Source organism: Pseudomonas sp. NUPR-001, assembly GCF_052147955.1.
Lineage (GTDB): Bacteria > Pseudomonadota > Gammaproteobacteria > Pseudomonadales > Pseudomonadaceae > Aquipseudomonas.
Window position 1 is genome coordinate 1,753,614 of record NZ_CP197353.1, and the last position, 57,671, is coordinate 1,811,284.

Consider the following 57,671-nt stretch of genomic DNA (forward strand, 5'->3'; position numbering starts at 1 on the left):
GGCCATACGCAGTGGACGTCAGTGGAGGTGTGGAGCAAGCCAAGGGCATCAAGGATGCCGCGCGGATCGAAGCCTTTATCAGCGCGGTCAAACGCGCCTGATGCCGACGGTTGATGCCAATGTGACGGCTGGCCGCGCGCCATCGTCCATAGCTTTCGCAGCCCGTTGCTGCCGGATCGCGCCCATGGGCCGGTCGAAATTACCGGGCGACGCCCTTGGCGTTGCCCTTACAGGTTGACGATGGTTCGGTATCGGGGCACCTCGCAGTATGTGGGGCGCCGGAGCCGGTCCATCATCGCGACATACATGAATTGAGCTCAAGGGCATACGTGCGAACCTGGCAGCCAAAGCCTGCCGGTCGCCGTTACTGGAGAAAGAAAGCATGAGCAACTGGTTAGTAGACAAACTGATCCCATCGATCATGCGTTCCGAGGTGAAGAAGAGTTCGGTACCTGAAGGGCTGTGGCACAAGTGCCCGTCCTGTGAGGCCGTGCTGTATCGTCCGGAGCTGGAAAAGACCCTGGATGTCTGCCCCAAGTGCAACCATCACATGCGTATCGGCGCACGTGCTCGTATCGACATCTTCCTCGATGCTGAAGGCCGTGCCGAACTGGGTGCCGACCTGGAGCCGGTCGATCGCCTGAAATTCCGTGATGGCAAGAAGTACAAGGACCGTCTGAGCGCCGCGCAGAAGCAAACCGGTGAAAAAGACGCCCTGATCTCCATGAGTGGTACCCTGCTGGGTATGCCGGTGGTGGTCAGCGCCTTCGAATTCTCGTTCATGGGTGGTTCGATGGGTGCCATCGTCGGTGAGCGTTTTGTTCGCGCCGCCAACTATGCCCTGGAAAACCGTTGCCCGATGGTCTGCTTCTCGGCCTCCGGTGGCGCGCGTATGCAGGAAGCGCTGATCTCGCTGATGCAGATGGCCAAGACCTCGGCAGTGCTGGCGCGTCTGCGCGAAGAAGGCATTCCGTTCATCTCGGTATTGACTGACCCGGTCTACGGCGGTGTTTCGGCGAGTCTGGCAATGCTCGGCGACGTTATCGTTGGTGAGCCAAAAGCCCTGATCGGCTTTGCCGGCCCGCGAGTGATCGAGCAGACCGTGCGTGAAAAACTGCCAGAAGGCTTCCAGCGCAGCGAGTTCCTCCTCGAGCACGGTGCGATCGACATGATCATCCCGCGTCAGGAACTGCGTCAGCGTCTGGGCAACCTGCTGGCACAAATGATGGGCCTGCCGACGCCGAAGTTCGTCGAGCCTGTGCTTGAGCCGATCGTCGTTCCGCCGGCGCCTGCCACCGTATGACCCAACGTACCCTTGGCGACTGGCTCGCCTATCTCGAGCAGTTGCACCCCTCGGCCATCGACATGGGCCTGGCGCGTTCGCAACAGGTTGCAGCCAGGCTCGGGCTGGACAAGCCGGCGCCACGGGTAATCACCGTGACCGGCACCAATGGCAAAGGCTCTACCTGCGCCTTTGTCGCCGCGTTGCTGCGTGCCCAGGGCCTCAAGGTCGGGGTCTACAGTTCGCCGCACCTGCTGCGTTACAACGAGCGGGTGCAGATCGACGGCCAGGAAGCTGACGATCAGCAGCTGTGCGAAGCCTTTGCCGCTGTTGAAGCGGCCCGTGGCGAGATCTCCCTGACCTATTTCGAGGCGGGCACGCTGGCGGCGTTCTGGCTGTTCAAGCGCTCGGCCCTGGATGCCGTGGTGCTTGAAGTCGGTCTGGGCGGGCGTCTGGACACGGTCAATATCGTCGATGCCGATATGGCGCTGGTTACCAGTATCGGCGTTGATCATGCCGATTACCTGGGTAATACCCGTGAATCGGTAGCCTTCGAAAAAGCCGGTATCTTCCGTCAGGGCAAACCGGCCTTGTGCGGTGACCTCAATCCGCCGCAGCCCTTGCTCGACAAGGCGCGTGAGCTCAATTGCCAGTTCCTGTTGCGCGGCCGTGATTTCGATCTGGCCAGCACTGACCGCTACTGGCAGTGGCGAGGAGTGGGCAGCCGAGGCCAGCAGGTCGAGTTGCACGACTTGCCACTGCTCGATCTGCCGATGGAAAACGCCGCGCTGGCCTTGCAGGCCCACCTGCTGCTGGACCTGCCCTGGGATGCCGAACAGATTGCCGGCGTGTTGCGCGCCACGCGCATGGTTGGTCGTCTGGATCGTCGGGCGTTTCGCTGGCAGGGCAAGGCATTGACTATCCTCATGGATGTCGGCCACAACCCGCACGCAGCCGAGTACCTGGCGCAGCGCCTGGCGGCACGGCCGGTAGCGGGCAAGCGTCTGGCAGTGTTTGGCCTGTTGGCCGATAAAGACCTGGCTGGTGTTGTGCAGCCGCTGCTGAGTGCCGTCCAGGGCTGGGCCGTTGCGCCGCTGGGCACGGCGCGCAGTCGTCCTGGCGCAGAGCTTGAAACGGCGCTGGCGAATCTCGGTGCTGAAGTGACCGCGTATGCCAGTGTCGCCGAAGCCCTTGACGGTCAAGCTGCGCTGGCAACGGCGGATGATGAAATTCTGCTGTTCGGATCGTTTTTCTGTGTCGGCGAAGCCCTGCAGTGGCTGGAGCGGCACGCCATGGAGGAAGGGGCAGATGGCATTGCTGGATAAAGTGGTCAAGCAACGCATGGTCGGGGCGCTGGTGCTGGTGGCGCTGGCGGTGATCTTCTTGCCGATGCTGTTCTCGCGTGAAGATGAAATGCGGCAGGTGCGCGTCGACGCGCCGCAAGCCCCGGCAGCGCCAAGCATGCCGCAAGTGCAGGTTGAACCTGTGGCGGTACCTGAGCCACAGGTGCTGCCGGATGAAAACCCGGTGATCGTCGACGAATCCACAGCGCCCGTGCAGGCGCCGAGTACACCGATCGCGCCAGTTCCCGCAGCGGTTCCTGCTCCGGCTCCAGCCTCGACACCTGCTCCTGCACCAGCCGTTGCCGCCAAGCCTGCCACGCCGCCATCAGCGGCCAAGCCTGAGGTCAAGCCAGCGCCTGCCGTGGCTGCTGCGGCCAAGCCTGCGGCGGGCAAGATCGACGCCAATGGTCTGCCGGTCAGCTGGTCGGTGCAATTGGCCAGCCTGTCCAACCGCGCCGGTGCCGAAAGCCTGCAGAAAACCTTGCGCAGCCAGGGTTACAACGCCTACATCCGCTCCGCTGGCGGTCTTAACCGGGTGTACGTCGGGCCGTTGATCGAGCGTGCCGAGGCCGAGCGCCTGCGTGATGTGATCAGCCGCCAGCAGAAGCTGAACGGCATTATCGTGCGCTTCCAGCCCGAGCGCAGTTGATTGCTCGTCGCCCGGCCAGAGCCGGGCGGCAAATCACTGCTTACCGATAGCCCGTTGCTCTGGTAAAATGCGCCGCCTTATCCGTTTGCAGGCAACACTGTGGCATTTACCTGGGTCGACTGGGCGATTTTCGCAATCATCGCCGTTTCTTCGCTGATCAGTCTCAAGCGCGGCTTTGTCAAAGAGGCCTTGTCGCTGCTTACCTGGATCATTGCCGGTGCGGTGGCCTGGATGTTCGGTGGTTCGCTGTCGCAGTACCTGGAGTCCTATATCCAGACGCCATCGGCCCGCGTCATTGCCGGATGCGCCATTCTTTTCGTCGCCACCTTGCTGGTGGGGGCCATGATCAACTTTCTTATCGGCGAGCTGATTCGCGTTACCGGGCTTTCCGGAACCGACCGCTTCCTGGGCATGGCCTTCGGTGCCGCCCGTGGGGCCTTGCTGGTGGTAGTGGCTGTCGGGCTGTTGAGCCTGGGGCCGGTACAACAAGATCAGTGGTGGCAGGAATCACGCCTGATACCACAATTTCTATTGGTGGCTGATTGGTCGAAAAACCTCATTCTGGGGTTCACCAGTCAGTGGCTAGCCAGCGGAATCAGCGCACCGGCTGATCTCCCGTTCAAGGAACAGCTTCTGGGGCCAAAAACGCCTTGAAAGCTGCTCAGTCCAGTTTCATTAAGTAGGGGTTGCGTCGCATGTGTGGCATCGTCGGTATCGTCGGTAAGTCGAACGTCAATCAGGCGCTGTATGACGCGCTAACCGTCCTCCAGCACCGCGGCCAGGACGCTGCCGGTATTGTGACCAGCCATGACGGCCGGTTATTCCTGCGCAAGGACAACGGCCTGGTGCGTGATGTGTTCCAGCAGCGCCATATGCAGCGCCTGGTCGGGCACATGGGCATTGGTCACGTGCGTTACCCAACCGCAGGCAGCTCGACCTCGGCCGAGGCTCAGCCGTTCTACGTCAACTCGCCCTACGGCATCACGTTGGCGCACAACGGCAACCTGACCAACGTTGAACAGTTGGCCAAGGAGATCTACGAGTCCGACCTGCGTCACGTCAACACCAGCTCCGACTCTGAAGTGCTGCTCAACGTTTTCGCCCACGAGCTGGCGGTGCGCGGCAAGCTGCAGCCAACCGAAGAAGACGTGTTCGCCGCCGTGACCGATGTACACAACCGTTGCGTCGGTGGCTACGCGGTGGTGGCGATGATCACCGGCTACGGTATCGTCGGCTTCCGTGACCCGAATGGCATCCGTCCGATCGTCTTCGGTCAGCGCCACACCGACGAAGGCGTCGAGTACATGATCGCCTCCGAAAGCGTCTCCCTCGACGTCCTCGGCTTTACCCTGATTCGCGATCTGGCGCCGGGTGAAGCGGTGTACATCACCGAAGAAGGCAAATTGCACACCCGTCAGTGCGCAACCAATCCGCAACTGTCGCCGTGCATCTTCGAGCACGTGTACCTGGCCCGTCCCGATTCGATCATCGACGGCGTTTCGGTGTACAAGGCGCGCCTGCGCATGGGTGAGAAGCTGGCCGAGAAGATCCAGCGCGAACGCCCGGATCACGACATCGACGTGGTCATTCCGATTCCTGATACCAGCCGTACCGCTGCGCTGGAACTGGCCAACCACCTGGGCGTCAAGTTCCGTGAAGGCTTCGTCAAGAACCGCTACATCGGCCGCACCTTCATCATGCCTGGCCAGGCGGCACGCAAGAAGTCGGTACGCCAGAAGCTCAACGCCATCGAGCTGGAATTCCGCGGCAAGAACGTGATGCTGGTCGATGACTCCATCGTCCGTGGCACCACCTGCAAGCAGATCATCCAGATGGCCCGCGAAGCCGGGGCGAAGAATGTCTACTTCTGCTCGGCGGCGCCGGCGGTACGCTTCCCTAACGTCTACGGCATCGACATGCCGAGCGCTCATGAGCTGATCGCTCACAACCGCAGCACCGAAGATGTCGCCGAGCTGATCGGCGCCGACTGGCTGGTCTACCAGGACCTGCCAGACCTGATCGAGGCTGTGGGGGGTGGCAAGATCAAGATCGAGCATTTCGACTGCGCGGTGTTCGACGGCAAATACGTGACCGGCGACATCGACGAGGCCTACCTGAACAAGATCGAGCAGGCGCGTAACGATGCCTCCAAGGTCAAGAATCAGGCGGTCAGCGCGATCATCGACCTCTACAACAATTGATTTAGGAGCAGCGGCATGACACAGGAATGGGATGCCGGGCGCCTGGACAGCGACCTCGAAGGGGTCGCTTTCGATACGCTGGCGGTACGCGCCGGCCAACATCGCACGCCGGAAGGTGAGCACAGCGATCCGCTGTTCTTCACCTCCAGCTATGTGTTCCGCACAGCGGCCGATGCCGCTGCGCGGTTCGCGGGCGAGGTTCCAGGCAACGTCTATTCACGCTACACCAACCCGACCGTTCGTGCCTTCGAAGAGCGCATTGCCGCCCTGGAAGGCGCTGAGCAGGCTGTGGCGACCTCCACGGGCATGTCGGCGATCCTGTCGACGGTGATGGCCTTGTGCAGCGCGGGTGACCATGTACTGGTCTCCCAGAGTGTGTTCGGTTCGACCATCAGCCTGTTCGAGAAGTACTTCAAGCGCTTCGGTGTCCAGGTCGATTACGTTCCTCTGGCGGATCTCGCCGGTTGGCAGCAAGCGATCAAGGCCAACACCAAGCTGCTGTTCGTCGAATCGCCATCCAACCCGTTGGCCGAACTGGTAGACATCGCGGCGCTGGCCGAGATCGCTCACGCCAAGGGCGCGCAACTGGTGGTCGACAACTGCTTCAGCACCCCGGCGTTGCAGCAGCCGCTGAAGCTGGGCGCCGATATCGTCGTGCACTCGGCGACCAAGTTCATCGACGGCCAGGGCCGTTGCATGGGCGGTGTGGTTGCCGGGCGCAGCGAGCAGATGAAAGAGGTGGTGGGCTTTCTGCGCACGGCCGGGCCGTCGCTGAGCCCGTTCAACGCGTGGATCTTCCTCAAGGGCCTGGAAACGCTCAACTTGCGCATGCGCGCCCACTGTGCCAATGCCCAGGCCCTGGCCGAATGGCTGGAGCAGCAGGAAGGTATCGAGAAGGTGCACTACGCCGGGCTGCCAAGCCATCCGCAGCACGCTTTGGCGAAAAGCCAGATGAGCGGTTTCGGTGCCGTGGTGAGCTTTGAGGTCAAGGGCGGCAAAGAGGGCGCCTGGCGCTTTATCGACGCCACCCGTTTGATCTCGATCACCGCTAACCTGGGTGACAGCAAAACCACCATCACCCATCCAGCCACCACCTCTCACGGCCGTCTGGCGCCGCAAGAGCGTGAGGCCGCTGGCATTCGCGACAGCCTGATCCGCGTCGCGGTAGGCCTGGAAGATGTGGTTGACCTGCAAGCCGACCTGGCCCGCGGTCTGGCGGCGCTGTGATCGACTGGTCGGTGGGCGACAACAGCCATAATGGCCGTGTCGCCCTGGTCACCGGCGCGGCCCGAGGGATTGGCCTGGGCATTGCTGCCTGGCTGATCGCCGAGGGCTGGCAGGTGGTGCTTACCGATCTGGATCGCGGGCGCGGTGCCAAGGCTGCCAAGGTACTGGGCGACAACGCCTGGTTCATCGCCATGGACGTCGCCGATGAGGCTCAAGTCAAAACCGCTGTGGCCGAAGTACTCGGCCAGTTCGGTCGCCTTGATGCATTGGTGTGCAATGCCGCGGTTGCCGATCCGCACAACACCACCCTCGAAACCCTGAGCCTTGCGCACTGGAATCGGGTGCTGGCGGTCAACCTCGGTGGGCCGATGCTGTTGGCCAAACACTGCGCGCCGTACCTGCGCGCCCATGGCGGCGCCATCGTCAACCTGGCGTCTACCCGTGCCGGGCAATCAGAACCTGACAGCGAAGCCTATGCGGCGAGCAAGGGCGGGCTATTGGCCCTTACCCATGCGTTGGCGGTCAGCCTGGGTCCGGAAATTCGTGTCAATGCGGTAAGCCCTGGCTGGATCGATGCGCGTGATCCGTCCCAGCGCCGTGCCGAGCCACTGACCGAAAGCGACCATGCCCAGCATCCGGCGGGCAGGGTAGGGACCGTGGAAGACGTTGCAGCCATGGTTGCCTGGCTGTTGTCGCGCAATGCAGGCTTTGTTACCGGGCAAGAGTTCGTGGTCGATGGTGGCATGACCAAGAAGATGATTTACCGGTAGCTTCAAGTTGTAAGCTGCAAGCTTCAAGTGGTTCGCGGTGTGCTTTGGATTTTGCTTTTACTTGCCGCTTGAAGCTCATCCCTTGCAGCTGTTTTTTTCACCTCCGTGAAAAAAACTTCAACAGGGGTATTGACTTAGGTTCGATACCTGCGTAAATTTCGCCACCTCAGCGAAGCACACGGGTGATTAGCTCAGCCGGGAGAGCATCTGCCTTACAAGCAGAGGGTCGGCGGTTCGATCCCGTCATCACCCACCACTTCCTGAGATGTTCCTGGTTCGACACTTTCGCAAGAAGGCGTCACCTGAGAGGAACCGGACGCAAGTCCACACTGCGCGGCGGTAGTTCAGTCGGTTAGAATACCGGCCTGTCACGCCGGGGGTCGCGGGTTCGAGTCCCGTCCGCCGCGCCATTTTTCTCCAGATCGGTCAATGACCGGTTTGAGGTCCGAAGGCACCGAAGCCTTCAGGCCAGATCCCAGTTTCAAGCAAGCGCAAGCTTGTACGATACGCAGCGGTAGTTCAGTCGGTTAGAATACCGGCCTGTCACGCCGGGGGTCGCGGGTTCGAGTCCCGTCCGCTGCGCCATATTTGCTTCGAGGCCCTTGAACTCCTCGAAGCTACAAGAAGAGCGACCTAAGGTTCGCTTTTTTTGTGCCTGAGATCAGCGGTGGTTTCGCGATCCAGGTTTGCACGACACGCAGCGGTAGTTCAGTCGGTTAGAATACCGGCCTGTCACGCCGGGGGTCGCGGGTTCGAGTCCCGTCCGCTGCGCCATATTGAAGTCACAAAGAAAGCGACCCCCGGGTCGCTTTTTTTGTGCCCGTTGCGGTGGGAGCAACTGCCTTGCCCCCCCTGTGGGAGCGGGCTTGCCCCGCGATGCAATATGACTGACGCACCGCAATCGCGAGACAGGTCGGGTCGCCGCACCGCCGTTCCTACAAATCCGTTCATCCCACTGCACTCATACTCTAAAACGTGCCACCAGCTGTTGCAGCTCGTTGCCAAGGCGCGCCAGCTCCATCGACGAGGTCGCAGTCTGCTGCGAGGCGGTGGACGACTGTTCCGCGACATCGCGGACACTCAGCACACTTCGATTGATCGATTCGGCCACAGCGCTTTGTTGTTCGGCCGCTGTGGCAATCTGCACGTTCATGGTCTGGATGCTGGTAACCGTCTGGCTGATGGCTTGCAGCTCAATGCCGGCCTCATTGGCCAGCGCTACCGTGGCACCCACCATCTGATGGCTGCTGTGCATCATCTCGGCGGCTTTTTGCGCCCCTTGCTGCAGCGAGACGATCATCGCTTCGATTTGGGCGGTGGACTGCTGGGTGCGCTTGGCCAATCCGCGCACTTCGTCGGCGACCACGGCAAATCCACGTCCGGCATCACCCGCCCGTGCCGCTTCAATGGCTGCGTTGAGCGCCAGCAGGTTGGTTTGCTCGGCGATGGCGTTGATGACGGTCATGACGCTGCTGATGCGTTCGCTTTCTGCTGACAGCACGTTGACGGCTTGAGTCGAGCTACCGATGTCCGCGGCCAGTTGCTCGATCTGCGCCACAGCCCTGCGCACTACCTGGTCGCCTTGATGGGCCTGGCTATTGGCCTGGCGGGTCGCTTCGCTGGCGTATTCGGCGTTGCGTGCGACGTCCTGAACGGTGGCGACCATCTCGCTCATGGCCGTGGCCACTTGGTCGGTCTCGATTTTCTGGCTGTTGATGCCTGCGCTGGTCTGTTCGGTGATGGTCGATAGCGCTTCGGCGGCGCTGGACAGTTGACGGGTGACGGTGCCGGTGTGGCCGAGCATCTCGCGCAAGTTAGTGCTGCTTTGCGTCAGCGCTTGCAGGAGTTGGCCGAATTCGTCGCGGCGCGGCTCATGGCTGGCGTTGGTCAGATCACCTTCACCCAGACGCTGGGCAATCTGCAGGGCCTGGCCCAAGGGACGGGTGATTTGTCGAATGATCAGCGCGCTGATGATGCCGCCCAACACCAGGGCGCAGAACAGCAGGGAGAGCATCAAGGTGCGGCTGTGGCTGGCCTGCTCTTCGCTACGCTGGTTCTGTAGGGTGATCAGTTGGTTGATCGCCTTGAGCCCTGTGTGCAGCGTGTCCAGCAGTTGCTCGTGCAGCGTTATGGACTGCGGGCTGTTGGCGGCTGCTGCCTGCAACTGCTGGAACTGCTCCAGATAGCGCTGCAGGTCCTCGCGGGTGGTGCGCAACAAGCGCTGCGAGTCGGCGTCCGCCAGGTGCTTGAGGTTTTCATCGAGCAATTGCCGGGTTTGTTGGTAGGCGGACTCCAATTGGCTGGCAAAGGTGGCCTCACGGCGTATTTCGAAACTCAACTGGGCAGCGCGCATTTCATTGAGGTTGTCGAGGATGTAGTTGACCGATACCAGCCTGTCGGCGCGCTGAGTCAAGGTGTTCAAGCTGTTGATGGCGGTGACAGCGAGGAGCACCATCAGCACCAGAATGGGGGTGAAGCCAAGCAGCAGCTTCATTTTCACTGATACGTTTTTCACCGAGGTAACTCCTGTTGTCCTGTTGAAGTGAATGCTGGCCTCATGCCAGCGTAGTCGGACATTGCTCGGGAAAAAGCGCTGTTATCTTGCCGATTGCAACAAATCGTTTGCTCGATGGACTCAAGGCTTTTTCGACCGGCGGCGCGCCGCTCAAGTGCCTGATTTGCGGTTTTTCCGGTGAATTTTCTGCGGTGATGGCCCGGCTGCGGTTCCAGTGATCTGCCGATGTGTTGCACAATAGGCCCTGATCGTTTTACTCAGGATTTGCAATGTCAAAGTCAACCGTCTTCAGTGCGCTGGGGCTGGCCCTGGTGCTGGCGGGTGTTGCTGGCTGTTCTTCAAAGAAAGCTGCCATTTACGAACACGAGAATTTCGACGACTCGGGTACCTATTCGCGTAGCTTCCCGGTCAGCGAAGCGGGTAGCTGTGAGGCTGCGCGGCGGGCATTGCTCAGTCAGGGCTACATCATCACCAACAGCGATGCCGGGCAGGTGATTGGCAACAAGAGCTTCCAGCAGACCGGCGAGTCGCACCTGCAAATCAGCTTCAACGTGGTGTGTGCCCGCGACAGCGGCGATGAACTGCGCTCGACCATGTTCGCCAATGCCTTGCAGGACCGCTATGCATTGAAGAAATCCAATACCTCGGCCAGCGTCGGGGTAGGGGTGCTGGGCTCGTTGTCGATGCCGATTGGCTCCACAGACGACTCGATGGTCAAAGTGGCCAGCGAAACCGTTACCTCGGCCAAGTTCTACGAGCGCTACTTCGCGCTGGTGGAAAGCTTTCTGCCCAAAGAGCAGAAAAAGAAGCTGTCGCTGAAAAAGTCGCCGGAACAACCTGCGCCCGCACTGGGTGTGCCTGAAAGCGCCGCTGCGCCGGCGCCTGCCGCCCTGGCACCGGTCGAGCCTGCAGCGCCTGCACCGGCACCCGCTGCCGTTGAGCCTGCGCCATCTCAAGCGGTGCCCGTGGTCGAAGCCCCTGCGGCGCCTGTCGTCGACGACAGTGCCGGTTCCAAGCCCGTAGCGCCGCCCAGCGAGGCGACGCCGATCAATGTTGAGCAGCCGGCGCCTGCACCGGCTGAGCCGGTATCGAGCACCGCCCCGGTAGTGCCTGCCAGCAGCCCTGAGCAGGCGCCGCAGTAGCGGCAGGTAATTTTTCCATTAGCTGCTACGTTGTTTTGATAAGCGTCATTGTCATTTTTCTGTCATCGCGGCACTTTAGGCTCGTTGACGAATCAATGAATAGAATGAAAAACGACGGAGCAGATAATGGACGATTATCAAGAAGAACTACTCGAATACCGCGCCTTTGAACTCGACCCGCTCGAGCCTGCCGAGGACGCCACCGAGCTGTAGTTTCAGCCGGTACGCCGCTGACTGCGGCGAAACTCCCCTGGGGTCATGCTGTTCCAGCGCTTGAATGCGCGCTGGAAGGCTTCGGCCGAAGCAAACCCGAGCAGGTAGGCAATCTCACCAAAGGCCAATTCCGTGTCGCGGATGTAGGTCATCGCCAGGTCGTGCCGGGTGTCATTGAGAATGGCGCGAAACTGCATGCCTTCCTCAGCCAGTTTGCGCCGCAAGGTCCAGGTGGGCAGTTGCAGGTGGCGCGCCACTTCTTCCAGATCCGGTTCACGTCCGCCATTGAGCAACGGCCCGAGCAAATGGGCAATGCGCTCGCTCAGGCTGCGAATCCGCGTGCGTTGTTCCAGTTCTGCCTCACACAGGTTCAGCAAATGCCGCCAGGTGCTGGGGCAATGCGCTGGGTTGCGCAGGGCCAGGCTGGCTCGGCTCAAGCGCAACTGGTTGGTCTGCGCGCCAAACTGTATCGGGCTGCTGCACAGCGCCTGGTAGTCAGCAGCGTACTCCGGTGGCTCAAACTCGATCTCTACCCGATCGGCGACAATGTCCACCGCCACCAGGTCCGACAACTGCGCCAGCCAACCGGATAACAGCGAGTCCACGACAAAGCGGTTGTAGGCGTTGTAGGGGCTGATCGAGTAGAAGCGCAGCCAGGCCCCGTTGCTGTCTTCATGAAAGCTTGAGCGGCCACGGTAGTTGCTGGCATACAGCGGCTCGAAGCGCAGCAAGGTGCGTGCGGCTTCACCCACAGTCGGCGCTTGGGCGGCAGTAACGCCAGCCAGTCCGGCATGGCTCAGGCGGCTGCGGCGGCCCATGTGCAGGCCTAGCGCCGGATCGCCGCTCAGTTCGATGGCGGTGTGGCCCAGGTGCATGTAGCGGGCGATGGACAAGCGGGCACCCGCTTCGGCCAGACGAGCATGGTCCAGACCATAGCGCTGCAACAGCGCTGTGGAGTCGATACCGCGCTGGTGCAGGGTTTCACTCAGGCATTGGATAAACCCGACTGAGAGGTCTCCCAGGCGCATCCGTGGGCGGTTCATCATCCACCTACAACCACAGGTTCAGCAGACGCGCACCGGAGCTGCTGTTGCCGTTCAGCGTGACGCCTGCGCGGTTGGCAAAGCCATGCCCGTCAGCAACCACGTCCCAGAAGCGCCCGCGCTGGAACACACTCATGCTGATCATGTTCGAGGGGTTGGCGTTCAAGGTCAGCTGTTGCCAGGCGAGGGCCTCGCTGACTTCGCCGGGCTTGAACGGCAGTCTGGTCGCCAGCGGCTGATGGCGGTTGCCGCGCCAGGGCCCGTTCCAGCTGTCTTTGCCGCCGAGGAATGCCGGGTTGGCGATGATCTGTGCCGACTGATTGGCCAGCTGTTGCTGATTGCTTGGGTACCAGCTGTCGCTGCCGATCAGCACGCCCAGGCGTCCGGCCGGGGTTTGCAACACTTGTGGCGGCTGGTCGGTGCCGCTGTCGATGTAGCGTCGTACGTCGCCATCGGGGTGTTGTTGCAGTTGAGGCTGGCCAAGTACCGAGCCGTCACCAGCGAACACCAGGCTGCTGTTGTACAGCGCCCCTGAGCCGACTTTGAGGACGCCGTGCTCGACCCGTGGCGAAGGCAAGACAATCGAGCCCGCCACCAGGGTGACGCCAAATTCCTTGGCCAGGCCGCCAAACAACTGTTGGTAATCGCTGGCCATTTGCTGCGCCTTCATGCGCAGGTGAGCATCGGCACGGCGGTCGTCACCCTCGGCGTTGAGCATGGCCAGGCCATAGCGCAGCGGGTTGCTGACTTCCAGCCATTGCCAGGCATCACGGCGCTGGGTGACCTGGTACAGCTCGTTTTTTTCGCCGCGCGCCCACAGCCAGGTGCCGATGTGCTCGGGCAGGATGACAATGGTGCGGGTGTTGATCAGGCCCTGGGCGCGCGCCTGCTCCAGATACGCCGCCAGCTTGCGGTGCAGGCGTTGCAGGTTCTGGTAGTCGCTGGGATTGAGCTGCGGCTCGACCCCAAGCAAGTTGCCGTGGTCGGCGGGAACGCCTTCGCTCATGGCCAGTTCGATACGCAGGTCAGACAGGTAATGGCCTGCCGGCCGCTGCTCGGTCCAGAACCCGTAGCCGCAGAGCGCAGCAATGACAACTAGCGCCAGGGCGCCTAACAGAAGTTTTCGCATGAAGCAGCACAGCGCCAACAAGGGATTCGGTCCTAAGGGTAGTCCTCGGGTGCATTAGGATCAATAACTTGTCATTTTCGGTCATTGAGCCTGATGAGCGGGCTCTTTAATGTCGGCCTCAGATAACTGACGGGCCCCGCCAGCCTTGGTGAGGCGCCCGCATCCCGTGATTAGGCCTGTTGTGGAGTTCACTATGACCGCCGCTCGTTACCCGCATTTGCTCGCCCCGCTGGATTTGGGCTTCACCACCTTGCGCAACCGTACCCTGATGGGTTCGATGCACACCGGCCTGGAAGAGAAACCCGGTGGTTTCGAGCGTATGGCGGCGTACTTTGCCGAGCGCGCCCGTGGCGGTGTCGGCTTGATGGTTACCGGTGGCATCGGGCCGAACGTGGAGGGCGGGGTGTATTCGGGCGCTGCCAAACTGAGCACGCCGGAAGAAGCCGAGAAGCACCGCATCGTCACCCAGGCCGTGCATGAGGCCGGTGGCAAGATTTGCATGCAGATCCTGCACGCCGGGCGCTATGCCTACAGCCCCAAGTCGGTGGCACCGAGTGCGATCCAGGCACCGATCAACCCGTTCAAGCCCCATGAGCTTGATGAAGAAGGCATCGAAAAGCAGATCCAGGACTTCGTCAATTGCTCGCTGCTGGCGCAAAGCGCTGAGTACGACGGCGTCGAAATCATGGGATCGGAAGGTTACTTCATCAACCAGTTCCTCGCCGCCCACACCAACCATCGCACCGATCGCTGGGGCGGCAGTTATGAAAACCGCATGCGTCTGGCCGTAGAGATCGTCAGTCGCGTGCGCGAGGCCGTTGGCCCGAACTTCATCATCATCTTCCGCCTGTCGATGCTCGACCTGATCGAGGGCGGCAGTGACTGGGCCGAAATCGTGCAACTGGCCCAGGCCATCGAAAAAGCCGGGGCGACGATCATCAATACCGGTATCGGCTGGCACGAAGCGCGGATCCCGACCATTGCCACCAAGGTGCCACGGGCGGCCTTCAGCAAGGTGACGGCCAAGCTGCGTGGCGCGGTGCAAATCCCGTTGATCACCACCAACCGTATCAACACCCCGGAAGTGGCCGAGCAGATTCTCGCTGATGGCGATGCCGACATGGTCTCCATGGCGCGCCCGTTCCTGGCTGACCCTGAGTTCGTCAACAAGGCCGCGGCCGGTCGTAGCGACGAGATCAACACCTGTATCGGCTGCAACCAGGCCTGCCTGGACCACACCTTCGGCGGCAAGCTGACCAGTTGCCTGGTCAACCCGCGGGCCTGCCATGAAACCGAGCTCAACTACCTGCCGGTCACCCAGGTCAAGCAGATTGCCGTGGTCGGTGCCGGCCCAGCTGGGCTTGCGGCCGCTACGGTGGCGGCAGAGCGCGGCCATCAAGTCACGCTGTTCGATTCGGCCAGTGAAATCGGCGGTCAGTTCAACGTCGCCAAGCGTGTGCCGGGCAAAGAAGAGTTTTACGAGACCCTGCGTTACTTCAAGCGCAAGCTGCAAACCACCGGTGTCGAGCTGTGCCTGAATACGCGCGTGAGTGCCGAGCAACTGGCTGCCGGCGGTTTTGACGAAATCATCCTGGCCACCGGTATCGCCCCGCGCGTGCCGGCGATTCCAGGTATCGAGCACAGCAAGGTACTGAGCTATCTGGATGTGCTGCTTGAGCGCAAACCGGTGGGTCAGCGTGTGGCGGTGATCGGCGCGGGTGGCATCGGTTTTGACGTGTCCGAGTTCCTCGTGCATCAGGGCAAGGCCACCAGCCTGGACCGTGAAGCGTTCTGGAAGGAGTGGGGTATCGATACCGCGCTGCAGGCGCGCGGCGGTGTGGCCGGGATCAAGGCCGAACCGCATGCACCGGCACGTCAGGTGTTCCTCTTGCAGCGCAAGAAAACCAAGGTGGGCGATGGCCTGGGCAAGACCACCGGCTGGATTCACCGTACCGGCTTGAAGAACAAGCAGGTGCAGATGCTCAACAGCGTCGACTACCTGAGCATCGATGATGCGGGCCTGCATATCCGAATCGCCGAAGGTGAGCCACAGGTACTGGCGGTCGACAACGTGGTGATCTGTGCCGGTCAGGACCCGCTGCGCGAACTGCAGGAAGGGCTGCTGGCGGCCGGCCATTCGGTGCACCTGATCGGCGGCGCCGATGTGGCGGCCGAGCTGGATGCCAAACGTGCGATCAACCAGGGTTCACGCCTGGCCGCCGAGCTCTGAGTGGTGTACGCGGCGGGGTGCCCACTCCGCCGCGCTGTTAAACTGCCGCTTCCCTGCGGCAGTGATCTGAAAATGACGGGTTTTGACACACTTCCCAACGCCCCTTTGCAGCGCCTCGACCTGAGCTGGCTACGCCCGTTCGGCGTCGAGCTGGCGGTGCTGCGCCTGGACTTGATCGACCCGCTGATCAGCGGCAACAAGTGGTTCAAGCTTCTTGAGCATCTGCGCCTGGCCCAGCGCGCACAAGCGCCGGGCGTGATCAGCCTGGGCGGTGCGCATTCCAATCACCTGCATGCTCTGGCGGCGGCTGGCAAACGCTTCGGTTTCGCCACGGCAGGCCTGTTGCGTGGGCATGTTCAGGACACCGCGACCGTCCGTGACTTGCAGGCGTTCGGCATGCAGTTGCACTGGCTGGGTTATGCCGGCTATCGCGCGCGCCATCAGGCGGATTTCTGGTTGCCCTGGCAGGCTCACTACCCGGGTTGGCATTGCGTTCCTGAAGGCGGTGGCGGCCCCTTGGGCGCCAAAGGCTGCGCGTTGATCGTCGAGCAAGCCCGCAGGCAATTGGCCGCCTTGGGCTGGTCGGATTACCACGGTTGGTGGCTGGCGGCGGGTACCGGTACCACCCTGGCCGGCTTGGTGCTGGCTGAAGCAGGGGCGCGTGAGGTGCATGGTGCCTTGGCGCTGCCGCTGGACCACGGCGTACCGGCTCAGGTGCAAGCGCTCGCCGGGGACCATGGCTACCGTTTGTACCCGGCCTGTCGCGGCGGCTTTGCCAAGGTCGATGAGACCTTGCTCGGGTTTATCGACGCCTGCGAGGCCGAATCGGGTATGGCGCTGGAGCCGTTGTACACCGGCAAGGCCCTGCTGGCGCTGCGTGAACAGGTTGAACGTGGCGCGTTTGCCCCCGGCACACGCCTGATCTTTCTGCACACTGGCGGTCTGCAGGGCCGTCGTGGATTTACTTAATCGTTGCGCGGCAGCATGCGCAGCAGGGTGTTGTCACGCTGCACATAGTGATGGAACAGCCCGGCCAGGGCATGCAGGCCGATCAGCCAGTAACCCCAACTGCCGATGCGTTCGTGCCAGCCTTTGATGAATTTGGCCAGATCCGGGTCCGGTGCGATCAACGCGGGCAGTTCGAAGCCGTAGAAGGGGATCGGTTTGTTGGCGGCGCTGAGGATCAACCAGCCGGCAATCGGCAGGCCGATCATCAACAGGTACAAGGCCAGGTGCATCAGGTGTGCAAGGCCGGTCTGCCAGGCGGGCGGTGCCGGGACGATGGGCGGCGTCGGCCGGCTCAGGCGCAGGGCCAGGCGTAGCCAGACCAGCACGAACACTGTCAGACCGAGCATAAAGTGCAGGTCTTTCATCAGGTTGCGTTCAACACTGTCTTTGGGGAACAGCCCGCGCAGTTCGATCAGGGCGTACACCGCTGCCAGCAGCACCAGCATTAACCAGTGCAAAGTAATCGACAGGCCGCTGTAGCGTGCCTGGGGTGTGTTCACGGTCATGGTCTTTCCTCGTGGTCAGGTCAAAGTCCACGCTCTGTTGGCGCAGTTAAAGTCACTGTAATCGTTGGGGGGACGATTGCTTGCTTATTGCAACAAAAAATTGCTAACCGTGAATTGATCTGTCGCTAGAATTCGCCGCTTCATCGAATTCGTTTTCAAGGCTTGTGTAATGCTGATGGCATCGCTGATTTTCCTGCTGACCATTACCCTGGTGATCTGGCAGCCCCGTGGTTTGGGCGTCGGTTGGAGCGCCACGGGCGGTGCGCTGTTGGCGCTGCTCAGCGGTGTGGTGCAATGGAGTGACATTCCGGTGGTCTGGCAGATCATCTGGAACGCCACCGGTACCTTCATCGCCCTGATCATCATCAGCCTGTTGCTCGACGCGGCCGGCTTCTTCGCCTGGGCGGCGCTGCATGTGGCGCGCTGGGGGCGCGGCAGTGGGCGGCGCCTGTTCTGCTTTATCGTGTTGCTCGGGGCATTGGTCTCGGCGTTGTTCGCTAATGACGGCGCGGCGCTGATCCTCACACCGATCGTAGTGGCGATGCTGTTGGCCTTGCGCTTCAGCCCGGCGGCGACCCTGGCGTTTGTCATGGCCGCCGGTTTCATTGCCGACACTGCCAGCTTGCCGTTGGTGGTGTCGAACCTGGTCAACATCGTTTCGGCCGACTTCTTCGGTATCGGTTTCAACCGCTATGCCGCGGTGATGCTGCCGGTCAACCTGGTCAGCGTGCTGGCGACCCTGGCGGTATTACTGTGGTATTTCCGCCGCGACATCCCGGCCGACTATGACCCGCTGCAGTTGGATCGGCCACGAAGCGTGGTGCAGGATCCGGCAACCTTCGTTGCCGGTTGGCTGGTGCTGGTGATTCTGCTGGTCGGTTGTTTTGCCCTGGAACCGCTGGGCATCCCGATCAGCGCAATCTCTGCGGTGTGCGCCCTGGTGTTGCTGTTGGTGGCGGCGCGCGGGCACAAAATTTCCACCCGCAAAGTGCTCAAGGAAGCGCCCTGGCACATTGTGGTGTTCTCTCTGGGCATGTACCTGGTGGTTTACGGCCTGCGCAATGCCGGGCTGACCGACTACCTGGCGGGTTGGCTCGACAGCTTCGCGGCGGGCGGCGTGTGGGGCGCAGCGATGGGCACGGGGCTGCTGGCCGCGCTGTTGTCGTCCGTCATGAACAACTTGCCGACGGTGTTGATCGGCGCGCTGTCGATCGATGCCAGCTCGGCCACGGGGGTGGTCAAGGAGGCGATGATCTACGCCAACGTGATAGGCAGCGACTTGGGGCCGAAAATCACCCCGATCGGCAGCCTGGCCACCTTGTTGTGGTTGCATGTATTGCAGCGCAAGGGCGTGACCATTGGCTGGGGTTACTACTTCAAGGTCGGAATTGTGCTGACGGTGCCGGTGTTGTTGCTGACCTTGGCGGCGTTGGCGCTGCGCTTGGGGCTGTAGGAGCGGGCTTGCCCCGCGATAGCGGTGCGTCAGACGGATTGCGATCGCGGGGCAAGCCCGCTCCCACCGGTTGCCCTCAGCCCGGCAGATTCGGCCACAGGTCAGACACCAGAAACACCCGCTGCGCTTCCTCCCACTCGCCGTCTACGCCCTGCACCAGGCGTACCAGCAGTTGTGCAGGTGCCAGTGGGTCGAGGGCGCGCAGCCAGTCGCTCATCCGCGCCTCGCTCCAGTTCTGTCCTTCGGCACAGCGTGCCGGGGCCAGCCAGGCCTCGCGTGGCAAGGGTTGCCAACACCCCTCCAGACGCTGCTCGACGAACGCCGGCCAGTCGCGTTGATGCAGCCATTGCCCGCACAAATGCTGCGGGTGCGCACCTTCAGGCGCGTCGGCATGCCCGGGCCAGGGGTAGAACAGGTAGCCCGCCAGCCACAGGTGGGCGCTCAACTGCTCGATGTTCAAGGCGCTCAGGGCCTCGCGGCTCTCGGCCCGGGCAGATATTGGCAACTGGTGATCGGCCAGGTGCGCAAGCTTGCGGTCCAGGCGGTCGTGGCAGCCGGGGCCCAGCCAGTGCGCAGGATCGTGGCCATCGCCACCCGCTGGCCCCAGGTAGAGCTTGATGGCCAGTTCCTGGTGGTGCACACCCTCGGCATCACGCAGCAGCAGGTCCAGCTCGCCGAGGGTGTGGCCTGCGGTGCGAATCGGCAAGTTGGCGGCCAGCAGCTCGACCCCGGGCGCCTGTTGCAAGGCAAACTGCCATAGCCTTTCGTAGTACAACCCTAAACGCCGCGTGGTGGCCTGCGCCAGCCAGTGTTGCAGTGCGCTGCTGTCGCGATCCAGCGCATACAGCCATTGCTGCAGGCGCTCAGGGTGCGCAACCCAGTCACTGGCGGCCAGCGGATGGCGTTGCGGCCAGGGTGTTTGCTGCAGCATCGGCGGGGCAAGGATCACCCACGCCAGGTCGCGCACCTGAGGCTGGCGCAGCTGGCGGGGCAGGTCGGTCAGGCCGGGGAACGGGTTCATCCAGCGAGCATAGCGCTTTAGCCTGCCGGGCCGCTGATTTTCTCCAGCGTTTGCTGCCACCCGGCGCTTTCGCCCATAATCGAACTCTTTGGCGTACCTCGCCTTTTTACCCGCCGTAGCGCCTAGCAGGAGCCCCATGGAGCAATTTCGCAATATCGGTATCATCGGCCGCCTCGGCAGTTCCCAGGTGCTCGATACCATTCGCCGACTGAAAAAATTCCTGCTCGAGCGCCACCTGCACGTCATCCTTGAGGACACCATCGCCGAAGTCCTGCCCGGCCACGGCCTGCAGACTTCATCGCGCAAGCTGTTGGGCGAGGTTTGTGACCTGGTTATCGTCGTTGGTGGTGATGGCAGCCTGTTGGGTGCGGCCCGCGCCCTGGCCAAGCACAATACCCCGGTACTGGGCATCAACCGCGGCAGCTTGGGCTTTCTCACCGATATCCGCCCGGACGAGCTGGAGGTGAAAGTCGCCGAAGTGCTCGATGGCCATTACCTGGTGGAGAACCGCTTTCTGCTGCAAGCTGAAGTACGCCGCCATGCCGAAGCCATTGGCCAGGGCGACGCGCTCAACGATGTGGTGCTGCACCCTGGCAAATCCACGCGGATGATCGAATTCGAGATCTACATCGATGGCCAGTTCGTCTGCAGCCAGAAGGCCGACGGCCTGATCGTCGCAACGCCGACCGGTTCGACCGCCTACGCGCTGTCGGCCGGTGGCCCGATCATGCACCCTAAACTCGACGCCATCGTCATTGTGCCGATGTACCCGCACACCCTGTCGGGGCGGCCGATTGTGGTCGATGGCAACAGCGAGCTGAAGATCGTGGTGTCCAAAGACCTGCAGATCTACCCGCAGATCTCCTGTGACGGTCAAAACCACTTCACCTGCGCGCCGGGCGACACCATCACGGTGAACAAGAAGCCGCAGAAGCTGCGCCTGATCCACCCGCTGGATCACAATTACTACGAGGTCTGCCGGACCAAACTCGGTTGGGGCAGCCGCCTGGGTGGTGGAGGCGAGTGATGCTCGATCCAGCCCGTAGTTACGACTTGATTGGTGACGTGCACGGTTGTGCACACACCTTGGAGCGTCTGCTCGATGCCCTCGGCTACAAGCGTCAGGGCGGCGTGTGGCGCCATGCCCAGCGCCAGGCGTTGTTCCTCGGCGATATCATCGACCGTGGCCCGCGGATTCGCGAGGCGCTGCATATCGTCCACGACATGGTCGATGCCGGTCAGGCACGCTGCATCATGGGCAATCATGAGTACAACGCCCTGGGCTGGAACACCCCGGCCTTGCCGGAAACCGGCAAGCAGTTCGTGCGTGAGCACAACCCGCGCCACGGGCGCCTGATCTACGAGACCCTGACCCAGTTCGAGAAACACCCGGGCGACTGGCACGATTTTCTCGAGTGGTTCTATGAGCTGCCACTGTTTCTCGATGCCGGCCGCTTCCGTCTGGTCCACGCCTGCTGGGACCCGCGGCTGATCGAGCCGTTGCGCCAGCAGCACCCGGACGGCTGCATCGATGAGCACTTCATCCAGGCCTCCGGGGTGCCTGACAGCTTTGCCGCGACAGTCTGCAACCGCTTGCTCCGTGGCACCGACATGCGCCTGCCGGACGGCCTCACCCTGACCGGCGGCGACGGCCTGACGCGGGCGTTCTTCCGGACCAAGTTCTGGGAAGATGACCCACAGACCTATGGCGACATTGTGTTCCAGCCGGATGCGCTACCCGAAAAAGTCGCCAGTACACCGTTGAGCCACAGTCAGAAGAATGCCTTGCTGCGCTATGGCGAAGACGAACCGATGTTGTTCGTCGGGCACTACTGGCGCAGTGGCAGACCCGCGCCGATCCGTTCCAACCTGGCCTGTCTGGACTACAGTGCAGTGCTGTACGGCAAATTGGTCGCTTACCGACTCGATGACGAAACCCGAATCGACCCGCGCAAGTTCGTCTGGGTTGATGTCGACCGGCCGGAGGCCAGCCAATGAGTGCAGTGGTGGTGTTACGCATGCCCTTGAACATCGACCTGAGTGGCTTTGTCGGCCTGCTACGGCGCCTGCAGGTGCCACACCGGGTCAGCGAGGAGGGCGGCGAGCAGGTGCTGTGGGTGGCAGAAAGCCTGGCCGACGATGTGCGCGAGCTGTACCAGCGTTTTCCCGAGGGCGATGCCGATTTCCAGTTGCCCGAGCAGAGCGCTCTGACGCCACCGGCACGACCGGGTTTCGCCCAACAGCTACAAGCCAGCAAAGCCACTGCCGTGGTGCTGTTGCTGTGCCTGATCGTGGCCGGGCTGACTGGCCTGGGTGACAACTACGCCACCCTGAGCTGGCTGACATTTCTCGATTTTCGTGTACAGGGCGACTACCTGTACTTCACCCCGCTGACCGCGAGCCTTGCTGATGGCCAGTGGTGGCGGCTGTTCTCGCCGATGCTGGTGCATTTCGGCATCCTGCACCTGGCCATGAACGCCCTGTGGTACTGGGAGCTGGGCCGGCGCATCGAATTGCGTCAGGGCCCCTGGTCGCTGTTGAGCCTGACCCTGCTGTTCAGCCTGGTGTCCAACGCTGCGCAGTACCTGTTCGGTGGCCCGAGCCTGTTCGGCGGCTTGTCGGGTGTGCTGTACGGCCTGCTCGGGCACGTCTGGCTGTACCAATGGCTGGCGCCCAACCCGGTGTATCGCATGCCGCGCGGGGTGCTGGTGATGATGCTGGTCTGGCTACTGCTGTGCCTGTCCGGGTTGGTCAGCCTGCTGGGCTTTGGCCAGATCGCCAACGCCGCGCATGTTGGCGGGTTGTTGGTCGGCTGCCTCAGCGGGCTCTTGGGCGGGGCGCTGGCCCGGCGTAAACTGACGGCTTGATTTGGGAGACACTATGTCCACTTTTGCGCAAATGATCGAGAACATCACCCCGGAAATCTACGAGAGCCTGAAATTGGCCGTAGAGCTGGGCAAATGGGCGGATGGGCGCAAGCTCACCACCGAGCAGAAAGAACTGTCGCTGCAGGCGGTGATTGCCTGGGAAATCCAGAACCTGCCTGAAGAGCAGCGCACCGGCTACATGGGCCCGCAAGAGTGCAGCTCGAAGTCGGCACCGGTGCCGAACATCCTGTTCAAGTCGGATGCGATCCATTGATCGAACTTGGCCGCGGCTCCATCAGTAAAATGTCGGCGCGTCTCGACGCGTCGGGGGTGCAGTACGCTTTTCGTCTGGGCGAGCAGGAAGTGCCGGTCAATCCGTTGATCGGCACCACCGTGCGCCTGGAATACCTCGGTGCCATCCATTGCAGCCACTGTGGTCGCAAGACCAAGACCAGTTTCAGTCAAGGGTACTGCTACCCGTGCATGACCAAACTGGCCCAGTGTGACGTGTGCATCATGGCCCCGGAAAAATGCCATTACGATCAAGGCACCTGCCGCGAACCAAGCTGGGGCGAGCAGTTCTGCATGACCGATCATGTGGTTTACCTGGCCAACTCCTCGGGTATCAAGGTCGGCATCACCCGTGCCAGCCAGTTGCCAACGCGCTGGCTCGACCAGGGCGCCAGCCAGGCGCTGCCGATCGTGCGGGTGGCCACCCGTCAGCAGTCGGGGCTGGTCGAAGACCTGTTCCGCAGCCAGGTAGCCGACCGCACTAACTGGCGCGCCTTGCTCAAGGGCGATGCCGAAGCGGTTGATCTGCTTGCCGTGCGCGAGCAACTGTTCGACAGCTGTGCCGAGGGCTTCAGTGCCTTGCAGGCGCGATTTGGCCTACAGGCCATCCAGCCGTTGACCGACGCGCAAGTGCTGGAAATCCGCTATCCGGTCGAGGCCTACCCGAGCAAGATCGTCAGCTTCAACCTGGACAAGAACCCCGTGGCCGAAGGCACGTTGCTGGGGATCAAGGGCCAGTACCTGATCTTCGATACCGGTGTGATCAATATTCGCAAGTACACGGCGTACCAGCTCGCCGTGCATCAGTAAAAGGACCGCCACATGCGTACCGAACAGCCGCAAGTGATCTACCTCAAGGACTATCAGGCGCCCGAGTACCTGATCGACGAGACGCACCTGACCTTCGAACTGTTCGAGGACCACACGCTGGTCCACGCGCAGCTGGTCATGCGCCGCAACCCAGAGCGTGGTGCCGGCCTGCCGCCACTGGTGCTCGACGGCCAGCAGCTGGAACTGCTCAGTGTTGCCCTCGACGACCAGGCGCTGAACGCTGGCGACTATCAGATCGATGACAGTCACCTGACCGTGCAGCCCAAGGCGGCCAGCTTCACCCTCGACACCAGTGTGAAGATCCACCCGGAAAGCAACACCGCGCTGGAAGGCCTGTACAAGTCCGGCAGCATGTTCTGCACCCAGTGTGAAGCCGAGGGTTTTCGCAAGATCACCTACTACCTCGATCGTCCGGATGTGATGAGCACCTTCACCACCACGGTGATCGCCGAACAGCACCGTTATCCGGTACTGCTGTCCAACGGCAACCCGGTGGGCAGCGGCCCGCAGGACGACGGCCGTCACTGGGCGACCTGGGAAGACCCGTTCATGAAACCGGCCTACCTGTTTGCCCTGGTAGCTGGTGATCTGTGGTGTGTCGAAGATAAGTTCACCCGCCAGTCGGGCCGTGACGTCACCCTGCGCATTTATGTCGAGCCGGAAAACATCGACAAGTGCCAGCACGCCATGACCAGCCTGAAGAAGTCCATGCGCTGGGACGAAGAGGTGTATGGCCGCGAGTACGATCTGGATATCTTCATGATCGTGGCGGTCAACGACTTCAACATGGGCGCCATGGAAAACAAGGGCCTGAACATCTTCAACTCCAGTTGCGTACTGGCCCGTGCCGAAACCGCAACCGACGCCGCACACCAGCGGGTCGAGGCGGTGGTCGCCCACGAATATTTCCACAACTGGTCGGGCAACCGCGTGACCTGCCGCGACTGGTTCCAGCTGTCGCTCAAGGAAGGCTTCACGGTGTTCCGCGACTCGGAATTCAGTGCCGACATGAACTCGCGCACGGTCAAGCGCATCGAAGATGTCGCCTACCTGCGCACTCACCAGTTCGCTGAAGATGCCGGGCCGATGGCCCACGCCGTGCGCCCGGACAGCTTTATCGAAATCTCCAACTTCTACACCCTGACGGTGTACGAGAAGGGTTCGGAAGTGGTGCGCATGGTGCGCACCTTGCTCGGCGCTGAAGGCTTCCGTAAAGGCAGCGACCTGTATTTCGAGCGCCATGATGGCCAGGCTGTGACCTGCGATGATTTCATCAAGGCCATGGAAGATGCCAACAGCGTCGACCTGACCCAGTTCAAGCGTTGGTACAGCCAGGCGGGAACACCGCGTCTGGCCGTCAGCGAGGCATACGACAGTGCCGCGCAGACCTACAGCCTGACCTTCCGTCAGAGCTGCCCGGCGACCCCCGACAAAGTCGAGAAGCTGCCGTTCGTGATTCCGGTCGAGATGGGCCTGCTGGATGCCCAGGGCAACGATATTGCCCTGCGCCTGCAAGGTGAAGCGGCCGCTGGCGCCACCTCGCGGGTGCTGTCGGTCACCGAAGCCGAGCAAACTTTCACTTTCGTCGACATCGCCGCCAAGCCGTTGCCATCGCTGCTGCGGGGGTTCAGCGCGCCGGTCAAGCTGAGCTTCCCGTACGATCGCGACCAGCTGATGTTCCTCATGCAGCATGACAGCGATGGCTTCAACCGTTGGGAAGCCGGTCAGCAGTTGTCGGTACAGGTCCTGCAGGAGCTGATCGCCCAGCATCAGCAGGGCAGTGCCATGGTGCTCGATCAGCGTCTGGTCAGCGCGCTGGGTGCGGTGCTGGCCAACGAGCAACTGGACCAGGCCATGGTCGCCGAGATGCTCTCGCTGCCAAGCGAAGCCTACCTCACTGAAATCAGCGAAGTAGCCGATGTCGATGCGATCCACGCGGCCCGTGAGTTCGCCCGTAAGCAGATCGCCGACCAGCTGTTCGACGCGCTGTATGCCCGTTACCAGGCCAATCGCGGCGTCTCGCGCGACACCCCATACGTCGCCGAGGCCGAGCATTTTGCCCGTCGCAGCCTGCAGAACATTGCGCTGTCGTACCTGATGCTCAGTGGCAAGCCTGACGTGTTGGCGGCCACCCTGGAACAGTTCGACGCCTGTGACAACATGACCGAGCGCCTGACCGCGCTGGCGGTGTTGGTCAACTCACCGTTTGAAGCCGAGCGGGCCAAAGCGCTGGACGTCTTTGCAGAAAACTTCAAGGACAACCCACTGGTCATGGACCAATGGTTCAGCGTACAGGCGGCCAGCACCCTGCCGGGTGGCCTGGCGCGGGTCAAGGCGCTGATGCAGCATCCGGCGTTCACGATGAAGAACCCGAACAAGGTGCGCGCCTTGGTCGGTGCCTTTGCCGGGCAGAACCTGATCAACTTCCATGCCGCCGATGGCTCTGGCTATCGCTTCCTCGCGGACCTGGTGATCGAGCTCAACGCCCTCAACCCGCAGATCGCTTCGCGGCAACTGGCGCCGCTGACTCGCTGGCGCAAGTACGACGCTGCTCGTCAGGCGCTGATGAAGGGCGAACTGGAGCGCATTCTGGCGTCTGGCTCGCTGTCGAGTGATGTTTATGAGGTGGTGAGTAAGAGTCTGGTCTGACTTGGGCTCTGATCGCGGGGCAAGCCCGCTCCTACAGGTATTGCCAAACCTGTGGGGGCGGGCTTGCCCCGCGATGCTTTCTGCGCTTAACAAAAGATAACGTCCCATTCGTTGTCAGCCCTTCGCAAACCCCGATAGGATGGCTCTCAGCTATTGCGGGGCTCTGGAACACGGTTTTTGGCAGTACCTGCAAATAGATTGACCCAAATAACAATAATCGGGGGACAGATCTATGACCGTGCCTTATCCGGCAGGTACCGGCGCAGCGCGCGCCCGTCCATGGGCATTGGCCGCCAGCGGATTGCTGCTGCTGGCCATCGGCTTGTGGGCCAATACGGCGGAGGCGGCAGCGGCTGAGCAGCCGGTCTACTCCACTGAATCGGCCAAGGCTGAAAAAAGCCTGTTACTTGATGTGACCCGTGCCGGTAACCGTCTGATTGCCGTTGGCGACCGCGGCCATATTCTGTTCTCCGATGACCAGGGCAAGTCCTGGACCCAATCCAAAGTCCCGACGCGGCAATTGCTCACGGCCGTGTACTTTGTCGATGACAAACACGGTTGGGCCGTTGGCCATGATGCGCAGGTGCTGGTCAGCGCTGATGGCGGCGTGACCTGGACCAAGCAATTTGAAGACCTGCAGCGCGAAGCGCCGTTGCTGGATGTCTGGTTCAAAGACACCCAGCACGGCTTTGCCGTGGGCGCTTATGGCGCATTGCTGGAAACCACCGACGGCGGCAAGCAGTGGCACGATGTTGCTGATCGCCTGGACAACGAAGACCAGTTCCACCTCAACGGCATCGCCCAAGTCAAAGAGGCCGGCCTGTTCATCGTTGGTGAGCAGGGCAGCATGTTCCGCTCCAGCGACGACGGCCAGACCTGGCAGAAGCTCGAAGGCCCTTACCAGGGTTCGCTGTTTGGCGTTATTGGCACGGCCCAGCCGCGCACGCTGCTGGCCTATGGGCTGCGTGGCAACCTCTATCGCTCCACGGATTTCGGTGACAGCTGGCAGCAGATCGAACTGAAAGCTGCCCGCGGCGCGCTCGAGTTTGGCCTAGCAAGCGCTACGCTTCTCGATGATGGCAGCCTGGTATTGGTCGGCAATGGCGGCAGCGTGCTGCGCAGCAGCGACGACGGCCAGAGTTTCAGCGTATTCAACCGTGCCGATCGCGTCGCCCTCGCCGGTGTCAGCGGTAAAAACGGTGGAGGCCTGGTGCTGGTTGGCCAGGGTGGTGTGCATCTGGCTTCGGCCCAAGGCGGCGAAGGGGTGCAGCCATGACTCATCAGGAGCAGTTCAATATGAATCAGCAGCAGCATCATCAAGACAAGGCGACGCTGCTTGAACGCCTGATCTTCAACAACCGCCCGGTGGTGATCTTCATCTGTCTGCTGGTCAGTGTGTTCCTGTTCTGGCAGGCCATGCAGATTCGCCCTTCGACCAGCTTCGAGAAGATGATTCCGCTGCAGCATCCGTTCATCGAGAAGATGATCGAGCACCGCAATGACCTGGCCAACCTTGGCAACACTGTGCGGATTTCGGTGGAGGCCACCGATGGCGATATCTTCAGCAAGGACTACATGGAGACCTTGCGCCAGATCCACGACGAAGTCTTCTATATTCCTGGCGTTGATCGTTCCGGCCTGAAGTCGCTGTGGAGCCCCAGCGTGCGCTGGACCGAGGTGACCGAAGAGGGCTTTGCCGGCGGTGAAGTGATTCCCAACACCTACGACGGTTCGGCTGACAGCCTTGATCAGTTGCGCAACAACGTGCTCAAGTCCGGGCAGGTGGGGCGCCTGGTTGGCAACAACTTCAAGTCGAGCATCATTGATGTGCCGCTGTTGGAGTCGTACCCGGATCCTAAAGATCAGAGCAAGCTGATCAAACTCGACTACCAGCAGTTCTCCCATCAGCTGGAAGAGAAGATCCGCGACAAGTTCCAGGCCCAGAACCCCAACGTCAAAATCCACATCGTTGGCTTTGCCAAGAAGGTCGGTGACCTGATTGATGGCCTGGTGATGGTGGCGATGTTCTTCGGCATCGCCCTGGTGATTACCTGGGTGCTGCTGTACTGGTTCACCTGGTGCATCCGCAGCACCATCGCGGTACTGATCACCACCCTGGTGGCGGTGGTGTGGCAATTGGGGCTGATGCATGCCGTAGGCTTCGGGCTGGACCCGTATTCGATGCTGGTGCCATTCCTGATCTTCGCCATCGGTATTTCCCATGGCGTGCAGAAGATCAACGGTATCGCCCTGCAATCGAGTGAGGCTGAAAATGCCCTGACCGCCGCGCGCCGTACATTCCGGCAGTTGTTCCTGCCGGGGATGATTGCGATTCTTGCCGACGCCGTGGGCTTCATTACCTTGCTGATCATCGACATCGGGGTGATCCGTGAGCTGGCCATTGGCGCATCGATCGGTGTGGCAGTGATCGTCTTCACCAACCTGATTCTGCTGCCGGTGGCGATTTCCTATGTCGGCATCAGCAAGAAGGCCATCGAGCGCAGCAAAAAGGACGCCACCCGCGAACATCCGTTCTGGCGCCTGCTGTCGAACTTTGCCAGCGCCAAAGTGGCACCGGTGTCCATCGTCCTGGCCCTGCTGGCCTTTGGTGGCGGCCTCTGGTACAGCCAGAACCTGAAGATCGGCGACCTCGATCAGGGTGCGCCGGAATTGCGTCCGGATTCGCGTTACAACAAAGACAACAGCTTCATCATCGACAACTACTCGACCAGCTCCGACGTGCTGGTGGTGATGGTCAAGACCCCGACCGAGGGCTGCTCGATCTACTCGACCATGGCGCCGATCGACGAGCTGATGTGGAAGATGGAGAACACCCCGGGCGTGCAGTCGGCGATCTCGCTGGTGACCGTGTCCAAGCAGATGATCAAGGGCATGAACGAAGGCAACCTGAAATGGGAAAGCCTGTCGCGCAACCCGGACGTGCTCAACAGTTCCATCGCCCGTGCCGACGGCTTGTATAACGCCGACTGCTCGCTGGCACCGGTACTGGTGTTCCTCAACGACCACAAGGCCGAGACCCTGGACCGTGCAGTCAAGGCGGTGCAGGAGTTCGCCGATACCCACAACAAGGAAGGCCTGGAGTTTCTCCTGGCAGCCGGTAACGCCGGTATCGAGGCGGCCACCAACGAGGTCATCAAGTCGGCCGAGCTGACCATCCTGATCCTGGTGTACATCTGTGTGGCGGTGATGTGCATGATCACCTTCCGCTCCTTTGCCGCAACCTTGTGCATTGTCCTGCCGCTGGTGCTGACTTCGGTGCTGGGCAACGCGCTGATGGCGTTCATGGGCATCGGCGTCAAGGTGGCGACCTTGCCGGTGGTGGCGCTGGGCGTGGGGATTGGTGTGGACTACGGTATCTACATCTACAGCCGCCTGGAGAGTTTCCTGCGTGCCGGGCTGCCGTTGCAGGAAGCCTACTACCAGACCCTCAAGTCCACGGGTAAAGCGGTGCTGTTCACCGGCCTGTGCCTGGCGATCGGGGTGTGCACCTGGATCTTCTCGGCGATCAAGTTCCAGGCCGACATGGGCCTGATGCTGACCTTCATGCTGCTGTGGAACATGTTCGGGGCGCTGTGGCTGCTGCCCGCACTGGCACGTTTCCTGATCAAGCCGGAGAAGATGGCTGGCAAAGCGAGCAATTCGATCTTCGCGCATTGACCGTGCTTTATCGCGGGGCAAGCCCGCTCCTACCGGTAGGAGCGGGCTTGCCCCGCGATGCTTTCAGGTATCATGCATTTCTTTACCTGACGACACCCATCCCATGACAACCCTCTCCACTATTCTGCAGTCCGCCGACATGCTGCTGGTCGACGGCCTGCACGCCTTTGACTTCACCTACGACGCCACCGGCCTGCATATCGAATGTATGGATGGACGAGCGCTGAAGAAGTGGTCGTTCTCTCCCGAGCAGATCGCTGCCGCCCGCAAGGACGGCGAGGAATGGCTCATCGCAACCGACAGCACCGAGCATCGGCTAGTCTGTATGAGTGCCTTTCGCGCCCCGGATGAGGATGACGATGAAACGCCAACTGAAGACGTTGCTGATCGCTAGTGCCATGAGCGTGTTTGCCACCGCCCACGGCGCGCAGTTGCTGGTGGGCAGCTACACCGATGGCAGCAGCGAAGGGCTCTACCGTTACGCGTTCAACAGCGACAGCGGCCAGATCGACCCCACGCCGTTGCAGGTGCTGCAGAGTGAGAACCCCTCCTGGTTGACCCTGTCGGTGGACAACCGCCTGCTGTTTGCGGTCAACGAAAATGGCGCCGGCAAGGGCCAGGCCAGCAGTTTTTCCATCAGCAGCAAAGACGGCAGCCTCAAGCCACTCAACCAGGTCAGCAGCGCTGGCGATGAGCCAACCCACGCCAGCCTCAGCCATGACCAGCGCTACCTGTTCGTGGCCAACTATGGCGTGCAGCCGACCCCGGGCGGTAGCCTGAGCGTGTTGCCGGTAGCCAAAGACGGCAAACTGGCAGCCTCGGTGCAGCAGGATCAGCACAAAGCCAGCGGCGCCAACCCGCAGCGCCAGGCCGGGCCGCATGTGCATTCGGTGGTGTCTTCACCCGATGGGCATTACCTGTTTGCCAGCGATCTGGGCGCCGACAAGGTGTTCATCTACCGCTACGACGGCGCCAGCCCCAAGCATCCCCTGAGCGCCGCCACCCCCGCATTCGTTGAGCTACCGCCGGGCAGCGGGCCACGCCATCTGCTGTTCAGCAGTGATGGTAAACAGGCCTATCTGACCCTGGAGATGAGTGCTCAGGTTGTGGTGTTTTCCCACGAGGACGGCAAGCTGGTCGAGCTGCAGCGCTTGCCGCTGACCGAGCAGAACGACGCCTCGGCCAAGGCTGCGGGTGCCTTGCACCTGTCGGCGGATGGGCGCTTTCTGTATGTCAGCAACCGCGGTACGGCTAACGAATTAGTGGTGTTCGCTGTGGATGAAGACAGCGGCAAACTGATGCAGGTGCAACGCCGCAGCGTCGAGGGCGACCATCCGCGTGAATTCACCATCGACCCGTCGGGCAAGTTCCTTTTGGTGGCCAACCAGAAGAGCAACGAGATTGTCGTCATTCGCCGTGATCCGCGTAGCGGCATGCTCGGTGACACGGTGCAGAAGCTGCCCCAGGATGCGCCCTCGGACCTGAAGTTTGTCGAGTGACAATCGGCGCATGTAAAGATTCTGGTAATAGCCTATCGCCATGTGATTGAATTTGACGCTAAATTTTTGACTCTTCTCACACAGGGAATGAAGCATGGTCTGGCGCATCGTGGCGGTATTGCTGTTTCTGTATTCGTCGCCGATTCTGGCTGTGTAATGAAGGGACCGCGGGGCAAGCCCACTCCCACCCGGTAGGAGCGGGCTTGCCCCGCGATCGATTGGTTACTTGGCCATAATCGCCTTGAACAACGCCGACTCCAGCCAACCCTGAAGCCAGGCACGCAGCTGCGGGTAAGGCGCGTTGGCGAACCAATCCGGCTCTACCCCGGCAAACTGGCGCATCAACGGCAGCAAGGCGGCATCGGCCAGGCTCGGGTGTTCGGCGAACAAATAGCGCTGCTGCGTCAGCCGGGCTTCCAGCTCGGCTAACCAGCGTTCAGCCTGTTGCCGATAATCCTCACGGGACTGTTGTGGGTAACGCTCGGCGTACTTGTACAGATTGACCTGCACCTTGAAGTCACGGTCATTGCGCACGATCAGGGCTTCGGCTGCTTGCGCCGCCTGCGGGTCGGCGCGCAGCAACCAGTCTTGCGGGTCATGCCGGGCCAGGGCCCAGCGCATGATGTCCAGGCTTTCATCGAGCACCTCGTCACCCGCGTGCAACACCGGCACCGTGCCTTTGGGCGACAGCTCAAGCAGCTCTGGGGGTTTAGCCTTCAAGCTGACTTCGCGGATGTCCACCGGGCACTCGCTGTAACGCAGGGCCAGGCGTGCACGCATGGCCCATGGGCAACGACGGAACGAATAAAGAATCATCCGTTGACCTCGATTGAACTCAAGCCATTGCCCTGACGGCGTACCTGGATCTGTACCGGGATGCGTTCGTGCATCTCCTGCACATGGGAAATCACCGCGACCTTACGCCCTTGCGCCTGCAGGCCGTCGAGGGCGTCCATGGCCAGCTGCAACGACTGCGGATCGAGGCTGCCAAAGCCTTCGTCAATAAACAGCGATTCGATCCGCAAGGTGCTCGACGCCATCGATGCCAAACCCAGGGCCAGGGCCAGCGACACCAGGAAGGTCTCGCCACCGGACAACGAATGCACCGAGCGCAGTTCGTCACCCATTTCGGTATCCAGCACCAGCAGGCCGAGCAGGCTGCCACCGCGCTTGAGACGATAGCGCCGAGCCAGTTGCCGCAGTTGCGCGTTGGCGTGATGCACGAGCAAATCGAGGTTGTAGCCTTGGGCGATTTTGCGGAAGGTGTCGCCGCTGGCCGAACCGATCAGGGCATTGAGACGCGCCCAGCGCTGCCATTGCGCGTAAGCCTCGGCAATGCGCTCGGCCAGGGCCTGATTGGCCTGTTGGCGACGCTGGTCGTCGGCTTGTTCGGCGCGCAGCTCGGCGCACGCCTGTTCGCTGGCGGACAGTTGCGCCTGCAAGGTGTGCAAGGCGTGCTCCAGGTCTTCAGCGGGAAGTTCCAGTGTGCCCAGTGCTTGATGCTGCTCCAGACGTTGTTGCCGCTCCTTGAGCAGCACCTGCGCTTGCTCCAGGGCTTTTTCGCTGTCGAGCAGGCGCTGGCGCAGCTGGCTGACGGCGTTGTCATCCAGGGCCAGTAAGTGCTCCAGACCGCTGTCATCCAGTTCAGGATGCTGTTGGCGCCATTGTGCGATCTGTGCGCTGGCTTCGGCGAGTTCCTGCTCCAGGGCGCTCATGCGCTCGCCTTTGGCCTTGAGTTCAGTCGCCAGTTCAATCAACCGAGCCTGGGTCTCCTGCAGCTGCTGGCCAGCCTGAGTGTCTTGCTGGCGAGCGTTGGCTACCGATTGCTCCAGGTGATGCTGCCACTGCTCCGCAGCAGGATGCTCACCGAGCAGACCGGCAAGGTTGGCCTGACTCTGTTGCTGTTGCTGCTCAAGGGCGGTGCATTGCGCCTCGAGCTCCTGCAGCTTCTGCGCCCGGGTCTGTTGCTGAAGCTGGGCTTTATCCAGTGTTTGCTGACGCTCATTGTGTTCGAGCTGCTCATCCTTGTGCCGTTGCTGCAGGTCCAGGCGTTGGGCCAGTTGCTGGTCGAGGCGCACGAAGGTGGCGGCCGGTTCACGGCGCAGTTCCTCGAGGGTTTCGGCGGGTAGCAAGCTGGCAAAACTGGCCAGTTCCTGCTCCAGGCGCTGTTCATCGGCGCCCAGCGCTTGCTGTTGCTGCTGCAGCAGTTGGTTGGCCTGCTGATTGGCGTCGGTGGCGGCCTGCAATTGCTGTTGCAGACGGGCGGCGTTTTTCTGCACGCTCAGCAGGGCGGCCTGACGCTGCTCGTCGCGGCTGATGTCATCGCTCAGGCGGCGCAGTTGCAACGCCAGCCAGGCGGTTTGTTGACCGACCTGCTGCTCGTTGAGTGCGGGGTACAGCGCATGGGCCTGCAAGCCGGGCGTCAGGCGTTGCAGTTGCTCGCTCAGTTGCTCCTGCTGGTGCAGGTATTCCTTGATCTGCCCATTGACGCCGCCCAGTTGCGTGCGCAGCTCGTCCAGTTGCTTCTTCAATTCATCGACGGCGTGCTGGGCGTTGCGCTCCTCATCCTGATCATGTTGCCCCAACTGCTGCAGCAGGGCTTCAGGCTGATGGTACGGGTGCTCCTGGCTGCCACACACCGGGCACGGCTGATCGTCTTCGAGCTGGGCGCGTAAGGTTTCCACGGTCTGGCTGCGGGCCAGGCGCTGGCGTTCGAGCAATTGGCGGGTGACGGTCAGCGCCTGTTCGGCGGCGGTCAGCTGGCTCTTGCCGCTCAGGCCCTCACTGATCAGTTGCTCACGCTGCTTGAGAGCGGCCTGTTGGCGCTGTTGCAGGGCGGCCAGGCGCTGTTCCAGCTCCTGGTGCTGCTCCCAAAGCCGGCTGAGGTCTTCTACCTGACGCTGTTGCTGGCGATTCTGCTGCAGCAGTTCGCCCAGCAAGCCGATCTGTTCGGCCATGCTCTCGGGCTCGGCCTGGGCTTCCTGGTAGAGCAGGGCGATGGCGGCTTGTTGCTGTTGCAGCTCAGCGCTGGTCTGCTTGACCCGTTCCTGCAGCCCCGGCAGTTCGGCGCGCCCCTGGTTCAGGCGGTTGCCCAGTTGCATCAGCTGTTGCAGGCGATCACGGTAAGCGCTCCAGGCATCGCCCAGACCGGCAAGGGATTCGCTGTGCAGCAGTTGTGCGCTGATCTGCGCGAGCTGCTCTTCAGTGCGCTGCTGTTGCGCGGTCAGCTGAGCGATCTGCTGTTGTCCTTCGCTGCAGGCCAGCGCTGCTTGCTGTTTCAGGGTCTGGTAGTTGCTCAGCTCGGCAGACAGGCGCGCCAGGGTATTTTGCTCGGCGAACGCCTGACGCAGCAGTGGCGCGCTGTCACTTTGCTGGCTCAAGGCCTGGTTCAGGGCCTGCTGGGCCGTGTGTTGCTCGTCCTGCAATTGCTGCTGCCGCGCCAGCAATTCGTTGTGCTGCTGGGTCAACGTGCTGATGCTGTCGGCCAGGGGCGAACGTTGAGCGTTCAACGCCTGCTGGCGGGCGAACTGATGACGCTGCGGCGCCAGTTGTTCCAGGCGTACCAGATTGAGGCGTTCGCCCTGCAGGCTGTCGCTGTGCTGCTGGGCACTGTGCAACTGTTCGGTGCTGGTCTGCACCTGGCTTTGCAACTGCGACAACTCGGTCAGCCAGGCACGTTGCAGTTCAAGCTGGCGCTGTTGGGCTTGCTCGGCCTTGAGCCGCTCCAGCGCCTGGCCGTAGCGTTGGTCGAGGTCTGCACGCGCTTCGGGGGCCATCGGCATCACCCCGGCGGCCTGGTCTTGCAGGGCTTTATGGGCCTCTTCGGCTTCTTTGCTCTTGCTGTAGGCGCGTCGCCCCAGCTGGCTGTAGATCGCCGTGTTGGTGAGCTTTTCCAGCAACTCGCTGCGGTCTTTGTCGTCAGCCTTGAGGAAGGCGCTGAACTCGCTCTGGGCCAGCATCACGGCCCGGGTGAACTGTTCGAAATTCAGGCCCAGGCGTGCTTCGATCAGTTGCTTGTATTCGCCTTTGCTCTGGTTGCTCAGCAGTTGATCGCTGTCCAGGTCATGCAGGCTCTGGCGGCTGCCTTGCAGCTTGCCGTTGGCTTTGTCGCGGGCGCGGTTGGCTTCCCAGCGCGCACGGTAGCGGCGGCCATCGATGCCGACGAAGTCAACTTCAGCAAAACCGCTGCCGGTGCCACGGCGCAACAGGGTGCGCGGGTCGCTGGTGAGGATGTCACTGTCGACTTCTGGCAGCTTGGTTTCGCGGCCGATATTGCTCAGCCGCGGTACCGCCCCGAACAAGGCCAGGCACAAGGCATCGAGCAGTGTACTTTTACCGGCGCCGGTAGGGCCGGTGATGGCGAACAAGCCTGCGCTGGCCAGCGGCTCGGCGGTAAAGTCGATGTCGAACGGACCCGCCAGGGACGCCAGGTTCTTCAGGCGGATGGCGAGAATCTTCATGGCTGTTCCTCTTGCTGTTGAACGTCCTGTAGCAACAGGGCGAAGTCGGCCAGGGTCTGTTCGTCCACGGCGTTGCCGTAGGCCTGGGCCCAGGCGCGGCTGAACAGTTCTTCAGGCGTCATCTGACCAAGCTCCATCAGCGTGGTGTCATCGAGCGCGTCGCCTTCGCGGCTGCCAGCGTACTCGGCGGCAATTCGCACCAGGCGCACGGCTTTGCCCTGCAGGGCGCTCTCCAGTTGCTGGCGCAGGTCGGGTTGCGGTTCATCCAGGCGTACCCGCACCTCCAACCAAGGCTGACGCTGCGGGTCGTCGAGCAGGTCGACCACCGGCAACTCGGCCAGTTGTTCAAGTACCTCGGCCAGCGGCGCAGGGCCCAGGCGTTGCAGGTGCACGGCGCGAGGAATCAGGCGAGATTCGACACTGCTCAGGGTGCTGCCATCGAGCTCGATTTCGAGGATCTGGTGTGGGTAGCCAATCTCGGAAAAGGACAGCGGAATCGGTGAGCCACAGTAGCGGATGCGTTCTTCGCGATTGACCCGTTGAGGCTTGTGCAGATGCCCCAGGGCCACGTAGCTGATGTCTTTGCTGAACAGGCTGGCGGGCAAGGCCTCGGCGTTGCCGATGATCAGGCTGCGTTCGGAGTCTTCCGACACCGAGCCACCGGCCATGTGCGCATGGCTGACGGCAATCAGCGCCTGGCCTGGCTTGCGCCGTTCCAGCGCAGCGGCGATCAGGCGCTCGTGCACCTGGCCGATACCGCGCAAGTAATCATCGCCCAGGTGCGCGCCGGTGACCTCGGCAGGCCGCAGGAACGGCAGCGCCAGGCACCATGCCGCAACCTTGCCGCGAGCATTGGTCAGGGGAATCAGCAGGCGCTCGCTGTCGAGCACGCCGTCGTCGAGCCATTGCACCCGGCCCAGGGCGTAGGTGCGCAAGCGGCGCATCAAAGGCGCTGGCAGCTCGATGCGTGAGCCGGAATCGTGGTTACCGGCGATCATCACGATGTTCAGCTTGGGCTGCTGCTCATGGGCCTGGACGATGAAGTCGTAGAGGCGCTCCTGGGCTTTGACCGGTGGATTGACCGTGTCGAAGATGTCGCCAGCGATCAACAGCGCATCGGGTTGGCGCAGCTTGAGCTGGCCGAGCAGCCAGTCGAGAAAACACGCGTGTTCGAAATCGCGTTCCTGGCCATGCAGGGTTTGTCCCAGGTGCCAATCAGAGGTGTGAAACAGACGCATGAAGGGTTCCGCAGATTGCTGGCGCAGCGCATCGGGCGCTACGCCTTGGGGTTATTTGGGGTACAACGGTGGCAGACTGCCGTTTTCGCTGGCGCTCGGCTGGACCTGTGCGGCCGCCGGGATGGTGCCAATGGCACGCCACAGTTCATCGCCTTGCCAATACTGCCCGCTTTCGCTGTAAAGGGCACCGTTGAGACCGTCCAGCGCATCGGACAGCGGCACGAAACGCGCGGCCATATCGGCCAGGGTTTCCGGCTGTTGCCGGGCCCAGGCGTCCAGGGCCTGACGCGTTGCTTGCGGGTCATTGGCCTGGCAAGCGCGCTTGAGGTCGTCAAGCAAGGTGCGTGGGCTCGGCCCGCTCTGCGCGGCGCGCAGCACCGCCGGTTGCGAACGGGCGCGCCACCACAGGGCGAAGCCGAGCAGGGTGGTCAGCGTCATTATTGCCGTGCTCAATTGCCACGGCCACAGTGGCCGGGTGGTGACACTGACCGGGTCGATGTTGGCGGGCTTGTCGGCGCTCAACGCCGGGTTGTCCTGAATCTGCAGGCTGCGTGCCGGTAGGCTGCTGTGCTCAAGGTGGTCTTCGCGGGTGTTCCACCAGAACACTTCCTGCGCGGGCAGTTCCAAGGTGCCGCTGTGGGTCGGCACCAACGCTTCACGTTCTTCGCGGATACCAAGCAAGCCACGGTCGTTGACCTGGTTGCGCAGTTGCGGCTGGTCCGGGTAACGGCGCAAGCCGGTCACTTCGGTGGCGGGCAGCGGCGGCAATTGGGCGCTGGACAGGCCTTCGGCCTGCACGGTAATGGTGCGGGTCAACGAGTCGCCAATCTGGATCTGTTGCTGGCTTGGGTCGGGGCTCCAGTGTTCTTCCAGGCTCAGGTTGCTGGTCGGCAGCCAGGGGGCGTTGGCTGGATAGTCGGCAGGGATCGGGTTGACCGTCAGCACCAATGGGGTGGAGGTGACCTGAACCTGCTTGCCGACTCTGGGGGTGTTGAGTTCCTGCTCGGCATCATTCTGCGCAGCGGTGGCACTGAACACCAGGGCGGGAACGGTGAGATCGCCGCTCTGCTGTGGATAGATCGCGTAGCGCATTTCGATCACGCCGTGGCGCACGCCGTCGATGACTTTTTCAAAGGTGCGCGATTCGCCCAGCGGTTCGACCTTGGCGTTACTGATCTGCAGCGGGCTCAGGCTGCTGTCATCGTACAGCGGCACCGAGTGGTAGATGCTCAGGGTCAGGACGGCCTGGGCCTGTACATAGACTTCGGGTTGATCGAGGCTGGCATCAATGAACACCGGGCCGTGGTTTTCAGTGCTGGGTTGTTCGGCCAACACCTGCAGGCTGATCGGTTCGCTGCGCAGCTCGCCCATTTGCAGCGCTGGAATTTCCACCGTGCCGTTTTGCCGCGGCAGCAAGGTGATGATCCAGCGGGTGCCGCCACTGTTCTGCTCGTCGAGGCTGTTCAGGCTGTTGACCTGACGGGTATCGCGCACTTCGAAACTGGCTTGCAGCGGGCTCAGGTCCGGTTTGCCGAACTGGGTGACATCCTGGGTCTGTAACGTCAGTTCAAGGGTTTCACCGGCATTCAGGCGCGTGCGATCGACGCTGGCGAGCAGCGCGGCAGCGTGCACCTGCAGGCTGAGCAAGAGGCCAAGTAGCAAGACGCAAAGGCGACTCATCGATGGGGTTCCTGATGTTGTTGCTGTTCGTACCAGAATTTACGCCGCAACAGCTCGGCCGGGTTATCCGGGATCTGCCGCAGCCATTGTTCCAGGGCCTGGCGCTGTTCGGCATCCAGCGTGCTTTCGAGTGGTCGCTGCGGTGGCCGGGTGGTTTCTTCGTCATCACCGTTGTTGGCCTGCTGTTGCGCCTGTTCTGTGTTGCTGGCATCGTCTTTGTTCGGCTCGCTGGGTTGCTGTGTGTGCTGCTCGCTGGCCGGGTCCTGGTTGTTCTGGGCACTGCTGCTGGTGTCGGACTGGGTATTGCTGTCGTTTTGCGGGTTGTCTTCGGGCGGTTGCTCAGGTTGTGCCGCCTCGCGCTGTTGCAGCGCCTGTTCGACCAGCGCCTTGTTGCTCAAGGCAGGCTGCATCTCTGGCTGAAGCTCCAGCGCCTGCTCATAGGCATCGATTGCCGCTTCAAGTTCCCCGCTACGGGCCAGGGCATTGCCGCGATTGTAGTGATCGGCCGCGCTGTTGCCTTGGGCGAACAGGCGCGCGGCGCCGTCAAAGTCACCGGCTTCATAGAGGGCCAGGCCTTTCCATTGGCGGTGTTCAAAGTGCTCTGCGGCTTCTTTTGGCCGCTGTTGCTCCAGCAGCCGCTGGCCTTGCTGGTCAGGCCGCAACCACAGGTCGTTGAATTCGAAGGCATAGCTTGGTTGTGGCAACACCAGCAACAGGGGCAGGCAAAACAGCCAGCCACGACGACCCGCGCAGGCGGCCAGCAGCAACAAGGGTATGAGCAGCCAGTAGCCCTGGTCGCTCCAACTGTCCAACTGCAGCGTCTGGCCATCGTCGCGCAGGCTCTTGGGGTTTTCGAACAGGCGCAGACCGCGCAGGTCGAGGTCGTCGATACGGGCGTTGCGGTAGCGCCCGCCGGTGCTGGCGACAAAGGCCTTGAGGCTGGCACTGTCCAGGCGCGGCAGGAGAATGCCGCCCTGGTCGTCTTTGAGGAATTCGCCGTTGGCTTGCTTGACCGGTGCGCCCTCAGCGGTACCGATGCCGAGCATCAGCAGGCTCGGGCCCTGGCGCCCGAGTGCTTGTTTGATGCCTTGGCGCTCCTCGGGACTCAGTGATGAGCCGATCAGTAGCAAGCGGCCCTGGCCAAGGTCGGCCTGGGCCAGCAGCGCCAGGCCCTTGCGCACGGCAAGGTCGGCGCGCTGACCGGGCTGGGGCATGATCGACGGGTCGAGGGCCTCCAGCAGGTTGCGGCTGGTGGTCAGGTCGTCCGACAGCGGCACCAGCGTATGCGCGCTACCGGCGTAGACGATGATGGCGGTCTGGCTGTCGCGGCGGTGCTCAAGCAGGTCGAGAATTTTGCGCCGCGCGCTTTCCAGGCGGTTGGGGGTGACATCTTCGGCGAGCATCTGCGGGGTCAGCTCAAGCAGGATCACCAGCGGGTCGGCGGGACGCTGGCGGGTTTCTTCCAGGCGCTGCCAGCTCGGCCCGACCAGCGCCAGCACGCTGAGCAGCCAGGCCAGGCCCAGCGCGATCCACGGCAGCTTGCTGTCGCGGCCATTGCCACCGCCAAGCAGCACGGCATGAAAACTGGGCGGCAGAATCATCTGCCAACGCCCGGCACGCTTTTGCCGATGCCAGAGTTTGAACAGCAACCAGGCCAGCAGCGGCAAAACCATCAGCCAGACCGGGCGCAGCCATTGCGGCCAGAGCTCAATCATCGCCGTCTCCTCAGGCGCAGGCGTTTGAGCCGCTCACGCCACTGCGGGTGCGGAACCAGAAAGCTGGGTCGGCGCAGCAGGCGTTGCAGGCGGTTGTCCGGCCATTGTTCGTGGAGCACCAGCAACACGCTCAAGAGCAACGCCAGGGCCAGCGGCCAGCTGTATAAAGCCTCGGCTGTGCGGGTCTGGGTGGGTTGCTGGGCAACGGGTTCGAGGCGGTCGAGCGCTTCATCGATGGCCTGCAGTTCCTCGCCATCGCGGGCGCGGAAATAGCTGCCACCGGTCAACTCGGCAATTTCCTTGAGCGAGGCTTCGTCCAGGTCCAGGCTGGGGTTGATCCCGAGCAAACCGCTGGTACCGGAGGTTTCCGGGTCGGCACCGATGCCGATCGTGTAGATCCGTACGTTCTCCTGAGCCGCCAGGCGCGCAGCGGTCAGCGGGTGGATCTGCCCACCGTTGTTGGCGCCGTCGGTCACCAGCACCAGTACCCGGCTTTGCGCCGGGCGCTGGCGCAGGCGTTTAAGCGCCAGGCCAATGGCATCGCCAATCGCGGTGTTTTTGCCGGCAATGCCCACTTGGGCTTCATCGAGGAAAGTGCGTACGGTGCGCCGGTCAAACGTCAGCGGGGCTTGCAGGTAGGCCTGGCTGCCGAACAGGATCAGGCCGACGCGATCGCCCTGACGGGCTTCAAGAAAGTCGCCAAGCAGGGCCTTGACCAAGGCCAGGCGACTGACTTCTTCGTCTTGCCAGTGCATGTCGGGATAATCCATGGAGCCGGAGACATCCACCGCCACCAGCAAGTCGCGGCCGCTGGCCGACACCGGCACGGGCTCGCCCAGCCACTGCGGGCGGGCGGCAGCGAACAGCAGCAACAGCCAGATCAATACAAACGGCGCTTGCTGGCGCCAGGTCGGCAGATTCAGGCGTGCGCGTCGTCCGGCCAGGCCTTCCAGTTCATTGAGAAAACTGACCTTGAGGACCGGCTCGCCGCTGTCGGCAGCCGGCAGCAGCAAGCGCGCCAGCCAAGGCAGCGGCAACAGCAGGAAAACCCACGGCCAGGCCAGTTCAAACATGTTTGCGTATCCAGGTTTCGACGGCCTGATTGAGCCCGGCGATGGCCTTGTCATCAAGTTTGCATTCAGGCTTGTAGGCGCCTTCGACCAGCACCATCCAGCGGGTCAGACCGGCAGCCGGGCAGCGGTTATCGAGAAACGCCAGCCACTGGCGACCGTTGAGGGTATGGCTGTGGCTGCCTGGGTAATGGTTGCGGCACAGGCGCTTGAGCAACGCATTGATGCTTTGCAGCCAGGCACCGGCCGGCTCACCGTTGTAGGGCTTGGGCAGGCGCGCCAGTTCGGCCAGGGCCTCGACGCGGATCGGGTCCAGCGGCAGCTCGGCACGCACGATGGGCTGCTTGCCCGGACGCCAGTGGCGTAAGCGCCAGGCGCCCCAGCCCAGCAGCGGCAGCAACGCCACTAGCACCCACCAGCCAGGCGCCAGCGGCCACCAACTGACCGGTGGCGGGGCGATCAGCGGCTGCAATTGCTCCAGCGGGTTCACTGGCCTTTCCCCGGTCGTTGCGCGTTCAGGTATTCGCGCAGTTGCTCGATCATTTCGCTTTGCGTGCTCAACGGCATCAGCACCACCCGCAGCTTTTGCGCCAGCAGTTCCCAGCGCTCGATGCGTGCTTCGCTCTGTTGACGGTAGCTGCGGCGCAGGGTCGGGTCGAGGGTGTCCAACTCCAGTTGCGCGCCGTGCTGGGCAAAGCGCAGCAAACCGGCGGCGGGCAGGGCATGGTCCAGCGGGTCGGACAAAGGCAGCAGGAGCAGGTCGCAATGGCGCGACAACAGGCTCAGTTGCTGTTCCACCGCCGGGCTCAGGGCGCGCTCGTCGCAGATGATGATTGCCAGGCTGCCCGGGCGCAGCACCTCGCGGGCGCGGCGCAAGGCCAGGCCCAGGCTGTCGGCCTGCGGCTTGGCTTCGGTGTGCAGTGCCTGATTGACCCGCGCCAGGCGGTTGAGCAGTTGCAGCAAACTCTGTTTGCTGCGCCGGGGCTTGATTTCGTAATGCTCGTTGTCGCCAAACACCAGGCCGCCGATGCGGTCGTTGTGGCCCAGGGCGGCCCAGCCAATCAACGCTGCGGCCTGGGCGGCGAGCACCGATTTGAACATCAGGCCGGAGCCGAAGAACAGGCGCTGGCTTTGCTCGACCAGAATGAAGATCGGCCGCTCACGTTCCTCGTGAAACAGCTTGGTATGCGGCTCCTGGGTGCGCGCGGTCACACGCCAGTCGATGTTGCGCACATCGTCACCGGCCTGGTAGACCCGTACCTGGTCGAAATCGACGCCGCGGCCACGCAATTTCGAGTGGTGCAAACCCACCAGCGGGCTGCGCTGGCCGGGCCGGGAAAACAGCTGCACTTCGCGCACGCGATGACGCATCTCGATCAGCTCGGCGAGGCTGATACGGATTCCGGGCGCGGCCAGCAAGCGTTCAGGCATGGCGTCAGGCGACGGCGACGACGTCGAGGATGCGCTGGATCACTCGGTCCTGGTCGATCCCGGCGGCTTCGGCCTCAAAGGAAAGAATGATGCGGTGGCGCAGCACATCGAACAGCACGGCCTGAATGTCTTCGGGGCTGACGAAGTCGCGTCCGGCCAGCCAGGCGTGGGCACGTGCGCAACGGTCCAGGGCAATCGAACCACGCGGGCTGGCGCCGTAGGCAATCCAGTCGGCCAACTCCGGGTCGAACTTGGCCGGAGTACGCGTGGCCATGACCAGTTGCACCAGGTATTCCTCTACCGCGTCGGCCATGTACAGGCCGAGGATTTCCTTGCGAGCAGCGAAGATCGCCTGCTGGCTGACCCGGCGTTCGGGCTTGGCCTCGCCATTGAGCGCTTCACCGCGGGCCTGCTGGAGAATCCGCCGTTCCACCGAGGCGTCCGGGAAGCCGATTTTCACATGCATGAGAAAGCGGTCGAGCTGGGCTTCGGGCAGCGGGTAGGTGCCTTCCTGCTCGATCGGGTTCTGGGTTGCCATCACCAGAAACAAAGGCGACAGCTCGTAGGTGCTACGCCCGACTGAAACCTGGCGCTCTGCCATGGCTTCAAGCAACGCCGACTGGACCTTGGCCGGTGCCCGGTTGATTTCGTCAGCCAGTACCAGGTTGTGGAAAATCGGCCCTTGCTGGAACACGAAGCTACCGGTTTCCGGGCGGTAGATCTCGGTGCCGGTGATATCGGCCGGGAGCAGGTCGGGGGTGAACTGAATACGATGGAACTCGGCTTCGACACCTTCAGCCAGCTCTTTGATGGCTTTGGTCTTGGCCAGGCCAGGGGCGCCTTCGACCAGCATGTGGCCGTCAGCCAATAGCACTATCAGCAAACGCTCGACGAGTTTTTCCTGGCCAAGGATCTGGGTTGAAAGAAAGGTGCGCAGCGCGATCAGCGCCTCACGGTGTTCCATCGTTGACGGTTCCTGGAAAAAAGCCAGGGCGGTCTCTGAGAAGGGGCCCGGGCAGGGGCTCATACTTTAAAGCATCCGGGCCTTGGGCTCCTAATGGCGGCAGGTAAATTTGTGCAAATCGGTAGGAGCGGGCTTGCCCCGCGATTGCGGCGTGTCAGCCCTATTGCATCGCGGGGCAAGTCCGCTCTTACCGCTATTGCTGTCTCAGGTCCACCAATAACGCACCAGATGGAAGAAGATCGGCGCCGCAAAGCACACTGAGTCCAGCCGGTCGAGCATGCCGCCGTGGCCTTCGATCATATGCCCCCAGTCTTTGACCCCGCGGTCGCGCTTGATCGCCGACATGACGATGCCACCGGCAAAGCCCAACAGGTTGATCAGCAGCGCAATCAGGAACGACTGCCAGATGTTGAATGGGGTGATCCACCACAGCGCGCCGCCAATCAGCGAGGCCAGCAACAAACCACCGACAAAGCCCTCGACGGTTTTTGACGGCGACAGGTTGGGGGCGATTTTGCGTTTGCCGAAGAGCTTGCCGCAGACGTACTGCAGCACATCGGAGAGCTGCACGACGATCACCAGGTAGGCGATCAGCAACAGATTGCGGCCCTCGAAGCCGGCGATGTCCAGGGTCAGCAAAGCCGGCACGAACGAAATGCAATACACCGCAATCATCAGCCCCCACTGCACCTTGGAGGCGCGCTCGAGAAAGTGCGCGCTGTCGCCGCCCAGTGAGGCCAGGATCGGCAGGAGCAGGAACACGTAGACCGGGATCAGGATCGAGAACAATCCGTACCAGTCGGCATAAATCAGCAGGTACTGCAGCGGCAGGGCCAGGTAGAACGCCGCCACCAATGCCGGGTAATCGCTGCGCCGGGTCGGGGTCAGGGTGAGGAACTCGCGCAGTGCATAGAACGATACGGCGTAGAACAGCAGGATCACCGCGCCGTTGCCCAGCCAGAAGGCGATGCCGATCACCAGCACCATCACCCACCAGGCATTGATCCGCGCATTGAGGTTGTCGATCACAGCGTTAGGCGCGGCACGGGTTCGCCACTTGAGCAGGTAGCCGACCAGCGAGGCCAACACCAGGATCGCGCCGATCCCGGCAAACAACATCAGGGTCTGGTTATCCATGTTCAGCAATGCTCCGGGGCCAGTTCGAGCAACGCATCGCGGCTGCGTTGTAAAAATTGCGCTTTGCTTTCACCGTCTTGCAGCTGCAATGGCGCACCGAAACTGGTGGTGCACAGCAAAGGCAATGGCAGCACCCGACCTTTGGGCATGACGCGGTTGAGGTTGGCGATCCACACCGGAATCAGCTGCACCTGGGGGTGCGCTGTGGCCAAGTGATAGAGCCCGCTTTTGAACGGCAACAGGCCGTCCTCCTGATTGCGTGTACCTTCGGGGAAAATGATCAGCGAGTCGCCACCTGCCAGGGCGTCGAGCATGGGTTGCAAGGGGTTGGCTTGTGGGTCGTGGCGCTCACGGTCGATCAGTACGCCATTGAACACCCGATTGATCACATAGCGGCGCAGGGTGCCGGTTTGCCAGTAATCGGCGCCCGCCACCGGCCGTGTGGCTTTACGCAAGGCCGGCGGCAGCGAGGCCCATAACAGGACAAAGTCGCCGTGGCTGCTGTGATTGGCGAAGTAGATGCGTTGTACCGGCTCGGGCCCGCAGCCCAGCCACAGGCTGCGGGCACCGGTGATCGAGCGGGCGGCTGAGGTGATGAGGTGCGCGACCAAAGGTTCGAGCATGTGGATTCCTTATCCTTAAATGGTCCACCACGGGCTGGCCAGCAGCCCGCTCAGGGTCAGAAGAATTTGTGCGCCGAGCACCATTGCCTGGCGGCGCAGCAGGGTCAATGCACCGCGACTGCGGTCCGGCCACGGCCGGTCGTCGCGTTTGCCAGCTTGCAGTCCCAGCGTAGTCAGGGCCTGATCCAGCGCCTGGGTGCGTTCGCTCAGTGTGGCCGGGCTGTCGGCCATGCGTTGAAACAGATCAGCATCGAAGGCCACCCTGAATGCGTAATACTTTTGCATCGCGCCCAGTACCAACAGTGCGCAGCCTATGATCAACAACCAAGGGTTGTAGAGGCCCTGCAACCACGGGGCGAGCCCGAACGCCACACCCAGCAACGACAGGCCGGTGGAGAATTGATCAAGGCTACGTCCGCGGCGCAGCAGGCTGGCCACGCAGTAAAGTTGCATATCCGTGCTCATTCAGCTCCCTCAGGTTTTTTGCTCAGTGGTACCAGGGCCTGACGGTGCGTGGTGTGCAGGACGATGCGCGGGCGTGCCTGTTGAATCATCGCGATGGCCGCCTCAACGCTGCTGGCGCGGCCGCTGTGCAATAGCCATGCGGCAACGGCCGTCGCACTGCGCGAATACCCCAAGGCGCAGCACACCAGTACCGGGCCTTGTTGCTGCAGGCGCTCCAGTGCCTGGGCCAGTTCCAGGCACTGCGCGCTGGTCGGCGCGCTCAGGTCGAGCACCGGCACGCTGTGATAGGCCCGTGTGCCAGGGGCCAGGGGCAATTCTGCGCAGACATCGAGCACCGCCTTGAATGAGCTGTGCCGCAACGCTGCGGTCGTAGGGATGCGCCCCAGCCAGACACCGTCAACGATCTGATCGGGCTGCGGGTGCTTGCGGGTCCACAGCCGTGAATTGATCCAGGCCGCCGCCAGGTACGGCGCCAGCAACCACTGTGCAGCACTGCTTAAATGGCCATCCGGGGCTTTTTGAAAACCGCCGGCACCGAACAGCGCATAGTTCAGCGCCACCAGCAGCAGTGCCGTTGCGGGCCAGAACAGCCACAACCCGCCGCCACCCAGGGTGATGGCTGCCAGGGCAAACAGCCCGGCACCGAGCGCGTAGCGCAGTGCCAGGCGCCAGCGTTGGCGGTCCCGCGTCAGCTGCATGGATTGCAGCATGCCCGGGCGGTCCAGCGGCCACAGCCACACACATAACCACCCGGCCAGGGCGCCAGTGGGCACATCGATGAAGTGATGCTGGTAGGTGGTCAGCACCGACACGCCAATCAAGGCAAACCAGCCATGCACCAGCCAGCGCCACAGGCCCTGGCAGTGCTGGGCGAAGCACACCCACAGCACCACCAGTAGGGCGATGTGCAGTGAAGGGGCCTGGTTGAACGGTTTGTCGAAGCCCGCCAGCACGGCAAACAGCCAGCCGAACACACCGTCCAGTTCTGGCCGCTCGAAGGTGAAGCGCAGCGGCCAGAGCAAGAAGCAACTGACCGCGATCACCTGGGCGGTGAGCAGGCGCAAGGCATGGCGTTTGAGGGCCAGGCGGCTGCGCGGCAGCAGTAGCGAGAAGCCGTAGAGCAGGTCGATGGACCAGTACGGCACGATGCTCCAGGCCCAGAACGGCATGTGCTGCTCCCAGCCGAACACCAGACTGCCGACATCATCGCGCTGGCTGGTAACCCAGGTGGCGAAACCATACGTGCTGAAAAACAGCGGCGCCAGCAACAGCAGCCAGAGTACGGCGGGTTTGAGCAGGCCCGGTTCGCGAGCGGGTAACGGGGCGACGGCGCTCAGGCTCATCATTGCACCCGCTGCGCCAGCGATACGCTGAAGATCCCCCATTCATCGATGCGCTGGGTCACCTTGCGAAAGCCTGCCGCCTCTACCAACTGGTCCATCTCGGCCTGGCTGCGGCGGCGCATGACCCAGGCCTGGCCAGCACGGTGGCTGGTCAGGGCGCGGGCGATCAGTTCCAACTGCGGGTGCCAGGGTTGGCCGGTGTACACCAGATAACCGCCCACTGGCACGGCATCGGCCAACCCGGCCAGGGAGTTGCCGACCATTTGGTTGTCAGCAAACAGTTCATACAACCCGGACACCACCGCCAGCGTCGGCTTGGGCTCAAGGGCCGCCAGGCTCTGGCGGTCGAAGGCGTCGCCTTTGATAAAGCGGGCGATCTCGCCCAGGCCTTTTTCAGCGATCAGCGCGCTGCCATCGCGCACGTTGATGTCGCTGTAGTCGCGCAGCAGGATCGACTCCGGAAGCGACTCAAGGCCCTGTACGGCTTCGAGGATATAGCGGCCATGACCGGCGGCGATGTCGACGATACGCACCGCCTGCTGTTGCTCACGCAACTGGGCGATGGCCAGGCGCAGCAGTTCTTCGACGTGCAATTTGCGTTGGCGGATACCGCGCCAGCCAATCGAGTCGAGGTAATTGCGGTCGATCAGCCGGCCGACAGGGGACAGCCCGGTCGCACGATTGCGGTACACGTAATCGAGGGTGCTGCCCGAGTCGAAGCCGGTTTCGACGCCCAGTTTGACCCCGGCGGACAGTTTACTGCCCAGACCGAGGCTGGCACGGGTGCTGCGCCAGTAAAGGTCGCGCAGGGAATTGCGGGGCAGCGGGGTGGCCAGCGACTCGGCCTCGGCACAAGTGGCACCCAGGCGGTCGGCATCCAACAGCGACGGACGACTCAGTGGCATGGCGAACATGTGCAGGATGAAACGGCGCATGCTGGCCAGCGCCGGTGCGCGGTCTCGTTCGCCGAGGGTGTCGTGGAAAAAGCCCGGCAGAATGTGCTTTTCCTTGTGCACGCTGCCCAGGCGGTCGAAGAACTGCTCCTGGGGTTTGCGGTGCACGACGAAATCGGCGCCGGAGATCAGCAGTTGGGTCGGCACCTGAATGGCCTGGGCGTCGGCCACCACACGCTCGGCGGCTTCGTACAGGCCGAGCAGAACATTGACCGAGATGCTTTTGGTGATCAACGGGTCCTGGTCATAGGAGGCCACACGCTGCGGATCGTGGCTGAGAAAGCGTGCCTTGACGTAGCTGTTGACGAAGAAATTGCCACGCAGTTTGCGCAACAGGGCAAGGCCTGGGCGGGCGAAGGGCACGTACAGCTTGACCTTGAACGCCGGCGAGGCGAGCACCAGGGCGCGGATACGCGGGGCGTAGTCGTGCACCCAGGTCGCAGCGATCACGGCGCCGACGCTTTGGGCGATGACTGCAATGTGCTCTTCGCTGATGTCATGGGCGTCGGCCAGGTGCTCGCAAAAGGTCTGCACGTCGCGGGCGCTGGTGGCAAAGCTTGGGCTATCACCGCGCTCGCCCGGCGACTGGCCGTGGCCGCGGGCATCCCAGGCAAAGAAGTCGCTGTCGGCCAGGTCCAGTTCATCCACCAGGTGGGCGATGCGCCCGGAATGTTCGTGGCCGCGGTGAAACAGCAGAATCGCCTTGCGCGGCTCGTCAGGGTTGGCCGCGGTTGCCGGCCAGTGACGATAAAACAGCTCGACGCCGTCGTGGGTGGTGAAAGTCCGAGCCTGGGATGGGCGCATTGCATTTTCCTTATGCTGATGGAGCGTTTTCCTTGATTTCTTGCAAGCCTTGGCGCACCCGGTTGATCAGGGTAAAGACCAACAGCACGGCGATTGCCGCGAACACGCCGTTGATCCAGGCGGCGCTGAGCCAGCCCAAAGCAATGGCCGCAGCCAGGGCGCCGAGCACGAAGGCACGGTCGCTTTTGCCCATGGGGCCGTCATAGCGGCGCGAGGCACCGACCATTGGCCCGAGCACGCCAGTGTACTCGCTGAATACCGCCAACAGTGCGACCACCACCACGGCAGCGATGCTGACATCGGGAATCAGCGCGAACGGCAGGATCAAGGCACTGTCGGCGACTATATCGCACAGTTCGTTGAGGTAGGCGCCCAGGTGCGATTGTTGGCCGAACTCGCGGGCGAGCATGCCGTCGATGGCATTGAGGCCCATGCGCAGCAGCATCCACACCGGGATCAGGACGAATAGCCAGGTGTGTTGGGCAAACAGGGCAATCAGGCCGCCCAGCAGTACTGAAACCGCACCGGCGAGCAAGGTGATCTGGTTGGCGGTGATGCCGCGGTCATAAAGGCGCTTGACCAACGGGCGCAGGAGGTTCTGGAAGGCAGGTTTGAGTTGGTAGATGGACACCATCGGCGCAGGTCTCGACCGGTCAGAGAAGGGGGCAGGTCAGGAGGGTGCCAGGCGTAAGCGTGCTGCGCCCACCTGGGTGCAGTGTAACCAATAGCCGCGGTAGTTTCATGGATTCCCGGTAGGAGCGGGCTTGCCCCGCGATTGCGGTTTGTCAGACGCATCGCATCGCGGGGCAAGCCCGCTCCTACCGGGAGGATGAGGGATCAGTTCTTGAAGCTGGAGTGCTTGCGACCCTGGTCACACAGGGCAAACACCACCACCAGTACAGCGGCGACGGCGAGGATGATCGCTACACCATCAGTGGAGTGCGTAGCAGAGCTGGCCACCAGCGCCAGGCCACCCAGCGGTGCCAGGCCACCGGCCACAGCGGTACCGATTTCACGCCCGGTGCCAAAGCCCGAAGAGCGGGTCTGGGTCGGGAACTGACGGCTGAGGAACGAACCCTGCGGGGCGAACATCATCGGTGCGAGGATGCCGGTACCGATGGCGATCGCCAGGTAGATCATCATCGGCTCGCCAGTGTTGAGCAAGGCTAGGAACGGGTAGGCAAACAGCACCGAGAAGATCCCGCCGAGCATCAGTACCGTCTTGCTGCTCCACTTGTCGCACAGCCAGCCGAAGAACGGCACGGCAACAATCGCTACCAGGCTGGCAATGGTTACCGACAGCGAGGTGACATGCGCTTCGACGCCTTTGTACTGGGTCAGGTAGGCCAGTGAGAAGGTCTTGAAGATGTAGCTCAGGGCGTTGTAGCCGATGGCAACGAAGAACACCACGGCCAGGCCTTTGAGGTCGTTCTTGAACAGCAGCTTGAGCGGCGACACCTGCGGTTTGTTCGGAGCCTTGTCGAGTTCTTTGAAGTCCGGGGTTTCCGGAATGCTTCTGCGCACCCACAAACCGACGGCTACCAGCACGATGCTGCAGATGAACGGGATCCGCCAGCCGCCGGAGAGCAGGAAGTCGTTGCCGTTCATGGTCAGTACATACACGGTCAGCGAAGACAGCAGCAGGCCCAGGTTAAGCCCCAGCGCCGGCCAGGCACCCTGGCTGCCGCGCTTGCCTTCGCTGGCGTGCTCGTAGGAAGTGACCGCTGCCGCCGACAGCTCGGCACCGGCGCCCAGGCCCTGGATGATACGTACCAGCACCAGAATGATCGGCGCCCAGATGCCGATCGAGGCATAGCTGGGGATCAGGCCGATCAACATGGTGCACACGCCCATCAGGCAGAAGGTAATGACCAGCACCTGTTTACGGCCAAAACGGTCGCCGAGGTAGCCGAACAGGATGCCGCCGAACGGGCGGGCGATAAAACCAATGGCAAAGGTGGAAAACGCCAGCAGCGAAGCCACGGCCGGATTGCTCGGGTCGAAGAACACCTTCGAGAAGACAATCGCTGCCATGGTTGCGTACAGGTAGAAGTCGTACCACTCCAGCATCGAGCCGAAGATGGTGGCAGCAGCGACCTTACGCAGGCGTTTTTTATTCTGTTCCGGGGTTTCTGTCGCGGCCACGGCCGCCTCATGTACCGACATCGGAGGTTTCCTTTTTGTCTTTGTAGTTATCGTGTTCAGCAGGGGTTCAGCGCGCTTTGAAAATTCTGTCGGCGATCATCTGGCCGATCGGAATCGCCGAAGTGGCAGCCGGCGATGGGGCGTTGCAGACATGCACCATGCGCGGCGTTTCAGCGAACAGGAAGTCGTGCACCAGGGTGCCGTCGCGCATCACCGCCTGGGCGCGGATACCCGCTTCGTAGGGCAGCAGGTCTTCGATGTTCAGCGACGGGCAGTACTTGCGGCATTGCTCCAGGTAGCCGCCCTTGAACAGCGAATTCTTCATTTCGGTGGTGCCGGAGCCGAGGTTGGCCCAGATGGTTTTCCAGAAGCCGGGGAACCGTGCGTACTCGGCCACATCGCGCCAGTTCACAGAGAACTTCTTGTAGTTCTCCCGGCCCAGGCCCAGCACGGCGTTGGGGCCAACGGTGACGCTGCCGTCGATCATCCGCGTCAGGTGCACGCCGAGAAACGGCAGCTCAGGGTCAGGAATTGGGTAGATCAGGTGGTTGACGATGTCGTTCTTGCTGGCTGGCAGGCGGAAGTACTCGCCGCGAAACGGAATGATCTGATGGTCGATCTTGACCCCGGCCAGGGCGGCCAGGCGATCCGATTGCAGACCGGCACAGGCCACCAGCTGGCGGGCTTGCCAGACCTGGTCGTCGCTGCTGATGGTCACCGCGTCGGTGCTTTCGACAATCGCACGCACGCTGGTCGACAAGCGTACTTCGCCGCCCGCGGCCTGGATTACCCGGGCCATGGCCTGGCACACCTGCTTGTAGTCGACGATGCCGGTGGCATCGAGAAACAACCCGCCAAGGCCGACGATGTTCGGTTCACGACGCTGCAGTTCGGCGGCGTCCAGACGCTCGACTTTCAGGCCGTTTTGCTGCGAACGCTCGTACAGCGCTTGCATACGCTGCACTTCCAGCGGCGTAGAGGCCACCAGCAATTTGCCGCAGACGTCGAATTTGATCTTGTGCTCGGTGCAAAACGCTTTGGTCGCTTCGGCGCCGCGTTTGCACAGGTCAGCCTTGAGGCTGCCGGGGGCGTAGTAGATGCCTGCATGGATAACACCGCTGTTGTGCCCGGTCTGGTGTTTGGCCAGGCTCGCTTCCTTTTCCAGGATCAGCAGCGAGGCGCCGGGCTGGCGTTCGAGCAGCGCCATGGCGGTGGCGAGGCCGACGATGCCGCCGCCGATGATGCAATAGTCGTAAATCATGCAGGTGTCACCTTGGTTTGTTCTTGTCAGAGAGTCTGCTTATCAGGTTGTCAGACTAAGTCGGTCAAGCAAAAGGCGCTGTACGTCAGCGCCCGTGGGTTACGGCAATTGAGGGTTCAGTTGATGCTTGGCAATTCCAGCTTCAGACGCTTTGCCGAAGCGCGCAGGTGAGCTTCGGCGCAGGCGGCAGCCGCCTGGCAGTCGCCATCGGCAATCGCCTGGTACAGCGCTTGGTGTTCGCGGTTGGCATCTGCCGAGCCACCCACCGAGTGCGCCGCCGAGTTCTCCCAGGCGGTCTTGCGTGCGGCGGCCAATTGGCCGCGCAGAAAATCATGGAAGGCCACGAAGTAATCATTCTTGCTGGCGTCGGCGATGGCGCGGTGGAACTCGACGTCGGCAGCGGCTGCGGCGGCGAAGTCGCTGCGTTTGTCGAGCATCTCCTGCAGGGCTTTGTTCATGCGCGCAAGGTCGGCGGCATCGCGGCGTTGCGCGGCAACCGAGGCGGCCTGGGTTTCAATCCACAGGCGCACTTCGAACATCTGCACCAGGTCGGGCCTGCGGCCCTGGCCGGAAGGAAAGCGAAATACCGTGCCGGTAGGGGTCTGGGAAATGTACGAACCCAGGCCGCGACGGGCGACCAATACCCCATCGGCCTTGAGCTGGGCCACCGCTTCGCGCACCACCGAGCGGCTGACGTTCAGCTGTTCGGCCAGTTGCTGTTCAGTGGGCAGGCGCGACTCGGCCGCCAGGCGTCCGGAATCGATCTCTGCGCGGATGGCTCCGACGACGCGTTCAACCAGCGTATCGGGGCGCTGAAGCTCAAGCATGGGGGTATTGCTCATTAATCAGGTTGTCAGACAATGCCCTTGCCGCCGTTGCTTGTCAAGAAACGGCCTGTGCGCTTACAGCTCGCTGACGTAAGTGCCAGTGCCCTTGAGGATGTTCTGCAGGGTCTCTTCGACCTCGGCCAGGTCGGTGCCGTTGCTGCTCAGGGTGATTTCCAGATGATCGTCTCCACCGAGGGCGTCGACGTCCAATGGCGCAACCTCAATCAGCAGCCGGGTTGCGCTGAGGGTAACTTTCAAGCCTTCGACCGGGGCGTAGTGGTCATCGAGGGTGATGTCCACGCGCTCTTCATCCGGGTAGCGGGTCATCAGAAACATCCGGCCCTTGTCACTGTGGCAGCACAGGGTGGCCATGTTGTCTTCTTCGTCATCGCATGGGGTGGCAAAGAGCAGGGCGGTGGTCAGTTGCATGAGTGGCTCGATCAATAAGTTGAAACACGATTCTGCCAGTGTTCGGCTTGGCAATACATCAATGTGTTCGCTGTCTTTCGCATCCCACCCGTCCGGTGGGAGCGGCGGTGCGGCGATCCGACTTGCCCCGCGATTGCGGTGTGCCTGTCCCATCGCATCGCGGGGCAAGCCCGCTCCTACATGCACCTCAATGACCGAATATGTCGCAGCACCGCAAGCAGGGGCGGGCGCGCTGTCGTTAAGCTGCGCTGTCGATGGTTACCCGTAAAGACACAGCTCCGCCACGAGCAGTCGTTTTTGCAGATGCCCATCCGTGGAACGGGGCAATGTGACTGATGAGTCGTGTTTTGCACCTGTTCCGCATGGTTTTACCGTCCTCCTGCTACGGGTTGGCTATCGTTGATCCGTAGATGGCGGACGTGCGCGACGCTTTACTCAATTACAAAGCCCAAGCGGAGTACCACAGATGGCGTTTTTCACCGCAGCCAGCAAAGCCGACTTCCAGCATCAACTGCAAGCGGCCCTGGCGCAGCACATCAGCGAACAGGCACTGCCACAAGTGGCGTTGTTCGCCGAACAGTTCTTCGGCATCATCTCTCTTGACGAATTGACCCAGCGCCGCCTGTCGGACCTGGCCGGTTGCACCTTGTCTGCCTGGCGCATCATCGAGCGCTTCGATCCCGCCCAACCGCAGGTTCGCGTCTACAACCCCGATTACGAACGTCATGGCTGGCAGTCGACCCACACTGCGGTTGAAGTCCTGCACCATGACCTGCCCTTTCTGGTCGACTCGGTACGTACCGAGCTGAACCGCCGTGGTTACAGCATCCACACCCTGCAGACCACCGTGTTGAGCGTGCGCCGTGGCGACAAGGGTGAACTGCTGGAAATTCTGCCCAAGGGCACCCAGGGTGAAGGCGTTCAGCAAGAATCGCTGATGTACCTGGAAATCGACCGCTGCGCCAACAACGCCGAACTCAACCTGCTGACCCGCGAGCTGGAGCAGGTGCTGGCCGAGGTGCGTGTCGCGGTCGCCGATTTCGAGCCGATGAAGGCCAAGCTGCGCCAGATCATCGAGCTGGTCGAGCAGACCCCTTACCCTGCGGTGCAGGGCGAAAAAGCCGAGGTCAAAGCGTTCCTCGAGTGGCTGGTAGGCAACCACTTCACCTTCCTGGGTTACGAAGAATTCGTCGTGCATGGCGATGCCCAGGGCGGTCAGCTGGTGTATGACGAGCAGTCGTTCCTCGGCCTGACCCGCCTGCTGCGCGCCGGCCTGACCGCCGACGAGCTGCGCATCGAAGATTACGCCGTCACTTACCTGCACGAGCCGTTGCTGCTGTCATTTGCCAAGGCCGCCCACCCAAGCCGCGTCCACCGTCCGGCGTATCCGGACTACGTGTCGATCCGCCAGCTGGACGCCGAAGGCAAGGTCATCAAAGAATGCCGCTTCATGGGCCTCTACACCTCGTCGGTGTACGGCGAGAGCGTGCGTTCGATCCCGTACATCCGCGACAAGGTCGCCGAAGTCGAGCGCCGTTCCGGCTTCGATCCTAAAGCGCACCTGGGCAAAGAATTGGCCCAGGTACTGGAAGTGCTGCCGCGCGACGACCTGTTCCAGACGCCTGTGGATGAAATGTTCAGCACGGTGATGTCGATCGTGCAGATCCAGGAACGCAACAAGATCCGCGTGTTCCTGCGCAAAGACCCGTACGGTCGCTTCTGCTACTGCCTGGCCTATGTGCCGCGTGACATCTACTCCACCGAAGTCCGGCAGAAAATCCAGCAAGTGCTGATGGAGCGCCTGAAGGCCAGCGACTGTGAGTTCTGGACCTTCTTCTCCGAATCGGTGCTGGCGCGTGTGCAACTGATTCTGCGCGTTGATCCGAAAAATCGTATCGATATCGACCCGCAGCAGCTGGAAAACGAAGTCATCCAGGCCTGCCGTTCGTGGCAGGACGACTATGCCAGCCTGACCGTCGAGAGCTTCGGCGAAGCCCAGGGCACCAACATCCTGGCCGACTTCCCGAAAGGTTTCCCGGCCGGTTACCGCGAGCGCTTTGCTGCGCACTCGGCGGTGGTCGACATGCAGCACCTGCTGACCTTGTCCGAGCGCAAGCCGCTGGTCATGAGCTTCTACCAGCCGCTGACCCAGGCCGGTAAACAGCAGTTGCACTGCAAGCTGTATCACGCCGATACGCCACTGGCGTTGTCGGATGTGCTGCCGATTCTGGAAAACCTTGGTTTGCGCGTACTCGGCGAGTTCCCTTATCGCCTGCGTCACGCCAATGGCCGTGAGTTCTGGATCCACGATTTTGCCTTCACTTACAGCGAAGGCCTGAACCTGGATATCCAGCAACTCAACGACACCTTGCAGGATGCGTTTGTCCACATCGTCAAAGGCGATGCGGAAAACGACGCCTTCAACCGACTGGTACTGACCGCCGGTCTGCCGTGGCGCGATGTGGCATTGCTGCGTGCCTACGCCCGCTACCTCAAGCAGATTCGCCTGGGCTTCGACCTGGGCTACATCGCCAGCACCCTGAACAACCACACCGATATCGCCCGCGAACTGACCCGGTTGTTCAAAACCCGCTTCTACCTGGCGCGCAAGCTCACCACGGATGACCTGGACGACAAGCAGCAGCGTCTGGAGCAAGCGATTCTTACCGCGCTGGACGATGTTCAGGTGCTCAACGAAGACCGCATCCTGCGTCGCTACCTGGACCTGATCAAGGCCACCCTGCGGACCAACTTCTATCAGACCGATGCGCAGGGGCAGAACAAGTCGTACTTCAGCTTCAAGTTCAATCCCAAGCTGATTCCCGAGCTGCCTAAGCCGGTACCGAAGTTTGAGATCTTTGTGTATTCGCCGCGCGTCGAAGGCGTGCACCTGCGCTTTGGCAACGTGGCCCGTGGCGGCTTGCGTTGGTCGGACCGTGAAGAAGACTTCCGCACCGAAGTGCTGGGCCTGGTAAAAGCCCAGCAGGTGAAGAACTCGGTGATCGTTCCGGTTGGCGCCAAGGGTGGCTTCCTGCCACGCCGCTTGCCGCTGGGTGGCAGCCGTGACGACATCCAGGCAGAGGGCATTGCCTGCTACCGGATCTTCATTTCCGGTCTGCTGGACATCACCGACAACCTCAAGGACGGCGCACTGGTGCCGCCGGCCAACGTCGTGCGTCACGACGATGATGACCCGTACCTGGTGGTAGCCGCCGACAAAGGCACCGCGACCTTCTCCGACATCGCCAACGGCATCGCCATCGACTACGGCTTCTGGCTGGGCGACGCATTCGCTTCCGGTGGTTCGGCCGGTTACGACCACAAGAAAATGGGCATCACCGCCCGCGGTGCCTGGGTGGGGGTGCAGCGTCACTTCCGTGAACGCGGTATCAACGTCCAGGAAGATCCGATCACCGTAGTCGGCGTTGGTGACATGGCCGGTGACGTGTTCGGCAACGGCCTGCTGATGTCGGACAAGTTGCAACTGGTGGCGGCTTTCAACCACTTGCACATCTTCATCGACCCGAACCCCGAGCCTGCCAGCAGCTTTGCCGAGCGCAAACGCCTGTTCGACCTGCC

General features: G+C 62.2%; 47 protein-coding genes and 4 tRNA genes (2 of these 51 cut by a window edge). 27 read left to right on the forward strand and 24 right to left on the reverse strand.

Annotated elements, in window-relative coordinates:
• The 12 genes from ACP6KB_RS08160 to ACP6KB_RS08215 all read left to right on the forward strand — a co-directional run.
• Window positions 1-101: the 3' portion of a phosphoribosylanthranilate isomerase gene (locus tag ACP6KB_RS08160; RefSeq protein WP_442113239.1), read on the forward strand. Its footprint begins 520 nt before the window's first position; 101 of the gene's 621 nt are visible here — the last part of the coding sequence; its start codon lies off the left edge, out of view; its stop codon occupies window positions 99-101.
• A gap of 281 nt (window positions 102-382) precedes the next feature.
• Window positions 383-1,303 (forward strand): acetyl-CoA carboxylase, carboxyltransferase subunit beta, encoded by a 921-nt coding sequence (accD, locus tag ACP6KB_RS08165; RefSeq protein ID WP_442113241.1) that lies wholly within the window; start codon window positions 383-385, stop codon window positions 1,301-1,303.
• Window positions 1,300-2,607, forward strand: a complete 1,308-nt coding sequence (gene folC, locus ACP6KB_RS08170; protein ID WP_442113243.1) for a bifunctional tetrahydrofolate synthase/dihydrofolate synthase — start codon at window positions 1,300-1,302, stop codon at window positions 2,605-2,607. Before accD ends, folC begins: the two co-directional genes overlap by 4 nt.
• Entirely contained in the window at window positions 2,591-3,274 is a 684-nt protein-coding gene (locus ACP6KB_RS08175; protein WP_442113245.1) for an SPOR domain-containing protein, read from the forward strand. The genes folC and ACP6KB_RS08175 overlap by 17 nt, the downstream gene beginning before the upstream one ends.
• A gap of 99 nt (window positions 3,275-3,373) precedes the next feature.
• Window positions 3,374-3,928 carry a CvpA family protein gene (locus tag ACP6KB_RS08180; protein ID WP_442113247.1) on the forward strand — a complete coding sequence of 185 codons (555 nt, stop codon included), beginning with the start codon at window positions 3,374-3,376 and terminating at the stop codon, window positions 3,926-3,928.
• A 41-nt stretch (window positions 3,929-3,969) separates the two neighbouring features.
• Window positions 3,970-5,475 carry an amidophosphoribosyltransferase gene (gene purF, locus ACP6KB_RS08185; protein ID WP_442113248.1) on the forward strand — a complete coding sequence of 502 codons (1,506 nt, stop codon included), beginning with the start codon at window positions 3,970-3,972 and terminating at the stop codon, window positions 5,473-5,475.
• 15 nt (window positions 5,476-5,490) lie between these two features.
• A complete protein-coding gene (locus tag ACP6KB_RS08190) occupies window positions 5,491-6,702 on the forward strand; it encodes an O-succinylhomoserine sulfhydrylase (protein ID WP_442113249.1) in 1,212 nt (403 codons plus the stop codon).
• Between the two features lie 11 nt (window positions 6,703-6,713).
• Window positions 6,714-7,472 (forward strand): SDR family oxidoreductase, encoded by a 759-nt coding sequence (locus tag ACP6KB_RS08195; RefSeq protein WP_442114275.1) that lies wholly within the window; start codon window positions 6,714-6,716, stop codon window positions 7,470-7,472.
• Window positions 7,473-7,652: 180 nt separating this feature from the next.
• Window positions 7,653-7,728 (forward strand) — tRNA-Val (locus ACP6KB_RS08200).
• A gap of 77 nt (window positions 7,729-7,805) precedes the next feature.
• Window positions 7,806-7,882 (forward strand) — tRNA-Asp (locus ACP6KB_RS08205).
• Between the two features lie 98 nt (window positions 7,883-7,980).
• A tRNA-Asp gene (locus ACP6KB_RS08210) sits at window positions 7,981-8,057 on the forward strand.
• 112 nt (window positions 8,058-8,169) lie between these two features.
• Window positions 8,170-8,246: transfer RNA gene (locus ACP6KB_RS08215), tRNA-Asp, on the forward strand.
• 187 nt (window positions 8,247-8,433) lie between these two features.
• Here ACP6KB_RS08215 and ACP6KB_RS08220 read toward each other — a convergent pair.
• Window positions 8,434-9,987, reverse strand: coding sequence for a methyl-accepting chemotaxis protein (locus tag ACP6KB_RS08220; RefSeq protein ID WP_442113250.1), 1,554 nt, complete (start codon window positions 9,985-9,987; stop codon window positions 8,434-8,436).
• A gap of 269 nt (window positions 9,988-10,256) precedes the next feature.
• On the opposite strand from ACP6KB_RS08220, the gene ACP6KB_RS08225 reads away from it, so the two are divergent.
• A complete protein-coding gene (locus tag ACP6KB_RS08225) occupies window positions 10,257-11,129 on the forward strand; it encodes a DUF2242 domain-containing protein (RefSeq protein WP_442113251.1) in 873 nt (290 codons plus the stop codon).
• A 215-nt stretch (window positions 11,130-11,344) separates the two neighbouring features.
• On the opposite strand, the gene ACP6KB_RS08230 is transcribed toward ACP6KB_RS08225, so the two are convergent.
• Both ACP6KB_RS08230 and ACP6KB_RS08235 read right to left on the reverse strand, forming a co-directional pair.
• Entirely contained in the window at window positions 11,345-12,385 is a 1,041-nt protein-coding gene (locus ACP6KB_RS08230) for an AraC family transcriptional regulator (RefSeq protein WP_442114276.1), read from the reverse strand.
• A 7-nt stretch (window positions 12,386-12,392) separates the two neighbouring features.
• A complete protein-coding gene (locus tag ACP6KB_RS08235) occupies window positions 12,393-13,514 on the reverse strand; it encodes a nitrilase-related carbon-nitrogen hydrolase (protein ID WP_442113252.1) in 1,122 nt (373 codons plus the stop codon).
• 193 nt (window positions 13,515-13,707) lie between these two features.
• Between ACP6KB_RS08235 and ACP6KB_RS08240 the strand changes: the two genes are divergently transcribed.
• A complete protein-coding gene (locus ACP6KB_RS08240) occupies window positions 13,708-15,744 on the forward strand; it encodes an oxidoreductase (RefSeq protein ID WP_442113253.1) in 2,037 nt (678 codons plus the stop codon).
• Between the two features lie 72 nt (window positions 15,745-15,816).
• Window positions 15,817-16,713: a 1-aminocyclopropane-1-carboxylate deaminase/D-cysteine desulfhydrase gene (locus ACP6KB_RS08245; protein ID WP_442113254.1), complete on the forward strand. Its 897-nt coding sequence runs from the start codon at window positions 15,817-15,819 to the stop codon at window positions 16,711-16,713.
• Here the strand turns inward: ACP6KB_RS08245 and ACP6KB_RS08250 are convergent.
• A complete protein-coding gene (locus tag ACP6KB_RS08250; protein ID WP_442113255.1) occupies window positions 16,710-17,258 on the reverse strand; it encodes a cytochrome b in 549 nt (182 codons plus the stop codon). The genes ACP6KB_RS08245 and ACP6KB_RS08250 overlap by 4 nt on opposite strands.
• A 169-nt stretch (window positions 17,259-17,427) precedes the next feature.
• Here ACP6KB_RS08250 and ACP6KB_RS08255 point away from each other — a divergent pair, with 169 nt between their 5' ends.
• The gene (locus tag ACP6KB_RS08255; RefSeq protein WP_442113256.1) at window positions 17,428-18,711 is read left to right on the forward strand and encodes an arsenic transporter; all 1,284 of its coding nucleotides are present in this window, start codon (window positions 17,428-17,430) and stop codon (window positions 18,709-18,711) included.
• 76 nt (window positions 18,712-18,787) lie between these two features.
• On the opposite strand, the gene ACP6KB_RS08260 is transcribed toward ACP6KB_RS08255, so the two are convergent.
• A complete protein-coding gene (locus ACP6KB_RS08260) occupies window positions 18,788-19,732 on the reverse strand; it encodes a DUF1853 family protein (protein WP_442113257.1) in 945 nt (314 codons plus the stop codon).
• A gap of 136 nt (window positions 19,733-19,868) precedes the next feature.
• On the opposite strand from ACP6KB_RS08260, the gene ACP6KB_RS08265 reads away from it, so the two are divergent.
• From ACP6KB_RS08265 to ACP6KB_RS08310, 10 genes are all read left to right on the forward strand, one after another.
• Window positions 19,869-20,759 carry an NAD(+) kinase gene (locus tag ACP6KB_RS08265; protein WP_107022970.1) on the forward strand — a complete coding sequence of 297 codons (891 nt, stop codon included), beginning with the start codon at window positions 19,869-19,871 and terminating at the stop codon, window positions 20,757-20,759.
• Window positions 20,759-21,730: a metallophosphoesterase gene (locus ACP6KB_RS08270; protein ID WP_442113258.1), complete on the forward strand. Its 972-nt coding sequence runs from the start codon at window positions 20,759-20,761 to the stop codon at window positions 21,728-21,730. The genes ACP6KB_RS08265 and ACP6KB_RS08270 overlap by 1 nt, the downstream gene beginning before the upstream one ends.
• Entirely contained in the window at window positions 21,727-22,599 is an 873-nt protein-coding gene (locus ACP6KB_RS08275) for a rhomboid family intramembrane serine protease (RefSeq protein WP_442113259.1), read from the forward strand. The genes ACP6KB_RS08270 and ACP6KB_RS08275 overlap by 4 nt, the downstream gene beginning before the upstream one ends.
• Before the next feature lie 13 nt (window positions 22,600-22,612).
• A complete protein-coding gene (locus ACP6KB_RS08280; protein WP_133211015.1) occupies window positions 22,613-22,873 on the forward strand; it encodes a YeaC family protein in 261 nt (86 codons plus the stop codon).
• A complete protein-coding gene (locus ACP6KB_RS08285) occupies window positions 22,870-23,700 on the forward strand; it encodes a DUF2797 domain-containing protein (protein WP_442113260.1) in 831 nt (276 codons plus the stop codon). The genes ACP6KB_RS08280 and ACP6KB_RS08285 overlap by 4 nt, the downstream gene beginning before the upstream one ends.
• A gap of 12 nt (window positions 23,701-23,712) precedes the next feature.
• Entirely contained in the window at window positions 23,713-26,370 is a 2,658-nt protein-coding gene (pepN, locus tag ACP6KB_RS08290) for an aminopeptidase N (RefSeq protein WP_442113261.1), read from the forward strand.
• A gap of 232 nt (window positions 26,371-26,602) precedes the next feature.
• A complete protein-coding gene (locus tag ACP6KB_RS08295) occupies window positions 26,603-27,646 on the forward strand; it encodes a WD40/YVTN/BNR-like repeat-containing protein (protein ID WP_442113262.1) in 1,044 nt (347 codons plus the stop codon).
• A 20-nt stretch (window positions 27,647-27,666) separates the two neighbouring features.
• On the forward strand, window positions 27,667-30,048 hold the full coding sequence (locus ACP6KB_RS08300; protein ID WP_442114277.1) for an efflux RND transporter permease subunit: 2,382 nt from the start codon (window positions 27,667-27,669) through the stop codon (window positions 30,046-30,048).
• A gap of 103 nt (window positions 30,049-30,151) precedes the next feature.
• A complete protein-coding gene (locus tag ACP6KB_RS08305) occupies window positions 30,152-30,442 on the forward strand; it encodes a DUF5629 family protein (protein ID WP_442113263.1) in 291 nt (96 codons plus the stop codon).
• A complete protein-coding gene (locus ACP6KB_RS08310) occupies window positions 30,408-31,547 on the forward strand; it encodes a lactonase family protein (protein WP_442113264.1) in 1,140 nt (379 codons plus the stop codon). Before ACP6KB_RS08305 ends, ACP6KB_RS08310 begins: the two co-directional genes overlap by 35 nt.
• 222 nt (window positions 31,548-31,769) lie before the next feature.
• Here ACP6KB_RS08310 and ACP6KB_RS08315 read toward each other — a convergent pair whose 3' ends face one another.
• From ACP6KB_RS08315 to ACP6KB_RS08405, 19 genes are all read right to left on the reverse strand, one after another.
• A complete protein-coding gene (locus tag ACP6KB_RS08315) occupies window positions 31,770-32,363 on the reverse strand; it encodes a glutathione S-transferase (RefSeq protein ID WP_442113265.1) in 594 nt (197 codons plus the stop codon).
• A complete protein-coding gene (locus ACP6KB_RS08320) occupies window positions 32,360-36,007 on the reverse strand; it encodes an AAA family ATPase (protein ID WP_442113266.1) in 3,648 nt (1,215 codons plus the stop codon). The genes ACP6KB_RS08315 and ACP6KB_RS08320 overlap by 4 nt, the downstream gene beginning before the upstream one ends.
• Window positions 36,004-37,245 (reverse strand): exonuclease SbcCD subunit D C-terminal domain-containing protein, encoded by a 1,242-nt coding sequence (locus tag ACP6KB_RS08325; protein ID WP_442113267.1) that lies wholly within the window; start codon window positions 37,243-37,245, stop codon window positions 36,004-36,006. Before ACP6KB_RS08325 ends, ACP6KB_RS08320 begins: the two co-directional genes overlap by 4 nt.
• A 51-nt stretch (window positions 37,246-37,296) precedes the next feature.
• Window positions 37,297-38,925 carry a BatD family protein gene (locus ACP6KB_RS08330; RefSeq protein ID WP_442113268.1) on the reverse strand — a complete coding sequence of 543 codons (1,629 nt, stop codon included), beginning with the start codon at window positions 38,923-38,925 and terminating at the stop codon, window positions 37,297-37,299.
• Window positions 38,922-40,640: a tetratricopeptide repeat protein gene (locus ACP6KB_RS08335; RefSeq protein ID WP_442113269.1), complete on the reverse strand. Its 1,719-nt coding sequence runs from the start codon at window positions 40,638-40,640 to the stop codon at window positions 38,922-38,924. Before ACP6KB_RS08335 ends, ACP6KB_RS08330 begins: the two co-directional genes overlap by 4 nt.
• Window positions 40,637-41,713 carry a vWA domain-containing protein gene (locus ACP6KB_RS08340; RefSeq protein ID WP_442113270.1) on the reverse strand — a complete coding sequence of 359 codons (1,077 nt, stop codon included), beginning with the start codon at window positions 41,711-41,713 and terminating at the stop codon, window positions 40,637-40,639. The genes ACP6KB_RS08335 and ACP6KB_RS08340 overlap by 4 nt, the downstream gene beginning before the upstream one ends.
• On the reverse strand, window positions 41,706-42,200 hold the full coding sequence (locus tag ACP6KB_RS08345; RefSeq protein WP_442113271.1) for a DUF4381 domain-containing protein: 495 nt from the start codon (window positions 42,198-42,200) through the stop codon (window positions 41,706-41,708). The genes ACP6KB_RS08340 and ACP6KB_RS08345 overlap by 8 nt, the downstream gene beginning before the upstream one ends.
• Window positions 42,197-43,141, reverse strand: coding sequence for a DUF58 domain-containing protein (locus ACP6KB_RS08350; RefSeq protein WP_442113272.1), 945 nt, complete (start codon window positions 43,139-43,141; stop codon window positions 42,197-42,199). The genes ACP6KB_RS08345 and ACP6KB_RS08350 overlap by 4 nt, the downstream gene beginning before the upstream one ends.
• Window positions 43,142-43,145: 4 nt before the next feature.
• The gene (locus ACP6KB_RS08355; RefSeq protein WP_442113273.1) at window positions 43,146-44,105 is read right to left on the reverse strand and encodes an AAA family ATPase; all 960 of its coding nucleotides are present in this window, start codon (window positions 44,103-44,105) and stop codon (window positions 43,146-43,148) included.
• Window positions 44,106-44,309: 204 nt separating this feature from the next.
• A complete protein-coding gene (locus tag ACP6KB_RS08360; protein WP_442113274.1) occupies window positions 44,310-45,242 on the reverse strand; it encodes a phosphatidate cytidylyltransferase in 933 nt (310 codons plus the stop codon).
• Window positions 45,243-45,244: 2 nt separating this feature from the next.
• Window positions 45,245-45,865, reverse strand: a complete 621-nt coding sequence (locus tag ACP6KB_RS08365; RefSeq protein WP_442113275.1) for a lysophospholipid acyltransferase family protein — start codon at window positions 45,863-45,865, stop codon at window positions 45,245-45,247.
• A gap of 15 nt (window positions 45,866-45,880) precedes the next feature.
• Window positions 45,881-46,330 carry a hypothetical protein gene (locus ACP6KB_RS08370; RefSeq protein ID WP_442113276.1) on the reverse strand — a complete coding sequence of 150 codons (450 nt, stop codon included), beginning with the start codon at window positions 46,328-46,330 and terminating at the stop codon, window positions 45,881-45,883.
• Entirely contained in the window at window positions 46,327-47,676 is a 1,350-nt protein-coding gene (locus ACP6KB_RS08375) for a phosphatase PAP2/dual specificity phosphatase family protein (RefSeq protein WP_442113277.1), read from the reverse strand. The genes ACP6KB_RS08370 and ACP6KB_RS08375 overlap by 4 nt, the downstream gene beginning before the upstream one ends.
• A complete protein-coding gene (locus tag ACP6KB_RS08380) occupies window positions 47,673-49,430 on the reverse strand; it encodes a bifunctional alpha/beta hydrolase/class I SAM-dependent methyltransferase (RefSeq protein ID WP_442113278.1) in 1,758 nt (585 codons plus the stop codon). Before ACP6KB_RS08380 ends, ACP6KB_RS08375 begins: the two co-directional genes overlap by 4 nt.
• Window positions 49,431-49,440: 10 nt before the next feature.
• Window positions 49,441-50,064 (reverse strand): CDP-alcohol phosphatidyltransferase family protein, encoded by a 624-nt coding sequence (locus ACP6KB_RS08385; protein ID WP_442113279.1) that lies wholly within the window; start codon window positions 50,062-50,064, stop codon window positions 49,441-49,443.
• Between the two features lie 203 nt (window positions 50,065-50,267).
• Window positions 50,268-51,596 carry an MFS transporter gene (locus ACP6KB_RS08390; RefSeq protein ID WP_442113280.1) on the reverse strand — a complete coding sequence of 443 codons (1,329 nt, stop codon included), beginning with the start codon at window positions 51,594-51,596 and terminating at the stop codon, window positions 50,268-50,270.
• Between the two features lie 46 nt (window positions 51,597-51,642).
• Window positions 51,643-52,836 (reverse strand): L-2-hydroxyglutarate oxidase, encoded by a 1,194-nt coding sequence (gene lhgO, locus ACP6KB_RS08395; protein ID WP_442113281.1) that lies wholly within the window; start codon window positions 52,834-52,836, stop codon window positions 51,643-51,645.
• Between the two features lie 116 nt (window positions 52,837-52,952).
• Entirely contained in the window at window positions 52,953-53,663 is a 711-nt protein-coding gene (locus ACP6KB_RS08400; RefSeq protein ID WP_442113282.1) for a FadR/GntR family transcriptional regulator, read from the reverse strand.
• Between the two features lie 75 nt (window positions 53,664-53,738).
• Window positions 53,739-54,092, reverse strand: a complete 354-nt coding sequence (locus ACP6KB_RS08405; RefSeq protein WP_442113283.1) for a hypothetical protein — start codon at window positions 54,090-54,092, stop codon at window positions 53,739-53,741.
• 466 nt (window positions 54,093-54,558) lie between these two features.
• Here ACP6KB_RS08405 and ACP6KB_RS08410 point away from each other — a divergent pair, with 466 nt between their 5' ends.
• Window positions 54,559-57,671: the 5' portion of an NAD-glutamate dehydrogenase gene (locus ACP6KB_RS08410; protein WP_442113284.1), read on the forward strand. 1,753 nt of this gene lie beyond the right edge of the window; the window shows 3,113 of its 4,866 coding nt (coding positions 1-3,113); its start codon is at window positions 54,559-54,561; its stop codon lies off the right edge, out of view.

Bases quoted from the DNA above. Each gene is read 5' to 3' on its own strand.
- ACP6KB_RS08315 (WP_442113265.1), bottom strand. From the start codon at position 32,363: ATGATTCTTTATTCGTTCCGTCGTTGCCCATGGGCCATGCGTGCACGC.
- ACP6KB_RS08325 (WP_442113267.1), bottom strand. From the start codon at position 37,245: ATGCGTCTGTTTCACACCTCTGATTGGCACCTGGGACAAACCCTGCAT.
- ACP6KB_RS08370 (WP_442113276.1), bottom strand. From the start codon at position 46,330: ATGAGCACGGATATGCAACTTTACTGCGTGGCCAGCCTGCTGCGCCGC.
- ACP6KB_RS08295 (WP_442113262.1), top strand. From the start codon at position 26,603: ATGACCGTGCCTTATCCGGCAGGTACCGGCGCAGCGCGCGCCCGTCCA.
- ACP6KB_RS08360 (WP_442113274.1), bottom strand. From the start codon at position 45,242: ATGGATAACCAGACCCTGATGTTGTTTGCCGGGATCGGCGCGATCCTG.
- ACP6KB_RS08250 (WP_442113255.1), bottom strand. From the start codon at position 17,258: ATGACCGTGAACACACCCCAGGCACGCTACAGCGGCCTGTCGATTACT.
- ACP6KB_RS08320 (WP_442113266.1), bottom strand. From the start codon at position 36,007: ATGAAGATTCTCGCCATCCGCCTGAAGAACCTGGCGTCCCTGGCGGGT.
- ACP6KB_RS08390 (WP_442113280.1), bottom strand. From the start codon at position 51,596: ATGTCGGTACATGAGGCGGCCGTGGCCGCGACAGAAACCCCGGAACAG.
- ACP6KB_RS08340 (WP_442113270.1), bottom strand. From the start codon at position 41,713: ATGTTTGAACTGGCCTGGCCGTGGGTTTTCCTGCTGTTGCCGCTGCCT.
- ACP6KB_RS08175 (WP_442113245.1), top strand. From the start codon at position 2,591: ATGGCATTGCTGGATAAAGTGGTCAAGCAACGCATGGTCGGGGCGCTG.
- ACP6KB_RS08305 (WP_442113263.1), top strand. From the start codon at position 30,152: ATGACAACCCTCTCCACTATTCTGCAGTCCGCCGACATGCTGCTGGTC.
- ACP6KB_RS08190 (WP_442113249.1), top strand. From the start codon at position 5,491: ATGACACAGGAATGGGATGCCGGGCGCCTGGACAGCGACCTCGAAGGG.
- ACP6KB_RS08260 (WP_442113257.1), bottom strand. From the start codon at position 19,732: ATGAACCCGTTCCCCGGCCTGACCGACCTGCCCCGCCAGCTGCGCCAG.
- ACP6KB_RS08245 (WP_442113254.1), top strand. From the start codon at position 15,817: ATGACGGGTTTTGACACACTTCCCAACGCCCCTTTGCAGCGCCTCGAC.
- ACP6KB_RS08385 (WP_442113279.1), bottom strand. From the start codon at position 50,064: ATGGTGTCCATCTACCAACTCAAACCTGCCTTCCAGAACCTCCTGCGC.
- ACP6KB_RS08400 (WP_442113282.1), bottom strand. From the start codon at position 53,663: ATGCTTGAGCTTCAGCGCCCCGATACGCTGGTTGAACGCGTCGTCGGA.
- ACP6KB_RS08265 (WP_107022970.1), top strand. From the start codon at position 19,869: ATGGAGCAATTTCGCAATATCGGTATCATCGGCCGCCTCGGCAGTTCC.
- ACP6KB_RS08330 (WP_442113268.1), bottom strand. From the start codon at position 38,925: ATGAGTCGCCTTTGCGTCTTGCTACTTGGCCTCTTGCTCAGCCTGCAG.
- accD (WP_442113241.1), top strand. From the start codon at position 383: ATGAGCAACTGGTTAGTAGACAAACTGATCCCATCGATCATGCGTTCC.
- pepN (WP_442113261.1), top strand. From the start codon at position 23,713: ATGCGTACCGAACAGCCGCAAGTGATCTACCTCAAGGACTATCAGGCG.
- ACP6KB_RS08310 (WP_442113264.1), top strand. From the start codon at position 30,408: ATGAAACGCCAACTGAAGACGTTGCTGATCGCTAGTGCCATGAGCGTG.
- ACP6KB_RS08225 (WP_442113251.1), top strand. From the start codon at position 10,257: ATGTCAAAGTCAACCGTCTTCAGTGCGCTGGGGCTGGCCCTGGTGCTG.
- ACP6KB_RS08240 (WP_442113253.1), top strand. From the start codon at position 13,708: ATGACCGCCGCTCGTTACCCGCATTTGCTCGCCCCGCTGGATTTGGGC.
- ACP6KB_RS08365 (WP_442113275.1), bottom strand. From the start codon at position 45,865: ATGCTCGAACCTTTGGTCGCGCACCTCATCACCTCAGCCGCCCGCTCG.
- ACP6KB_RS08380 (WP_442113278.1), bottom strand. From the start codon at position 49,430: ATGCGCCCATCCCAGGCTCGGACTTTCACCACCCACGACGGCGTCGAG.
- ACP6KB_RS08270 (WP_442113258.1), top strand. From the start codon at position 20,759: ATGCTCGATCCAGCCCGTAGTTACGACTTGATTGGTGACGTGCACGGT.
- ACP6KB_RS08355 (WP_442113273.1), bottom strand. From the start codon at position 44,105: ATGGAACACCGTGAGGCGCTGATCGCGCTGCGCACCTTTCTTTCAACC.
- ACP6KB_RS08300 (WP_442114277.1), top strand. From the start codon at position 27,667: ATGAATCAGCAGCAGCATCATCAAGACAAGGCGACGCTGCTTGAACGC.
- ACP6KB_RS08375 (WP_442113277.1), bottom strand. From the start codon at position 47,676: ATGATGAGCCTGAGCGCCGTCGCCCCGTTACCCGCTCGCGAACCGGGC.
- ACP6KB_RS08280 (WP_133211015.1), top strand. From the start codon at position 22,613: ATGTCCACTTTTGCGCAAATGATCGAGAACATCACCCCGGAAATCTAC.
- ACP6KB_RS08275 (WP_442113259.1), top strand. From the start codon at position 21,727: ATGAGTGCAGTGGTGGTGTTACGCATGCCCTTGAACATCGACCTGAGT.
- purF (WP_442113248.1), top strand. From the start codon at position 3,970: ATGTGTGGCATCGTCGGTATCGTCGGTAAGTCGAACGTCAATCAGGCG.
- folC (WP_442113243.1), top strand. From the start codon at position 1,300: ATGACCCAACGTACCCTTGGCGACTGGCTCGCCTATCTCGAGCAGTTG.
- ACP6KB_RS08335 (WP_442113269.1), bottom strand. From the start codon at position 40,640: ATGATTGAGCTCTGGCCGCAATGGCTGCGCCCGGTCTGGCTGATGGTT.
- lhgO (WP_442113281.1), bottom strand. From the start codon at position 52,836: ATGATTTACGACTATTGCATCATCGGCGGCGGCATCGTCGGCCTCGCC.
- ACP6KB_RS08405 (WP_442113283.1), bottom strand. From the start codon at position 54,092: ATGCAACTGACCACCGCCCTGCTCTTTGCCACCCCATGCGATGACGAA.
- ACP6KB_RS08350 (WP_442113272.1), bottom strand. From the start codon at position 43,141: ATGCCTGAACGCTTGCTGGCCGCGCCCGGAATCCGTATCAGCCTCGCC.
- ACP6KB_RS08230 (WP_442114276.1), bottom strand. From the start codon at position 12,385: ATGAACCGCCCACGGATGCGCCTGGGAGACCTCTCAGTCGGGTTTATC.
- ACP6KB_RS08235 (WP_442113252.1), bottom strand. From the start codon at position 13,514: ATGCGAAAACTTCTGTTAGGCGCCCTGGCGCTAGTTGTCATTGCTGCG.
- ACP6KB_RS08255 (WP_442113256.1), top strand. From the start codon at position 17,428: ATGCTGATGGCATCGCTGATTTTCCTGCTGACCATTACCCTGGTGATC.